Source organism: Streptomyces sp. NPDC043996, assembly GCF_056435225.1.
In genome coordinates this window covers 1-56,247 of the sequence record NZ_JBWKEY010000001.1, presented here as the reverse complement: position 1 = coordinate 56,247, position 56,247 = coordinate 1, and the positions used below count along the sequence as shown (strand labels likewise).

Genomic DNA, 56,247 nt, shown 5'->3' with positions numbered 1-56,247 from the left:
GCCCCCGCCACGGCGCGAGGGCCGGTTCACGTTGACGGTGACCGACGGCATGAAGGAGCCGCCCATCGCGCCGACGAAACCCCCGGCGGCGGCCCCGGCGTTGGCGAACTTGTTGCCCTTGTTGACGCCCGCGGCGCCGTTGCGGGTCGGAGTGGCCATCAGTCCCTCTCCTCAGCGATCGAACGGCGCAGGACCTGCCACGACACCTGGGCAGCGATCAGGGCCAGCAGCCAGACGATCTCCAGCGGTCCGGCCAGCGGCCCGAACACCACCGCCAGCCCCGACCACACGCCCGCGAGCACGGCGAGTACGACCAGAGCGATACGCCAGACCAGCTCCGAACCATGGACCGGACGGCGCCGCTGCACGAACGCCAGCCACGCCAGCGGCACCAGGGCCGTGATCGCCAGGATGAGCCCGGACCACCAGGCGACGACGTGCAAGATCGCGGTCACCACCAGGGCCAGCAGCGCAAGACCGGTCGGCAGGCACGCGAGACGGTGGCGCCACAGCAGACGCCCCACAGAGTGCAGCACCTGGTGGACCAGGGACGGGCGTTCGGGCACCACGACCACGAACGCCTGCTGACGGCGCCCGCGCTGGCGCGGGATACGAACAGTGGTCGCCCCCGGCGGCACCTTCACGGTGCGGGCCCGGGGTCGGGTACGACTGGACACAGCAGAACTCCTCTCACAGGCAGGGACGGACAGTGCGCTGGTCCTCGGCGGCGATGCACACCCCGCACATCCCGTACGAGCGCGGGATGCAGTAGCCGACGTCGCGTCGGCAGCGCGGGCAGGTACGGCGGGCGAGCATCGCTAACGCGAGCGCACGCCACTTGCCGGGCGTCATCGGCCGCACCGGCTTCGCCAGCTCGATGCGGTACAGGTAGGCCACCTGAGGGCCGCCCGCGCGGCGGTTGACACGCATCACCTGCGCGGCGATCGGCTGACCACCCGGCCGCAGACCGCGGGCCCGCAGCTGACGCCGGGTGGCCAGACCAGCCGGGGCGAGACGGTAGGGATAGGTCGGAAGCCCGTAGCGGGCACCGGTCGGATCGAAGCACTTGCCGTACGCGTACGACACCGAAGCCGCCCCCTACCCAGCGATCGCGGCGGGGAAGTCGGCCAGGTACGGCTCACGCGCCTTGACCCGCCCGCGCGCCGTGCGGGCCGTCGACTCCGACGCCCCCAACCCCACCGCGCCCATGGCCTGCGTCATGCGGGCCGTGCTCGGCTGCGTGAAATCCATGCCGTACAGGGACCGCACCAGCTGATCCACCCGGTTCGGATAGATCACCGGCCAGCACAGGTCGACGGCCGTCGACGGCGCCTCGTCGGGCGTCGCTTCCACAGCGACGGGCACTGACGCGGGCTCAATGCACGAGGCGGAAGCGGACAGTTCCGGTGCTGAGCCGACCGCGAGGACTGGCGCCACAGGCGCGGCGGTGGGCGGCGGGCCGACGGGCACCACGAGTGGCGTCGACGGGATGCTGACGCCCGGCGGCGGTGAGGTGACGGGTGTCGACGCGCGGCGGGCGAGGTAGGCGTGGACCTGGCGCATCAACGCGCCGAAGGCCAGCAGCGCGGCCACCGGCGGCACCGCCGCCACCACGTAGTTCAGGACGCTGGCGTCCTGGCCGACCCCGGCCACATTCAGCGCGATCGAGGCGCCGTCACCGGCGGTGACCAGGCCGATCGCCCACCAGTCGACCTTGTGCGCGAGTGAGGCCCGCAAGATCAGCAGCTCACCGATCACGATGAACAGATCCACCGTCGCGGGCCACGCCCACGAGCGCGCCACCGCCTGCGCCATCCCATGACGGGCGGCGACTTCCTGCAAATGCTCGTAGGACAGCCAGAACGCCACCACGGTCAGCACAACGGTGAGCACCGCCGCGACCGCAGTAATGGCACCCTCAGCGACGACGGGCGTCGACACCGGCGCGACGCCCGTCGACGGGGCTTCGACGCGGGCCGCCGAGGTGCTCATGCCGCACCCCCGACCACAGCCGGAACGCAGATCTCGGCGAAGCCGAGCAACTCCACCTCGGCGCCCGCATAGGTGCCGTGCGCCTTCAGCACGCGCGTCCGGCCGCCACCCTGCTCGCCGTAGACCACGTCATGCGTGGCGATCTTCAGCGCCTCGCGCCAGGCTTCAAAGCCCGGCAGGTCATCGTGGAAGACCAGCCGCACTCGCTCCGGGTAGATCGGCGACACCTGCACATCCGGCGCCGCCAGATGCCCGAAGTCCGCCGCCAGCAACCGCACCGCGCCCAGCGGCACGGCCAGATCATCCAGCGCAAGATTCTGGCTCACGCCGCCACCGCCGAACGCCCCGCGCCACCCTGCACGGCCCGCTGGACCGGCGCCCGGCGCGGCCGACGACCAACCGCTCGTACGTTCTCCAGCGGGCTGGGACGCAGCAGCAACTCCGCGTACGCGGCCGCCTCCGGGGCCACCTCCCGCAGCTCCGCCAGCACCTCCCGCGCCACATCCAGGCGCGCCCTGCGCTCCTTCACGGACTCAACCGGCGGGCCGGTGAACAGTTCCGGGTCGAGACCGAACGCTAACTCCGCGAACTCCCTCGCGGTAACGGCCGCATGGCCAGCAACGATGCACCTCATGGGTCGAAGCTCCTTGATGGGTGGAACGGCCCGAAGCGCCTCCGGAGTAGCCGCTCCGGGGGCGCACGCCGTGGAAGAAGGCCGCACCGGATGCGGTGCGGGTGGGACCTTGGAAAGTCCTCATCAAGCGGGCAGGGAGTCGGCCCGGTAGGCGCCGTACGCTCGGTGACCCGAGGCGGAATGATCCGGACTGAGCGCCCGTACGGCTGGAGCTCCCTCCCTGCCCGCATGACGAGTGACGGGAAAGCCCGCCACTGTCGTCTCACGGCTTCCAACGCGTCTGGCTTCGCCTCCCGACGACGCGCGGTCACCGCGCCACTCAGTCGCTACTCGCTGAGTGGATACGCCCTGGATGTCATGGACCGGGTGCAGCCCAATCACCGGGTTCCCCGTGGTCCGTTCCCTGGGTCTCCGCCCGAGGGTCAGACCAGCGGCTTAGCCGATGACACCGAATTGATCCGGAAGGCGACGGACTTCTACGTCTCCCGTACCGCTCGAACCGCGTGCAAGCGGGCTCGGCGGGGCCCTGCTGTGTGCATGGAGAGGCGCGCATCCGAGCGTGACGCGCACGGATCAAGCACCAGGAACATGGAGTACATGTATTACGTGTTCCTCATCGTGCAGAGGGAAGCTTGCCCCGTCAAGCCCTTCGGTTCAGTGAGTTCGGCGAGCCCCTCTCGCTCGATGCGTCCAAGGCTCGCGCCAGTGCGGACGACGTGCGACTGCCTGCCTGTACGACTCGGGTCGTTCCTGGCTAGCGTGAAGTCGTACCAAGTCGTCCTGGTGAGGCGGAGGTTGGAGTGGCGAACGAGCGACTGCGCGGCGCGATCGTGAAGTCCGGCCTGACGTTCGATGAGGTCGCGGCGCGGCTCGGGGTAGCGCCCAAAACGGTGGAGCGCTGGATCAACGAGGCTGAGCGCAAGCCTTATCGGCGGTTTCAGTATGCGACGGCATCCCTGCTGAAGTGCGAGGTGTCGTATCTGTGGCCCGACGAGCGAACCTCCGCCGAAGTCACGGCCTCCGGCAACGCGGAGTTAGTCAGACTCTATCCCCACCGGTCTGTCGTGAAGCACACGCTTTGGACTGACCTCTACTCCAAGGTGAAGCGACAATTCGATGTGCTTGTCTACTCCGGCTTCTGGCTCACTGAGGACGCGTCCTTCCATCGCATCGTGAAGGAGAAGTCGGCCGACGGGATACCAATCCGATTCATGCTCGGAGAGCCGACGTCACAGGCCGTGGCTGTCCGTGGCGACGACGAGGGGATCGGTACGGCGATGGCAAGTAAGATTCGCAATGCTCTCGTAAATTACGGCCCGCTCTTCGGGCTTCCTGGAGTCGAATTTCGCCTTCACGGCACCACGCTCTACAACTCGATCTATCGAGCTGACGACGAGATTTTGGCGAATGGACACCTCTACGGTGTCGGCGCCTATATGGCCCCCGTGCTACACCTGCATCGCGTACCGGGCGGCGAGCTGTTCGACGCCTACGCTGACAGCCTGGAGAAGACCTGGGCGTCTGCCCGGCCGATCGCTTCACCTGCCGATTGGGAAGGCACGAGCCGTTGAGCCGCACCGACTACTTCCGAGACCCGAACGCGCCTGAGGCCAATTCGGTAGTGCCCTCGGTCACTGCCGTCGTCCGGGATGACGTGGGACACCTACTACTCATCCACAAGACAGACAACGACTTGTGGGCGCTACCTGGAGGTGGCCACGACATCGGTGAGCGCATCGGTGACACCGTCGTCCGCGAGGTGCTGGAGGAAACAGGCATTGAAGTGCAAGTGGATGGCGTCATCGGCCTCTACACCGATCCTGCGCATGTGATGGCGTACTCCGACGGAGAGGTCCGACAGCAGTTCTCCATCTGCTTCCAGGCCCGCGCCGTCGGTGGGTCACTTCGGACAAGCAGCGAGTCGAAAGCGGTCCGTTGGGTCGACCCAGCGGACCTTGCAGAGTTGGAAATCCATCCGTCGATGATGCTGCGCATCCGACATGGTCTCGACGAAGCCCGGGGGGAGCCTTACATCGGCTGATCGCCAGCGGAGACCTGCGCCAACCGAATCTGAACCCGCCGCGTGGCTGCGTGGATCTCTGGCGCCGCACGTTGGATGAACCGCCAGACGACCGTATCCGGGCCGTACCTGTGCTCAATCTCGTCGAGCCGTTCGGCCGGCGTAGTCTGCGTGCCGTCAGGCGTCGTCGTCATGTCGCAGTAGATCAGTGCGTCGACGAGTTCTCGCCGCTCCAACTCGAACTCGCTCTCAAGCTCCTGCCTCAGACCGCGTTCCTCGGCCTCCAGGAGCGCGCATGAATGGTGCGCCACGAGCGACACGACCCGGCGGTCAGCCTTCTCCATGTCCCGAAGGAAACGTGCACCGTCCAGGGGGTGGAAGCCAGTGACCGCAATGGTCGGGGCGTACCCGATGTCATGGAGGATTGCGGCGGCTTCCAGAAGCTCCGCGTCGGCGCCTAGAACCGGGCTTAGAGCGCGGGCGCGCTCTGCCACGCCCAGAGAGTGTGCCCATCGCCGGGGCAGAGGATTGGAGAGTACCGTTTCGGAGAGCGAGTACGCCCACTCAGTAAGTCCCATGGCCGCCAAGGCTACGACTGGACCCTCACTGGCGGGAGAACGCGCACCGTACGCCCCTTGCCGTGAGCAGTGTTGAGCAAGCCGTTCCCTTCCATCTGAGCCAGGACGCGACGCACCGCCGTGCGGGAGACGCCGAAGCGCTCACACAGCCTCGCTTCAGACGGGTAGCTATCGCCGACCGCCAACGAGTCTTCCGCGATCAGGTCAGACATACGCTCTGTAAGGGAGCGGCGATCACCGCCCTGGACGATGTGCCAGCCCACACCCGGAGCCGACTCCACAATGCCGTCGGCCTCTAGCACCTTGAGAGCGCGCCGAACCGTGTTGCGAGAGACCCCGTGCTCACGCATCAAGGCGGCCTCAGAGGGGAGCGCTTCGCCGGTTCCCTCCGCGCCGATCCGCTTCCGAAGAGCATCCGAAATGACCAGATAGGTTCCACGCGGACTAGCCTCCGGCACTTCGGTCTCCCTTCGGTCGCATCGTCGCGCCTTGGGCCTAACCGTCGCGCAGCAAGCGAGAAGAATCCCTTAGGGGACCACCCCCGCACGCGCGGGGACCACGTGTTGGCTGCGTCGTACCAGCGGACCTTGACGGGACGGTCCCCACGCGCGCGGGGGCCACTGACTCCCCATTCAACCCTAGGGTTGAATGGGGAGACCACCCCCGCATGCGCGGGGACCACAGAGAGCTGGAGGGGTGCAGAACCCGCCACAGGGGACCACCCCCGCGCGTGCGGGGACCACACCTCCCAGAACAACGGCCCGACACTCAGCCTGGGGTCACCCCCGCGTACGGGGACCACAGCTTATGTATCTGACGACGCTGACCGTCCTGGGGACCACCCCGAGCGTGCAGGGACCACACGGCCGCGCTCTTGCAAGCGGAGCTCGACGAGGGACCACCCCCGCGCATGCGGGGACCACCGGCCGGTCTCCTCATCCCGGCGGTAGAGCGAGGGACCACCCCCGCGTGCGCGGGGACCACGCCGCGTAGCGATCCGAAATCGGGCGTCGCCCGGGACCACCCCCGCGCGTGCGGGGACCACTTTGACCTGGACATCGGTAAGACGATGGTCCAGGGACCACCCCCGCGTGTGCGGGGACCACCCGGATGGTGGTTTACCGGCGAGTGCGGTGATGGGACCACCCCCGCGTGTGCGGGGACCACCTGGCTGGCTCCACGCGGGACGGCGGGGCCGCGGGACCACCCCCGCGTGTGCGGGGACCACGCCGATGGCGAACACCTCATCGGCCTGCTCCAGGGACCACCCCCGCGTGTGCGGGGACCACTCCCGCGGTGTCGATCACGGTGTACCGGTCGGGGGACCACCCCCGCGTGTGCGGGGACCACAGGAGCTGACCAGGCACGATAGCCGAGCCGTCCCCGGATTTTACTCACCTTCAGGGAATCGGACATTTCCCCCTTGTGTGGTCGCTGGCTCGCTACGAGGGATCCTATGGGTCCACCTCGCTGCAGGCCCCCAGGCCCGCTCGCAGGCCTCAAAGTGCGTGAGCAGTGCGTGAATCCCCCGGGCGCCGAAGCGGTGGCTGGTTCGGCCGCAGGTCAGGGCCCCGTCGCCCCGGCTTATTCGTACGGCCTCCGGAGCCGTGTGCGCAGGTTCGAATCCTGCCGGGGGCACCCTGTATGAGGTGCCCAAAGACCCCGTCATCAGCGGTAGCGCTGAGGTCGGGGTCTTCGTGTGTGTGGGGGGCGAGGGGGCTACGGGGCGGGCTGGGGATCGGTGGTGGAGTTCCTGGCCAGGAGGGCCGCGGTCAGTGCGCCGCACAGCAGGACGCCGCAGGCCACCCACAGTGCCACCGTGTAGCCGTGCACCGTCGCGGTGTTGAGGGCGTCCGGGCGCCCGCCGTGGTCCTTGAGGTACGACGTCGTCACGCTGGTCGCGATTGAGTTGAGCAGGGCCGTGCCGAACGCGGCGCCGACCTGCTGCACCGTGTTGTACGCCGCCGACGCCACCCCGGCCTCGGCCGGGGCCAGGCCCGCCGTCGCCATGTTCGTGGCCACCGCGAGCAGACAGCCGAGGCCGACGCCGGTCAGGACCATGGACGGGGTGAGGTACGCCAGGAAGACATGGGTGCTGTCCACCTCTAGCCGGGCCAGGATCGCCATCCCGGCGGCGGAGGCGAGGAGGCTGCCCGCCACCAGGAGGCGCGGAGTCGTCCGGCGCCGCAGCCACCCCGCCAGCAGCATCGCGCCGACCGTCGTGCTGACGGCGTTCACAAGCAGTGTCATCCCCGCCTTGACCGGCGAATAGCCGAGGATCGTCTGCGTGTAGTAGCTGACGAAGAGGTAGAAGCCGAACATCGCGACGAACATGACGCACACGGACACGAACGCGGTGCCCCGCTCGCCGTGCACCAGGACGCGCAGCGGCAGCAAAGGCCGCGGCGACCTGGCCTCCACCGCGACGAACAGGGCGAGGAGCAGCGCGCCGCCCGCGAGCAGGGCGAGCACCCTCGGGTCACCCCAGCCGTACGGCTCCGCCCGCGTGAAGCCGTAGACCAGGGCGACCAGACCGGTGGCGCTGAGCAGCACCCCGGGCACGTCGAGGCCGCGCAGGTCGCCGCTCGGGCGGTCGCGCGGGATCACGGGGGCGCCGACCAGGGCGAGCGCGGCCATCGGAACGTTGATGTAGAGGCACCAGCGCCAGTCGGCGTACTCGGTCAGCAGGCCGCCCGCCACCACTCCGAGGGCCGCGCCGCCCGCCCCGACCCCGGCGAACACCCCGAACGCCCGGCCCCGCTCGCGCGCCTCGGTGAACGTCAGGATCAGCAGGGACAGCGCCGCCGGTGCCAGCAGCGCGGCGCAGACGCCCTGCGCCGCGCGAGCCGCGAACAGCGTGCCCGCGCCGCCCGCCGCGCCCCCGAGCGCCGAGGCCAGCGCGAAGCCGGTGAGGCCCCAGACAAAGGCCCGCCGGTGGCCGAGCGCGCCGCACACCCGTCCGCCCAGCAGCAGCAGGCCGCCTAAGGCGAGCGCGTACGCCGTGATCACCCAGTGCCGGTCGGTGTCCGCCATCCCCAAGTCCCGCTGGGCGGAGGGGAGCGCGATGTTCACGATCGTCGCGTCCAGTACGACCATCAGCTGCGCCAAGCTCACCACGGGCAGCACCCACCAGCGCCGCCGCGCGTCCTTTGGCGACAGCGCTCGTGTCGGTTCCGGTGTGGGTTCGGGGGTGGGCTCAGGGGTGGGCTCGGGGGTGGGCTCCGGTGTCGGTTGCGTGTGCTTCGCGTTTGGTCCAGCCACTTCCGTCCGTCCCTTTCGGTCGTGTGTCGACGAGGCTCTAGAACGTTGGTCTAGAGCCTCGAACGTTGGTCTAGTGGGGCGGGACTCTACTACGCCCCGGGGCCCCGGTCCGTCGTCGGAGGCGAGGTTCGGCCGTGTCAGACTCGACCGCGACTACGTGACCTGGAGGTGGACGTCATCGCAGGCAAGGAACGCGCGACCGGCGGGCCCGGCGAGGCGGTCGGCAACGTCTGGCTGCGCCCCGCGCGGGAGAAGCGGGAGAAGGGCGAGCCGCCGCTCACGCGCGAGCGCATCGTCCAGGCGGCCGTCGACCTCCTGGACGAGGAGGGCATGGAGCGCCTGACGATGCGCCGCCTGGCCGAACGGCTCCAGGCCGGCGCCACCACGCTGTACTGGCACGTGAAGACGAAGGCCGACGTCGTCGACCTCGCCGTCGATGCGATCTTCGGCGAGACGCCCGTCCCCGAGCGGCACGGCGACGACGCCCGGCGGGACATCACCACCCTGGTCGACGGCTGGCGGCAGGCCATGCTGCGCCACCCCTGGGCGGCCACCGTGCCCGCGCGGCAGCGGCCCCTGATGGGGCCCAACTTCCTTGCCTGGATGGAGTTCCTGCAGTCCGCGCTGGTACGCGCCGGACTCACCGGGGCCCAGCTCAACGCCGCGACCTGGGCGCTCTACAACCACGTGATGGGCGCCACCGCCGCGCAGTCCAGCCTGCGGTTCACCGCCGAAGAGGCCCGGATGGGCAGGGAGTACCTCCAGGAGCGGCGCGAGCGGTACCCGACGGTCGCCGCGCACCAGTACATCTCCGACGACGACTGGGACACCACCTTCGCGGCCGGGCTCGCGTTCCTGCTGGACGGAATCGAGGCGCGGGCGGGACGCTGAGCGGGTCGCCTGGTGGCCCGCTGGGGCGCCCTTCGCCGATCCCCCCGGGACTCCCTCGCAAGTGGCGGAAGTAGGCAAAACCCGGACGCGACGGCGGGTGTCGACCTACTCTCGAGTTGTGCCAGGCGTGCCCGGCCGTGTGCTTGTTGTCGACGACAACAAGGTCATCCGGCAACTGATCAGGGTCAATCTCGAGCTGGAGGGCTTCGAGGTCGTGACCGCGGCCGACGGTGCCGAGTGCCTGGACGTCGTGCACCAGGTGTGCCCCGACGTCGTCACCCTGGACGTCGTGATGCCCCGCCTGGACGGCCTGCGCACCGCCGCCCGGCTCCGCTCCGACCCGCGCACGCGCGACCTCCCGCTCGTCGTCGTCAGCGCCTGCACGCAGTACGAGGTGGAGGCGGGCCTGGAGGTCGGCGTCGACGCGTTCCTGGCCAAGCCCTTCGAGCCCGCCGAACTGGTCAGCGTCGTACGGCAGTTGATGGAGCGGCGTGACGGACGCGAGGGCGGCCCGCTCGGAACGGGCTGCTCCGGCGGCGGGGCGGAGCACGCGGGACACCCGTGAACGGGGCGGAACACGCGGGGCACCCGTGAACGGGAGGGAGCACGCCGGGCACCCGTGAACGGGAGGGAGCACGCCGGGCACCCATGAACGGGAGGGAACACGCGGCACCCGTGACCAGCGAGGCCGCACGGCCCGCCCCCCCAGCCGCGCCACCAGCGGGTCCGCCCACCCGCCCCCGCCCCGCCCACAAGCCCCGCCACCAGCGGCCCCACCCACCCCTCACCGCCCCGCCCACAAGCCCCGCCACCAGCGGCCCCACCCACCCCTCACCGCCCCCTCACCCCCCGCCCCGCCCCCGCCTCCCCTACCCTTGTCCCGTGACCCCCGCAGAGCTCTCCCGTACCGTCCTGCGCGCCCTGGGCGCCGCCGTGGACGGTGGGGAGCTTGCCGTGGCCGTGCCCGAGCGGGCGCCGGTGGAGCGGCCCCGGCCCGGCGGACACGGGGACTACGCCAGCAACCTCGCCCTGCGGATCGCCGCCGAAGCGGGAAAGACCCCGCGCCGCGTCGCCGAGATCCTCGCCGCCCGGCTCGCCGCCGAGCCCGGCATCGCCCGCGCCGACGTCACCGGGCCCGGCTTCCTCGGCATCACCCTCGCCGGAGACCCGACCGCAGGCCTCGTCCGCGAGATCCTCGCCCGAGGCGAGCGGTACGGACACATCGAGCAGGACACCGGACAACGCGTCCAACTGCACGTACCGCACGAGATCCGCGCCGTCGTCATCGCCGACAGCACCCGCCGCATCCTGCGCTCCCAGGGCGCCCTCACCCGCGTCACCTGCGCAGACGCCCCCGATCCCGCGTGGGCGGAGGTGCTCGGCGTGCGGATCGACGGCCACGGAACGCCGCCCGTGGCCCTGACGGGACCCCGGCCCGTCCCCGCGCCCACCCACCCCGACCCCCTGCGCCTCGGCCGCGATGCCGCCCGCTGGGCCCTGCTGCACCCCGCCGCCCACGACCACGCCGACACCGGCGACACCCACCTCGCCCAGCGCGAGACCAACCCCCTCTTCCGCGTCCGCTACGCCCACGCCCGCACCCGGGCCCTCACCCGCAACGCCGCCGACCTGGGATTCACCTCCGCCCCCGGAGACACGGCCGACGCGCGCGACACCCCCTCAGCCCAAGCAGCCCAAGCAGTCAGAGCGGCTACAGCGGCCCAAGCAGTAAGAGCAGTCACAGCAGCCACAGCAGCCGAAGCGGCCGAAGCAGCCGAAGCGCACGGACACCCCCTGCTCGGCGCCCTCGGCGACTACCCCGCCGTCCTCGCCGCCGCCGCCCGCCACCGCGCGCCCGACCGGCTCGCCCGGCACCTCGTCCGTACCGCTGACGCCTTCCTCGCGCGGGCGCACACCGTGCTGCCGCTCGGTGACGAGAAACCCTCGGCCGCCCACCGCGCCCGGCTCGCGCTCGCCGAAGCCGCCGGAACGGTGCTCGCCGGCGGCCTGTCCCTGCTCGGCATCAGCGCGCCCGCGTACCTGTGAGACGAGAAGAGTCGAAGAAGCCATGAGCCGTTCCGCCCACCCCGCAGGACCCCGGCACGGAGACGTCCTGCCCGAGGGGCACTACTCCCCGCCGCCCGCCGACCTCAACGCCCTCGACCCCAAGGTCTGGTCGAAGACCGTCACCCGCGCCGCCGACGGCACCGTCAGCGTCGGCGGCGTCGAGGTCGCCAGGCTCGCCGAGGAGTTCGGCACGCCCGCCTACTTCCTCGACGAGGCCGACTTCCGCGCCCGCTGCCAGGCCTGGCGCGACGCCTTCGGCCCCGACGCCGACGTCTTCTACGCCGGAAAGGCCTTCCTGTCCCGGGCCGTCGTGCGCTGGCTGCACGAGGAGGGCCTCAACCTCGACGTCTGCTCCGGCGTCGAACTGGCCACCGCCCTCGCCGCGGGCATGCCCGCCGACCGCATCGCCTTCCACGGCAACAACAAGAGCGTCGACGAGATCGAGCGGGCCGTCCGCGCGGGCGTCGGCCGCATCGTCCTCGACTCCTTCCAGGAGATCGTCCGCGTCGCGCACATCGCCGACACCCTCGGCACGCGCCAGCGCGTCCAGATCCGGGTCACCGTCGGCGTCGAGGCCCACACCCACGAGTTCATCGCCACCGCCCACGAGGACCAGAAGTTCGGCATCCCCCTCGCGGGCGGCCAGGCCGCCGAAGCCGTACGACGGGCACTGAAGCTCGACGGGCTCGACGTCATCGGCATCCACAGCCACATCGGATCGCAGATCTTCGACATGGCCGGATTCGAGGTCGCCGCCCGCCGCGTCGTCTCGCTGCTCGCCCAGATCCGCGACGAGCACGGCACCGAACTGCCCGAGATCGACCTCGGCGGCGGCCTCGGCATCGCCTACACCTCCGACGACGACCCGCGCGAACCCCACGAGATCGCCACCGCGCTGCACGAGATCGTGACCAAGGAGTGCGCCGCCGCCGGGCTGCGCACCCCCCGCATCTCCGTCGAACCGGGCCGCGCCATCGTCGGCCCCACCGCCTTCACGCTGTACGAGGTCGGCACCATCAAGCCCCTCGACGGGCTGCGCACCTACGTCTCCGTGGACGGCGGCATGTCCGACAACATCCGCACCGCGCTCTACGACGCCGAGTACAGCGTGGCGCTCGTGTCGCGGTCCTCCACCGCCGAGCCGATGCTCGTCCGCGTCGTCGGCAAGCACTGCGAGAGCGGCGACATCGTCGTACGGGACGCGTTCCTGCCCGCCGACCTCGCGCCCGGCGACCTGATCGCCGTGCCCGCCACCGGCGCCTACTGCCGCTCCATGGCGAGCAACTACAACCACGCGCTGCGCCCGCCGGTCGTCGCCGTGAACGACGGGGCGGGACGTGTCATCGTGCGACGTGAGACGGAAGAGGATCTGCTCCGGCTCGACCTGGGGTGACCCCCGCGTCCGGCAGCGCGCCGGAACCACTGATTCGTGAAATTGATGTCTCACGATTCGGACTTTGGTCAGAAACACCGTTCCGGTGGGTGAGACTGGACCCACCGTAGTTGGAGAAGGAAACGAGGTCGGATGATGCGTACGCGTCCGCTGAAGGTGGCGCTGCTGGGCTGTGGGGTTGTCGGCTCAGAGGTGGCGCGCATCATGACGACGCACGCCGACGACCTCACAGCCAGGATCGGCGCCCCGGTCGAGCTCGCCGGGGTCGCCGTCCGGCGCCCCTCCAAGGTGCGCGAGGGCATCGACCCGGCGCTCGTCACGACGGACGCCACCGCGCTCGTCAAACGCGGGGACATCGACGTCGTCGTCGAGGTCATCGGCGGCATCGAGCCCGCCCGCACCCTCATCACCACCGCCTTCGAGCACGGGGCGTCCGTCGTCTCCGCCAACAAGGCGCTCATCGCCCAGGACGGCGAGGCGCTGCACGCCAGCGCCGTCCAGCACGGCCGTGATCTTTATTACGAGGCGGCCGTCGCGGGCGCGATCCCGCTGATCAGGCCGCTGCGTGAGTCGCTCGCCGGAGACAAGGTCAACCGCGTCCTCGGCATCGTGAACGGCACGACCAACTTCATCCTCGACAAGATGGACACCACGGGCGCGGGCTACCAGGAAGCCCTGGACGAGGCCACCGCGCTCGGCTACGCGGAGGCCGACCCCACCGCCGACGTCGAGGGCTTCGACGCCGCCGCCAAGGCCGCGATCCTCGCGGGCATCGCCTTCCACACCCGGGTGCGCCTCGACGACGTCTACCGCGAGGGCATGACCGAGGTCACCGCCGCCGACTTCGCGTCCGCGAAGCGCATGGGCTGCACCATCAAGCTGCTCGCGATCTGCGAGCGGGCCGCCGACGGCGGCTCCGTCACCGCTCGCGTGCACCCGGCGATGATTCCGCTCAGCCACCCCCTGGCCAGCGTCCGCGAGGCGTACAACGCCGTCTTCGTGGAGGCCGAGGCCGCCGGACAGCTGATGTTCTACGGCCCCGGCGCGGGCGGCGCGCCCACCGCGTCCGCCGTCCTCGGCGACCTGGTCGCCGTGTGCCGCAACAAGCTCGGCGAGGCCACCGGACCGGGCGACTCCGCCTACACCCAGCTGCCCGTGAGCTCCATGGGCGAGGTCGTCACGCGGTACCACATCAACCTCGACGTGGCGGACAAGCCCGGCGTGCTCGCCCAGGTCGCGACGGTCTTCGCCGAGCACGGCGTGTCCATCGACACCGTCCGCCAGACGGTCAAGGACGGCGAGGCCTCCCTCGTCGTCGTCACCCACCGCGCGCCCGACGCCGCCCTCAGCGGCACCGTCGAGGCGCTGCGCAATCTCGACACCGCGCGTGGTGTCGCCAGCATCATGCGGGTTGAAGGGGAGTAAGCAGCAATGACCCACCAGTGGCGCGGCATCATCGAGGAGTACCGGGACCGGCTGCCCGTCTCCGCCACCACGCCCGTCGTGACGCTCCGCGAGGGCGGCACGCCGCTCGTGCCCGCACAGGTGCTCTCCGAGCGCACCGGCTGCGAGGTCCACCTGAAGGTCGAGGGCGCCAACCCGACGGGGTCCTTCAAGGACCGCGGCATGACCATGGCGATCACCAAGGCCAAGGAGGACGGCGCCAAGGCCGTCATCTGCGCCTCCACCGGCAACACCTCCGCCTCGGCGGCCGCCTACGCCGTACGGGCCGGGATGGTCTGCGCGGTCCTGGTGCCCCAGGGCAAGATCGCGCTCGGCAAGATGGGCCAGGCGCTCGTCTACGGCTCGAAGATCCTCCAGGTGGACGGCAACTTCGACGACTGTCTGAATCTCGCCCGCGGCCTGTCCGAGAACTACCCGGTGGCCCTGGTCAACTCGGTCAACCCGTTCCGTATCGAGGGCCAGAAGACCGCCTCCTTCGAGATCGTGGACGCGCTCGGCGACGCCCCGGACATCCACGTCCTGCCGGTCGGCAACGCGGGCAACATCACGGCCTACTGGAAGGGCTACAAGGAGTACGCCGCCGACAAGGTGTCGACGCGTACGCCGCGCATGTGGGGCTTCCAGGCTTCCGGTTCCGCGCCCATCGTGCGCGGCGAGATCGTCAAGGACCCCTCGACGATCGCCACCGCGATTCGCATCGGCAACCCCGCCTCGTGGCAGCACGCGCTCGCCGCGCGGGACGAGTCGGGCGGCTTCATCGACGAGGTGACGGACCGTGAGATCCTGCGCGCCTACAAGCTGTTGGCGTCCCAGGAGGGCGTCTTCGTCGAGCCCGCCTCCGCCGCGTCCGTCGCCGGTCTGCTGAAGGCCGCCGAGCAGGGCAAGGTCGACCAGGGCCAGCGCATCGTCTGCACGGTCACCGGCAACGGCCTGAAGGACCCGGACTGGGCGGTCGCGGGCGCCCCGCAGCCGGTCACGGTCCCGGTCGACGCGGCCACGGCGGCCGAGCGGCTGGGCCTGGCGTAACGCCCGCGGCCCGGCCACGGCGGCCGGGCCAGGACCGCGGGCACGGTCCGGCGCACCCGCGTCGCGCCGGACAAACCGCCCCACTCCGTACAGGGGGTGCACAGGGGGCTCGCGACACGCATCGTGCGCCTCCTGTGCGCCCTATGTCGCCACAGAACCTTCCTTCGATAGGCTGTAGCGAACCCCCGCCGCATATGCCGCGGTGCCGTTCGCCGAAGCGGCCTTCGGGTGCTGCCGTCCGTCATCGGCCGAGGCCGGTCGGGGCGGCGAGTCCTCCACAATCAGAGCTCAAGGAGAGTCAACGAGCGATGGCCGGTCCCGCGTTCCGCGCCGCCGCCGTCAGGGTGCGCGTCCCCGCCACCAGCGCCAACCTCGGCCCGGGCTTCGACGCCCTCGGCCTGTCGCTGGGGCTCTACGACGACGTGGTCGTCCGCGTCGCCGACTCCGGCCTGCACGTCGACATCGCGGGGGAGGGCGGCGACACCCTCCCGCGCGACGAGTCGCATCTGCTCGTACGCTCCCTGCGCACCGCCTTCGACCTGCTCGGCGGACAGCCGCGCGGCCTGGAGGTCGTCTGCGCCAACCGCATCCCGCACGGCCGCGGCCTCGGCTCCTCGTCGGCCGCCATCTGCGCCGGCATCGTCGCCGCGCGTGCGGTGACCATAGGCGGCGAGACCAAGCTGGACGACGCCGCGCTGCTCGATCTCGCCACCGAGGTCGAGGGCCACCCCGACAACGTCGCGGCCTGCCTGCTCGGCGGCTTCACGGCGTCCTGGATGGACGGCTCCGTGGCCCGCGCCATCAGGATGGACCCCGTCGATTCCATCGTTCCGGTGGTTTTCGTCCCCGGAAAGCCCGTGCTCACCGAGACCGCCCGCGGACTGCTTCCGCGCACCGTCCCGCACGTGGACGCGGCCGCCAACGCGGGCCGGGCGGCCCTGCTCGTCGAGGCCCTGACCAGGCGCCCCGAGCTGCTGCTTCCCGCCACCGAGGACCGCCTGCACCAGGAGTACCGCGCCCCGGCCATGCCGGAGAGCGCCGCCCTGGTGGAGAGCCTGCGCGCCGACGGCGTGCCCGCGGTGATCTCCGGCGCCGGACCCACGGTCCTGGCGCTGGTCGACGACAGTGCGGCCGACAAGGTCGCACGCCTGGCGGGGGAGGGCTGGGCGGCGAACCGCCTGGAGCTCGACGCCGCGGGTGCGAGCGTGCTGCCGCTCGCGCCTTGACGCAGGGAGGGCAGCCACGGCGGCCCGCACGGTGTCCGGATTTGGAGAGGGGGAATGTTTGTTGGATCCGGTAGTGTTAACCTCAAGTCTGCACCCGACCTCACCATGGCGAGGTGCTTTGTGTCCCCGTCCGGGACATCCATCCTTCCGGGAGCCTCCCAACCTGCTCTGTGCCCCGCACTGAGCAGTGCCGAGCACGCTCCGGAACCGGCGTGACCGAGCCGAGTGACCACCGCACCTCAGTGGCCCGGCATCGGGAAACGCCACATCTGTGAACTCTTCCGCCGCGTTGGCGGACCACCGCCCCGGCATGGTCCACACACCAGGGACCGCCGGACAGCACAACCGGTCGCCGAGCCAGAAGGCCGACGTCCGCTCCAGGGAAGGACCCTTCGTGAGCGACACCACCGATCTGATGGGCGTGACTGCCGACACGCCCGCCACGGACGCCTCTGCGGCGCCTGCCACCGGTGCTTCGGCCGGGTCCCGGCGGCGCCGCGGCACCGGCCTCGAGGGCATGGTGCTGGCGGAACTGCAGCAGGTCGCATCGGGCCTCGGAATCAAGGGCACCGCGCGGATGCGCAAGAGCCAGCTGATCGAGGTCATCAAGGAGGCGCAGGCCGCCGGCGGCGCCCCCGCCAAGTCCGCCAACGGCGCCGACGCCGCGGAGGCGCCCGCCAAGCCCAAGCGCCGCGCCACCTCCAAGGCGCGCACCGGCGAGGCCGCCGAGAAGGCCGCCGCCAAGGCCGACGAGGCCTCGGCCGAGCAGCCGAAGGCCCCGGCCCAGCAGCAGATCGACATCCCCGGCCAGGGCGCGAGCGACGACAAGCCCAGCCGCGGCCGCCGCCGTGTCACCGCCGAGGCCGGCAGCCCCGAGACCGTGACCGCCGAGGCCAAGAGCCAGAGCGAGCAGCCGAAGGCCGAGGCCAAGGCCGAGCAGTCCGAGGCGAAGTCCGACCGTTCCGACCGGGGCGACAAGGGCGACTCCGGCGACGGCGTCGAGGGCCGCCAGGGCCGCCGCGACCGCCAGAGCCGTGGCCGCGACCGCGGGGACCGCGACCGTGACCGGGACCGCGACGGCGGCCGTGACCGCGACCGCCGCGGCAACAAGGGCGACGACCAGCAGGGCGGCGGCAACCGCAAGGAGCAGGGCGGCCGTCAGGACCGCCAGGACCGGCAGGACCGCCAGCAGCGCGACAACGGCCCGCAGGACGACTTCGACGACGACGGCAGCGGCCGCCGCGGCCGCCGCGGGCGCTACCGCGACCGCCGTGGCCGTCGTGGCCGCGACGACTTCGCGGGCGAGCCGCAGGTGTCCGACGACGACGTCCTGATCCCCGTCGCGGGCATCCTGGACATCCTCGACAACTACGCGTTCATCCGTACGTCGGGCTACCTCCCCGGTCCGAACGACGTGTACGTCTCGCTCGCCCAGGTCCGCAAGAACGGCCTGCGCAAGGGCGATCACGTCACGGGCGCGGTCCGCCAGCCCAAGGACGGCGAGCGCCGCGAGAAGTTCAACGCCCTGGTGCGCCTGGACTCCGTCAACGGCATGGCGCCCGAACACGGCCGCGGGCGGCCGGAGTTCAACAAGCTGACGCCCCTTTACCCGCAGGACCGGCTCCGCCTGGAGACCGACCCGGGCGTCCTGACGACCCGCATCATCGACCTCGTCTCGCCCATCGGCAAGGGCCAGCGCGGCCTGATCGTGGCCCCGCCGAAGACCGGCAAGACCATGATCATGCAGGCGATCGCCAACGCGATCACGCACAACAGCCCCGAGTGCCACCTGATGGTCGTCCTGGTCGACGAGCGTCCGGAAGAGGTCACCGACATGCAGCGGTCGGTCAAGGGCGAGGTCATCTCCTCGACCTTCGACCGCCCGGCCGAGGACCACACCACGGTCGCCGAGCTCGCCATCGAGCGTGCCAAGCGCCTGGTGGAGCTGGGCCACGACGTGGTCGTGCTGCTCGACTCCATCACGCGTCTGGGCCGTGCGTACAACCTCGCGGCCCCGGCCTCCGGGCGCATCCTGTCCGGTGGTGTCGACTCGACCGCGCTGTACCCGCCGAAGCGCTTCTTCGGCGCCGCCCGCAACATCGAGGACGGCGGCTCCCTGACCATCCTGGCCACCGCGCTCGTCGAGACCGGCTCGCGCATGGACGAGGTGATCTTCGAGGAGTTCAAGGGCACCGGCAACATGGAGCTCAAGCTCGACCGGAAGCTCTCCGACAAGCGCATCTTCCCGGCGGTGGACGTGGACGCGTCCAGCACCCGCAAGGAAGAGATCCTGCTCGGCAGCGACGAGCTCGCCATCGTCTGGAAGCTGCGCCGGGTGCTGCACGCGCTCGACCAGCAGCAGGCCATCGAGCTGCTCCTGGACAAGATGAAGCAGACGAAGTCGAACGCCGAATTCCTGCTCCAGATCCAGAAGACGACACCGGCGCCGGGCAACGGCAACGACTGACCGGCACCGGCGCCCCAGCCAGGCGCCGCACGCGCGAGGGCCGGCCCCGTCTCGGACGGGGCCGGCCCTCGCGCGTGGATTTCCGGCCAAGAGACCTTGGCCACACACATAAGAGATTCTCACGGTCACGGGCGGTAGCGCCGCCGTTAATGAAAGCCCAGGTGGGGGGCCAAAAGGACTAGATGCTACGAACGCTGCGTAAGCGCCGGACCTCGGGGCGCACACAGGGTGCTATGCAACCCTTCTTGCGGTTTCTACGTCTGACAAGTGACGAAAAGCCACGCCTGACCCTGAAAGCAGGGGGTAGCCAAACGGACGAGGACTGAGGAGCACATGACGGACGAGAGCACGCCGGGAGGCGCGAAGCCGAAGCACCGCGGCAAGCGCGGGCGGCGGCGCAAGCCCACCAGCACGCGCAAGAAAGCGTTCGTCATATCCGCGTGGACCGCGGCGGGCGTGATCGTCCTCGGCGGCACCGGCCTCGGTTACGTCTACTTCAAGCTCAACGGCAACATCAAGGGCGTCGACATCAACGCCGCGCTCGGCACGAACCGCCCCAAGGACATCGACAACGGCTCGCAGGACATCCTCGTCCTCGGCTCCGACTCGCGCTCCGGCAAGAACGCCAAGTACGGCAAGGACGAGGGCGCGGCCCGCTCCGACACCGCGATGATCGTCCACGTCTACAAGGGCCACAAGAAGGCCAGCGTGGTCTCCATCCCCCGCGACACGCTCATCACCCGGCCCGAGTGCGCCGTCAAGGACGGCGACGGCAAGGTCGACCCGGGCGGCCAGCGCCAGATGTTCAACACGGCGTACGAGGTCGGAGGACCCGCCTGCGCGGTGAAGACCGTCGAGCAGATGTCCGGCATCCGCATGGACCACTACGTCGAGGTCGACTTCACGGGCTTCAAGAAGCTCATCGACACCCTCGGCGGCGTGGAGATCACCACCAAGCAGCCGATCAAGGACAAGGACAGCCACCTCGACCTCCCGGCCGGTGACCACAAACTCAACGGCGAGCAGGCCCTGGGCCTCGTCCGCACCCGGCACGGCGTCGGCGACGGCAGCGACCTCGGCCGCATCCAGCTCCAGCAGGCCTTCATCAAGGCCCTGATGAACCAGGTCAAGGACATCAACCTCTTTGACAACTGGAAGAAGCTCTACGACCTCGCGGACTCCGCGACCAGCGCCATCACCACCGACTCCGACCTGGACACGGTCAAGGACCTGGCGGGCTTCGCCAACGGCCTCAAGGGCATCGGGTCCAAGGACATGAAGATGGTCACGCTGCCCATCCAGTACGACCCGGCCGACCGGAACCGCGTCCTGCCCCTGGAGGAGGCCGGCCGACAGGTCTGGGACGCCCTCCGCGAGGACCGGCCCATCCCGAAGTCGGCCACCGACAAGTCCGCGGGCGACAAGGGCGCTGCGGGCAAGGTCGTGACCAGCGAATAAGCCCCTGCGGGCGGCCCGGGGAATACTTCCGGGCCCACCCCGGTTTGGGCAGATGCGGCCGGTCCTGGCAAACTGGTACGTCGGCCCCGGTTCACGCACCCGCATCCCGCGATTGCGACCCGGCGCCCTCCCGAAACTAGGAGACACCTTGAAGCGCGACATCCACCCCGAGTACGTCGAGACGCAGGTCAGCTGCACCTGTGGCGCGTCGTTCACCACCCGCAGCACGATCTCCGCCGGTGCCATCCGCGCTGAGGTCTGCTCCGAGTGCCACCCGTTCTACACGGGCAAGCAGAAGATCCTCGACACCGGTGGCCGTGTGGCCCGCTTCGAGGCCCGCTTCGGCAAGGCTGCCGGCTCCGCCAAGAAGTAGCGAGCCACCTGCGCCGGTCTCCGGCCGCCCTCGTCCGCGGGGGTGGCCGGGACCGGCGTTTGCCGTCTGTCACAGAAGCAGCCACGTAGAGAAACCAGGAGCCCGAGATGTTCGAGGCGGTCGAGGAACTGATCGGCGAGCACGCCGGTCTTGAGCACAAGCTCGCTGACCCTTCGGTCCACGCCGACCAGGCGAACGCGCGCAAGCTCAACAAGCGCTACGCCGAGCTGACCCCGATCGTCGCCACGTACCGGACCTGGAAGCAGCTCGGTGACGACATCGACACCGCCCGTGAGCTCGCGGCCGACGACCCCGACTTCGCCGCCGAGGTCAAGGAGCTGACCGAGCAGCGCGAGGTGGTCACCGAGAAGCTGCGCCTGCTGCTCGTGCCGCGCGACCCCAGCGACGACAAGGACGTCATCCTCGAGGTCAAGGCGGGCGCGGGCGGCGACGAGTCGGCGCTGTTCGCCGGCGACCTGCTCCGCATGTACCTGCGGTACGCCGAGCGCGTCGGCTGGAAGACCGAGATCATCGACGCCACCGAGTCCGAGCTGGGCGGCTACAAGGACGTCCAGGTCGCCGTGAAGACCAAGGGCGGCCAGGGCGCCACCGAGCCCGGGCAGGGCGTGTGGGCACGCCTGAAGTACGAGGGCGGTGTGCACCGCGTGCAGCGCGTGCCGTCGACGGAGTCCCAGGGCCGCATCCACACCTCCGCGGCCGGTGTGCTCGTCACGCCCGAGGCCGAGGAGGTCGACGTCGAGATCCACGCGAACGACCTGCGCATCGACGTCTACCGCTCCTCGGGCCCCGGCGGCCAGTCCGTCAACACCACCGACTCCGCCGTGCGCATCACCCACCTGCCCACCGGAGTGGTCGCCTCCTGCCAGAACGAGAAGAGCCAGCTGCAGAACAAGGAGCAGGCGATGCGTATCCTGCGCTCCAGGCTGCTCGCGGCGGCGCAGGAGGAAGCGGAGAAGGAGGCCGCGGACGCCCGCCGCAGCCAGGTCCGCACCGTCGACCGCTCCGAGAAGATCCGCACGTACAACTTCCCGGAAAACCGCATCTCCGACCACCGCGTGGGCTTCAAGGCGTACAACTTGGACCAGGTGCTCGACGGTGACCTCGACGCGGTCATCCAGGCCTGTGTCGACGCGGACTCCGCCGCGAAGCTCGCCGCCGCCTGAGCCCGCCCCGTAACCACCGTTCAAGCCCCGGAGGACCAGCGTGAACCTGCTGCTCGCGGAAGTGGCCCAGGCCACTCAGCGGCTGGCCGACGCCGGCGTGCCCTCGCCGCGCAATGACGCCGAGGAGCTCGCCGCCTTCGTGCACGGCGTGAAACGGGGCGAGCTGCACTCCGTCAAGGACGCGGACTTCGACGCCCGCTACTGGGAGACGATCGCGCGCCGCGAGGCCCGCGAGCCGCTCCAGCACATCACCGGGCGCGCGTTCTTCCGCTACCTGGAGCTCCAGGTCGGCCCCGGCGTGTTCGTACCGCGCCCCGAGACCGAGTCCGTGGTCGGCTGGGCCATAGACGCGGTGCGCGCCATGGACGTGGTCGAGCCGCTCATCGTCGACCTGTGCACCGGCAGCGGCGCCATCGCCCTCGCCCTCGCCCAGGAGGTGCCGCGCTCGCGCGTGCACGCCGTGGAGCTGTCCGAGGACGCCCTGAAGTGGACGCGCAAGAACGTCGAGGGGTCCAGGGTCACCCTGCACGCGGGTGACGCGCGCACGGCCCTGCCGGAGCTCGAAGGCCAGGTCGACCTGGTCATCTCCAACCCCCCGTACATCCCGCTCACGGAGTGGGAGTACGTTGCGCCGGAGGCCCGGGACTACGATCCCGAACTCGCCCTGTTCTCCGGCGAGGACGGCCTCGACCTGATCCGCGGCATCGAGCGCACCGCGCACCGGCTGCTGCGGCCGGGCGGAGTCGTCGTCGTGGAGCACGCCGACACCCAGGGCGGTCAGGTGCCGTGGATCTTCACCGAGGAGCGGGGCTGGGCGGACGCCGCCGACCACCCCGACCTGAACAACCGGCCGCGGTTCGCGACCGCCCGCAAGGCGCTGCCGTGACCACGGCCGCGACGCAGAAGACGAAGTACGTGCAGCACGTGTACGAGGAGGCCCGCTAGATGGCACGGCGATACGACACCAACGACGCGACCGACCGTGCGACCGGTCTGCGCGAGGCCGCGTCCGCCGTCCGCCGTGGCGAGCTGGTCGTGCTGCCCACGGACACCGTGTACGGCGTGGGCGCGGACGCCTTCAGCCCGGAGGCCGTCGCCGACCTGCTCGACGCCAAGGGGCGCGGCCGCAGCATGCCGACGCCCGTCCTCATCGGCTCCCCGAACACCCTCCACGGCCTCGTCACGGACTTCTCCGAGTCCGCCTGGGAGCTCGTGGACGCCTTCTGGCCCGGCGCCCTCACCCTGGTCGCCCGGCAGCAGCCGTCGCTCCAGTGGGACCTCGGGGACACCCGGGGCACCGTCGCCATCCGCATGCCGCTGCACCCGGTCGCGATCGAGCTCCTGACCGACGTCGGCCCGATGGCGGTGTCCTCGGCGAACCTCACCGGGCACCCCGCGCCGGAGGACTGCGACGCGGCGCAGGACATGCTCGGCGACTCCATCTCCGTCTACCTGGACGGCGGCCCGACGCCCGGCATCGTGCCGTCCTCGATCGTGGACGTGACCGGCAAGGTCCCCGTGCTGCTTCGCGCGGGCGCCCTCGACGCGGACGAGCTGCGCAAGGTCGTACCCGACCTCGAGGTGGCCAATTGACAGCCCCCGAGACGGGGCGTGGCATAGCGGGCTTCCCGGACCCGGCCGGGTCCTTCGGGGGCGACACGGCCGCCGGTCGCCCCGCGTCCCCCGGCGTCTTCCGCATCCTCCACGTCAGCACCGGCAACGTGTGCCGCTCGCCGATCACCGAGCGGCTCACGCGGCACGCCCTGGCCGCGCGGCTCGGCGCCCCCGCCGCCGGCGGGCTCGTCGTGGAGAGCGCGGGCACCTGGGGCCATGAGGGCGCGCCCATGGAGACGCACGCCGAGACCGTCCTCGCCGACTTCGGCGCGGACGCCTCCGGCTTCGTGGGGCGCGAGCTCCTCGACGACCACGTCATCCGGGCCGACCTGGTCCTCACCGCGACGCGCGACCACCGGGCGCAGGTCATCTCGATGGGGCACTCGGCCGGGCTGCGGACCTTCACCCTGAAGGAGTTCACCCGCCTCGTGCGGGCCATAGACCCCGCGACGCTGCCCGACCCCGAAGGGGACGACGGGGTGGTCGAGCGGGCCCGCGCCCTGGTGCGGGCCGCCGCCGCCCTGCGCGGCTGGCTCCTCGCCCCCAGCGTGGAGGCCGACGAGGTCTACGACCCCTACGGCGCGCCCCTCCCCTTCTTCCGCTCGGTCGGCGGCGAGATCCAGCAGGCACTCGACCCGGTGGTGACGGCCCTCACGGGCGTCCGAACCTAGCCCTCGCGGTGCGCCCCAGACCCGCCCCTTCCCGAACTGGGGCTCCGCCCCAGACCCCGCTCCTCAAACGCCGGAGGGGCTGGAAATCCAGCCCGTCCGGCGTTTGAGGACGAGGCGCGAAGCGCCGAAAAGCGGGGGCCCGGGGGCGGCAGCCCCCGGATCGGGAAGGGGCGGGTCTGGGGCGCACCCGCGAGGGCATCGCCGCGCGCATCCGTACGGGCCCGCCTACATTGGAGAGATGACGACGGCCAGCGCGAGGCGCCCCGCCGCGCCGGCGGCGTACGGGGCGCTGCGCCGCCAGGACCCCGAGCTGGCCGACGTGCTGCTCGGCGAGACGGCCCGGCAGTCGACCTCGCTCCAGCTGATCGCCGCCGAGAACTTCACCTCCGAGGCCGTCCTGACGGCCCTGGGCTCCCCGCTGGCGAACAAGTACGCCGAGGGCTACCCGGGCGCCCGCCACCACGGCGGCTGCGAGCTCGTGGACGTGGCGGAGCGGCTCGCCGTGGACCGCGCGAAGGCGCTGTTCGGCGCGGCGCACGCCAACGTGCAGCCGCACTCGGGCTCGTCGGCCGTGCTCGCCGCGTACGCCGCGCTGCTGCGCCCGGGGGACAAGGTGCTCGCGATGGGGCTCCCGTACGGAGGACATCTCACGCACGGTTCGCCCGCGAACTTCTCGGGGCGCTGGTTCGAGTTCATCGGCTACGGGCTCGACCCGGAGAGCGGCCTCATCGACTACGAACAGGTCCGCGAGCTGGCCGAAACGCATCGTCCCAAGGCGATCGTGTGTGGCTCCATCGCCTACCCCCGCCACATCGACTACGCGGCCTTCCGCGCCGTCGCCGACGACGTGGGCGCCCATCTGATCGCCGACGCCGCCCACCCCATCGGGCTCGTCGCGGGCGGCGCCGCGCCCAGCCCGGTGCCGTACGCCGACGTGGTGTGCGCGACCACGCACAAGGTGCTGCGGGGCCCGCGCGGTGGCCTGATCATGTGCGGCGACGAGCTGGCCGAGCGCATCGACCGGGCGGTGTTCCCGTTCACCCAGGGCGGCGCCCAGATGCACACGATCGCGGCCAAGGCGGTGGCGTTCGGCGAGGCGGCGACGCCCGCGTTCACCGCGTACGCCCATCAAGTCGTCGCCAACGCGCGCGTGTTGGCGAGGGCCCTGGCCGACGAGGGGTTCGCCGTCAGCACCGGCGGCACGGACACGCACCTCGTGCTCGCCGACCCCGCCCCGCACGGCGTCGCGGCGCACGTCGCCCGCGGGCGGCTCGCCGCCGCCGGGCTCGTGCTCGACACCTGCGCCCTTCCGCACGCGGACGGCCGGGGGCTGCGCCTGGGCACGGCCGCCGTCACCTCGCAGGGCATGCGCGAGGGTGAGATGGCACGGGTCGCCGCGCTGTTCGCCGCCGCCGTCCGGGAGGAGGACCACGTCAGGGAGGCGGTGCGGGATCTCACGGGCCGGTTCCCGCCGTACCCGGGCCCGGGGAGCGGCGAGGCCACCCCGCTGTAGCGGAGTTGTGCAACGATCGTCGCTACCCGGAAGTGCTCAACCTTATGCGCGCGAAGCTAGGGTGTGGGCTCGAGATGGCCAGCGATACCTGTGGGGAAGCCCGTGCGTGAATATCTGCTGACGCTCTGCATCACGGCCGCGGTGACCTATCTGCTGACCGGCCCGGTGCGGAAGTTCGCGATCGTGGCCGGCGCGATGCCGGAGATCCGCGCGCGCGACGTGCACCGGGAGCCGACGCCCCGGCTCGGCGGTATCGCGATGTTCTTCGGCCTCTGCGCGGGCCTCCTCGTCGCCGACCACCTGCCCAACCTCAACGAGGTGTTCACCAAGTCCAACGAGCCGCGCGCGCTGCTCTCGGGCGCCGCCCTGATCTGGCTCATCGGCGTCCTCGACGACAAGTTCGAGATCGACGCGCTGATCAAGCTCGGCGGCCAGATGATCGCCGCGGGCGTCATGGTCGTCCAGGGCCTGACGATCCTGTGGCTGCCCATCCCGGGCTTCGGCACGGTCTCGCTGACCCAGTGGCAGGGCACCCTGCTCACCGTCGCGCTCGTCGTGATCACCATCAACGCCGTGAACTTCGTCGACGGCCTGGACGGCCTCGCCGCGGGCATGGTGTGCATCGCCGCCGCCGCGTTCTTCATGTACGCGTACCGCATCTGGTACGGGTACGGCATCGAGGCGGCCGCCCCGGCCACGCTGTTCGCGGCCATCCTCATGGGCATGTGCCTGGGCTTCCTGCCGCACAACATGCACCCGGCCAGGATCTTCATGGGCGACTCGGGCTCCATGCTGATCGGGCTCGTGCTCGCCGCCGGTGCCATCTCCATCACCGGCCAGGTCGACCCGGACGCGATGAAGCTGAACCTCGGCGGCAGCTCCCGCGACGCCACGCACGCGATGCTCCCGGTCTTCATCCCGCTGCTCATGCCGCTGACGATCATCGCGATCCCGTTCGCCGACCTGGTGCTCGCCATCGTCCGGCGCACCTGGAAGGGCCAGTCGCCGTTCGCCGCCGACCGCGGCCATCTGCACCACCGGCTCCTGGAAGTCGGCCACTCGCACAGCCGGGCCGTGCTGATCATGTACTTCTGGTCGGCGCTCATCGCCTTCGGCACGGTCGCGTACTCGGTGCACTCGACGAACATGTGGATCCTGCTGCTCATCGTCGCCCTCAGCGCCGTGGGCCTGGGGCTGCTCCTGCTGCCCCGCTTCACGCCGCACGCGCCCGCCTGGGCGGAGAACTTCGTGCCGCCGAGGTATCGGCGCGGCCGGGGCTCCGCGGTCGGTGCAGGGGCCACTGAGGGCGCTTCCGGGGGCCCTGGGGATGTGACGCGGGAGGCGCCTGAGGCCGTCGGGCACGGTGGGGACTCCGCGGCCCGGCCACCGGTGGGCGCGGGCGTCAACGGCGCGACCGCCCTGGGCACCCGACAGCGCTTCCTGGACCGGCGCAAGGCGGGTTCGTCGCGTTGACGCGGGCGGCAAAGGGGCCCTTTACCAGACAAAGCGAAGCTGTGCCTGCACAGACGGGCGGATTAGCTCTCATGTGTGACACCGAGCACACCGGACAGGTAAAGACCTCATCAAATAGTTTGTGATACCGTTCACGAGACCCGGCGATAGAGCCGAAGGACCGTAGTGCGACGGTCCATTGGGCCGAGGACCCCGCTCGGCCCGGGTCTACGCTCGTCCATGACGACACCCTGCCCCCATCAGTAAGCGGAGTTGCCGCCATGCCGTCTCAAGACACCCGGATTCTCCTGCAGTCCGCCGTCCCCACCGCTGCCGTCGGCGCGATCATCGCCGTGGTCAGTGGCGTGGTCTCCGGCGGCAAGGGAGCGCTCGGCGCGGTCGTCGGCACCCTGGTGGTCATCGCCTTCATGGGCCTTGGCATGGTGGTCCTGCAGCGGACGGCAAAATCGCTTCCGCAGCTTTTCCAGGCGATGGGCATGATGCTCTACGTCGCCCAATTGCTGCTGCTTCTCATCTTCATGGCGATGTTCAAGGACACCACCTTGTTCAACCCGAGGGTCTTCGCCCTCGCTCTCGCCGTGACGACCGTCGTCTGGATGGCGGCGCAGGCACGCTCGTACATGAAGGCCAAGATCCTCTACGTCGAACCCGAGCCCGAACCTTCCTCGGCCTCCGCTCAGCAGAGCGGCAAGCCCGAGAAGTCGGGGTCCACGACGTGAGAGGTAGGGCCGGGATAAATGCACGTTCGAGATCCTGCTATCGTCCGGTGCCAACTGCGGCACTGCGGGCGCGGGCATCTGAGCTGACGCCTGCACAAGCGCGAGGCTCGATGCCCGACCGCCGCCCCCACATCCGTAACACCAGTCCGGTGCCGATCCGCGGCTGCGTGCCGTGCCGACACGACAACGAGGTTGCCGTTCCTATGCTTCACGCCGAAGGAGCCCGCGGTGAGTGCTGAACAAACTGAGCTCGCCTTTGACTGGAGCTGTCGGATCATGTCCGACAACGGCTGTGGCTTCCCGGCTCCGGGCCTGCACTCGTTCCTCTTCAAGCCGATGTTCACGGTCGGCGGGTTCGAGTTCAACAAGGTCATGCTGCTGGCCCTGATCACGACGGCGATCGTGGTCACCTTCTTCTACGCGGCCTTCGGCAAGGCCAAGCTCGTGCCGGGCAAGCTGCAGCTGATCGGTGAGGCCGGCTACGACTTCGTCCGCCGCGGCATCGTCTACGAGACCATGGGCAAGAAGGACGGCGAGAAGTACGTCCCCTTGATGGTCTCGCTCTTCTTCTTCATCTGGATCATGAACATCTGGTCGGTGATCCCGCTGGCCCAGTTCCCGGTGTCGTCGGTCATCGCCTACCCGTTCGTCCTCGCGGGCATCGTGTACTTCGTCTGGGTCCCCCTGACGTTCAAGCGCCACGGCTTCGTCGGCGGCTGGAAGAACATCACCGGCTACGACAACTCCCTTGGTCCGATCAAGTGGCTCGTCGCGTTCATCGAGTTCTTCTCGAACCTCCTCGTGCGCCCCTTCACGCACGCGGTGCGACTCTTCGCCAACATGTTCGCCGGACACCTGATGCTGGTGATGTTCACCGTCGCCTCCTGGTACCTGCTGAACAGCTGGCTGATCCCGGCCGCCGGTGTCTCCTTCGTGATGACCATCGCCATGATCGGCTTCGAACTCTTCGTACAGGCCGTCCAGGCGTACGTCTTCGTGCTCCTCGCCTGCTCGTACATCCAGGGCGCTCTCGCCGAGCACCACTGAGCACCCCCGCAATCCCCTAAGCGCCCGGTGGCCAACCCCCACCGGTCCATGAAAGAGAAGGAAGTAACGGCATGTCCGCGACTCTCGAGCTCGCCGCCCTCCAGGGTGACATCAAGGCCCTCGGCTCCATCGGCTACGGCCTCGCGGCCATCGGCCCGGGCATCGGCGTCGGCATCGTGTTCGGCAAGGGCACCGAGGCGCTCGCCCGTCAGCCCGAAGCCGCCGGTCTGATCCGTGCCAACCAGATCCTCGGCTTCGCCTTCTGTGAGGCGCTCGCCCTCATCGGCATCGTGATGCCGTTCGTCTACGGCTCCTGATCGCCCGAGACGATTAGCCCCGTTCGACGAAAGGCACTGATGTGATCGCCAACCTGGTTCAGCTGGCGGCCGAGGAGGAGCAGAACCCGCTCATTCCTCCGGGCCCCGAGCTGCTCGTCGGCACCATCGCCTTCGCCATCGTTTTCTTCTTCTTCTGGAAGAAGCTCATCCCGAACATCAACAAGGTTCTGGAGGAGCGCCGGGAGGCGATCGAAGGCGGCATCGAGAAGGCCGAAGCCGCTCAGACCGAGGCGCAGAGCGTCCTTGAGCAGTACAAGGCCCAGCTCGCCGAGGCCCGGCACGAGGCCGCGCGGCTGCGCCAGGAGGCGCAGGAGCAGGGCGCCCAGCTCATCGCCGAGATGCGGGCCGAGGGCCAGCGTCAGCGCGAGGAGATCGTCGCCGCCGGTCACTCCCAGATCGAGGCCGACCGCAAGGCCGCCGCGCAGGCGCTGCGCCAGGACGTGGGCCAGCTGGCCACCGAACTGGCCGGCAAGCTCGTCGGTGAGTCCCTGGACGACCACGCCCGGCAGAGCCGCACCATCGACCGCTTCCTCGACGAGCTCGACGAGAAGGCGACGAAGGCCGAGGCGACTCGATGACAGCGCATGGAGCGAGCCGTGAGGCCCTGGGGGCCGCGCGCGAGCGCCTCGACGCGCTGACCGACAACACCGCGGTCGACGCGCGGCAGCTGGCGGACGAGCTGGCCGCCGTCACCGCGCTGCTCGACCGCGAGGTCTCCCTGCGTCGGGTCCTGACCGACCCGGCGCAAGCCGGCGAGGCCAAGGCCGAGCTGGCCGGGCGCCTGCTCGGCGGCAAGGTCGGCGGCGAGACCGCCGACCTGGTCGCGGGCATGGTCCGCGCCCGCTGGTCCGCCTCGCGCGACCTGGTGGACGCCCTGGAGGAGCTCGCCGACCTCGCCGAGCTGACCGGTGCGCAGAAGTCCGGCGCCCTGGACGCGGTCGAGGACGAGCTGTTCCGCTTCGGCCGGATCGTCTCGTCGAGCACGGAGCTGCGCGCCGCGCTCACGGACCGCGCCGCGACCGCTTCGGCCAAGAGCGCGCTCCTGCGCGAGCTGCTCGGCGGCAAGGCGGAGACGGCCACGGAGCGGCTCATCGAGCGCCTTGTGACCTCGCCCCGTGGACGTAGCCTGGAAGCGGGACTCGAGTCCCTCTCCAAGCTGGCCGCGGACCGCCGTGAGCGCATGGTCGCCGTCGTCACTTCGGCTGTTCCGCTGTCGGACCAGCAGAAGCAGCGGCTCGGCGCGGCGCTCGCCAAGATCTACGGGCGTCAGATGCACCTGAACCTCGACGTGGACCCCGACGTTCTCGGCGGGATCCGGGTGCAGGTGGGCGACGAAGTCATCAACGGCTCCATCGCGGACCGCATCGAGGACGCGCACCGCCGCATGGCGGGCCAGTAACTCAACAAGCAAGACCAAACGGCCCGAGTTGGGCCGTGCAGAGGATTCACCTCTTACAGGGGGGAGTCCCCATCCCCCCCAAGTGAAACTTCGGGCCCAACAAGGAGAGCAGGGAACCCAGATGGCGGAGCTCACGATCCGGCCGGAGGAGATCCGGGACGCGCTGGAGAACTTTGTCCAGGCGTACAAGCCGGACGCGGCCTCGCGCGAGGAGGTCGGTACGGTCACCCTGGCCGGCGATGGCATCGCGAAGGTCGAGGGCCTGCCCTCGGCCATGGCCAACGAACTGCTGAAGTTCGAGGACGGCACGCTCGGTCTCGCGCTGAACCTGGAAGAGCGCGAGATCGGTTCGATCGTCCTCGGTGAGTTCAGCGGCATCGAGGAGGGCCAGCCGGTGCAGCGCACCGGTGAGGTCCTGTCGGTCGCGGTGGGCGAGGGCTACCTCGGCCGCGTCGTCGACCCGCTCGGCAACCCGATCGACGGCCTCGGCGAGATCGAGACCAGCGGACGTCGTGCCCTTGAGCTTCAGGCCCCCACGGTCATGGAGCGCAAGTCGGTGCACGAGCCGATGGAGACGGGCTACAAGGCCGTCGACGCGATGACCCCGATCGGCCGTGGCCAGCGTCAGCTGATCATCGGTGACCGCCAGACCGGCAAGACCGCCCTGGCCGTCGACACGATCATCAACCAGCGCGACAACTGGCGCTCGGGCGACGTGAACAAGCAGGTCCGCTGCATCTACGTCGCCATCGGCCAGAAGGGCTCGACCATCGCCTCCGTGCGTGGCGCCCTGGAAGAGGCCGGCGCGCTGGAGTACACGACCATCGTCGCCGCCCCGGCGTCCGACCCGGCGGGCTTCAAGTACCTGGCGCCCTACACCGGCTCGGCCATCGGCCAGCAGTGGATGTACGAGGGCAAGCACGTCCTCATCATCTTCGACGACCTCTCGAAGCAGGCCGACGCCTACCGCGCCGTGTCCCTGCTGCTCCGCCGCCCGCCGGGGCGCGAGGCCTACCCCGGTGACGTCTTCTACCTGCACTCCCGCCTCCTGGAGCGCTGCGCCAAGCTCTCCGACGAGATGGGCAAGGGCTCGATGACCGGCCTGCCGATCGTCGAGACCAAGGCGAACGACGTGTCGGCGTTCATCCCGACCAACGTCATCTCCATCACCGACGGCCAGTGCTTCCTGGAGTCGGACCTGTTCAACGCCGGTCAGCGCCCCGCCCTGAACGTCGGTATCTCCGTGTCCCGCGTCGGTGGTTCCGCGCAGCACAAGGCGATCCGCCAGGTCTCGGGCCGACTCCGCGTGGACCTCGCCCAGTTCCGTGAGCTGGAGGCGTTCGCCGCCTTCGGTTCCGACCTGGACGCCGCGTCGAAGTCGCAGCTGGAGCGCGGTCAGCGCATGGTCGAGCTGCTCAAGCAGGCTCAGTACCAGCCGATGGCCACCGAGGACCAGGTCGTCTCCATCTGGGCCGGCACCACCGGCAAGATGGACGACGTGCCCGTCGCCGACATCCGCCGCTTCGAGCGTGAGCTGCTCGACTACCTGCACCGCAAGGAGCAGGGCCTGCTCACCTCCATCAAGGAGGGCGCCAAGATGTCGGACGACACGATCACGGCCATCGGTGACGCCGTCGCCGCGTTCAAGAAGCAGTTCGAGACCTCGGACGGCAAGCTTCTCGGCGAGGACGCTCCTGCCGCTGCCGGCAAGTGACGACGGAAGGGACCTGACTCATGGGAGCCCAGCTCCGGGTCTACAAGCGTCGCATCAAATCCGTCACGGCGACCAAGAAGATCACCAAGGCGATGGAGATGATCGCCGCCTCGCGCGTCGTCAAGGCGCAGCGCAAGGTGGCGGCCTCCACGCCGTACGCGACCGAGCTCACCCGCGCGGTCACGGCGGTCGGTACCGGCTCGAACACCAAGCACCCGCTGACGACGGAGGCCGAGACGGCGACACGTGCCGCCGTCCTGCTCCTGACCAGCGACCGCGGTCTGGCCGGCGCCTTCAACTCCAACTCCATCAAGGCCGCGGAGCAGCTGACCGCGCGCCTCGAGGCCGAGGGCAAGGAGGTCGACACGTACATCGTCGGCCGCCGTGGTGTGGCCCACTACAACTTCCGCGAGCGCGAGATCGCGAAGCAGTGGACCGGCTTCACCGACCAGCCCGAGTACGCGGACGCCAAGACGGTCGCGGGCCCGCTGATCGAGGCCATCGAGAAGGACACGGCCGAGGGCGGCGTGGATGAACTCCACATCGTCTACACCGAGTTCGTCTCGATGATGACGCAGACGGCCATCGATGGCCGGCTGCTGCCGCTCAGCCTCGAAGCGGTGGCGGAGGAGTCGAACGCGAAGAGCGAGATCCTTCCGCTGTACGACTTCGAGCCGTCGGCGGAGGACGTCCTCGACGCCCTCCTGCCGCGCTACGTCGAGAGCCGCATCTACAACGCGCTGCTGCAGTCGGCTGCCTCCAAGCACGCCGCCACGCGCCGCGCGATGAAGTCGGCCACCGACAACGCCGGGGATCTGATCAACAATCTGTCCCGGCTCGCCAACGCGGCCCGCCAGGCCGAAATCACCCAGGAAATCAGCGAGATCGTCGGTGGCGCGAGCGCCCTGGCCGACGCGACCGCGGGGAGTGACAAGTAATGACGACCACTGTTGAGACGGCCGCTGCCACGGGCCGCGTCGCCCGGGTCATCGGCCCGGTCGTCGACGTGGAGTTCCCCGTCGACGCGATGCCGGAGATCTACAACGCGCTTCACGTCGAGGTGGCCGACCCGGCCAACGACGGCGAGAAGAAGACCCTGACGCTCGAGGTCGCCCAGCACCTCGGTGACGGCCTGGTCCGCGCCATCTCCATGCAGCCCACCGACGGCCTGGTCCGCCAGGCCCCGGTCACCGACACCGGCGACGGCCTCACCGTCCCGGTCGGCGACTTCACCAAGGGCAAGGTGTTCAACACCCTCGGTGAGGTCCTTAACGTCGACGAGCAGTACACGGGTGACCGCTGGTCCATCCACCGCAAGGCCCCGAACTTCGACGAGCTCGAGTCGAAGACCGAGATGTTCGAGACCGGCGTCAAGGTCATCGACCTCCTCACCCCGTATGTCAAGGGTGGAAAGATCGGTCTGTTCGGCGGCGCCGGTGTCGGCAAGACGGTGCTCATCCAGGAGATGATCTACCGCGTCGCCAACAACCACGACGGTGTCTCCGTGTTCGCCGGTGTCGGCGAGCGCACCCGTGAGGGCAACGACCTCATCGAGGAGATGTCGGACTCGGGCGTCATCGACAAGACCGCCCTTGTCTTCGGCCAGATGGACGAGCCCCCGGGCACCCGTCTGCGCGTGGCCCTCGCCGGTCTGACCATGGCGGAGTACTTCCGCGATGTGCAGAAGCAGGACGTGCTGTTCTTCATCGACAACATCTTCCGCTTCACGCAGGCCGGCTCCGAGGTCTCGACCCTCCTGGGTCGCATGCCCTCGGCCGTGGGTTACCAGCCGAACCTGGCCGACGAGATGGGTCTCCTCCAGGAGCGCATCACCTCGACCCGTGGTCACTCGATCACCTCGATGCAGGCGATCTACGTCCCCGCGGACGACCTGACCGACCCGGCCCCGGCCACCACCTTCGCCCACCTCGACGCGACGACGGTGCTCTCCCGTCCGATCTCCGAGAAGGGCATCTACCCGGCCGTGGACCCGCTGGACTCCACGTCCCGCATCCTGGACCCGCGGTACATCGCGCAGGACCACTACGACACCGCCATGCGGGTCAAGAACATCCTGCAGAAGTACAAGGACCTCCAGGACATCATCGCCATCCTCGGCATCGACGAGCTCGGCGAAGAGGACAAGCTGGTCGTCTCCCGCGCCCGTCGCGTGGAGCGCTTCCTGTCGCAGAACACGCACGTCGCCAAGCAGTTCACCGGCGTCGACGGTTCGGACGTCCCGCTGGACGAGTCGATCACCGCGTTCAACGCGATCTGCGACGGCGAGTACGACCACTTCCCCGAGCAGGCGTTCTTCATGTGCGGTGGCCTCGAGGACCTCAAGGCCAACGCCAAGGAGCTCGGCGTCTCCTGAGTCCCGTGACTCGCGGAAGGAGGGGCGGGCGCACCCCCGGAAGGGGACCGCGTCCCGCCCCTCCCTCCACGCCGACTAGAATTTGACCCAACACCCGGCTGAACCGCCGGGTGGTGACCCGAGGAGCCACCCTTGGCTGCTGAGCTGCATGTCGAGCTGGTCGCCGCCGACCGTAGTGTCTGGTCCGGCGAGGCCACCCTGGTCGTCGCGCGCACCACGTCCGGCGACATCGGCGTCATGCCCGGTCACCAGCCGCTGCTCGGTGTGCTGGAGTCGGGCCCGGTGACGATCCGTACGAGCGACGGCGGCACCGTCGTCGCCGCGGTGCACGGCGGATTCATCTCGTTCGCTGACAACAAGCTGTCGCTGCTCGCGGAGATCGCCGAGCTCTCCGACGAGATCGACGTCCAGCGTGCGGAGCGGGCGTTCGAGCGTGCCAAGGCGGAGGCCGACGCCTCCGCCGAGCGGCGCGCCGACGTCCGACTGCGTGCGGTGGCGGCGCGCTGACCCCAGCGCGCGGCGTAACGTGACTCAGCCGCGGCCGGGTCCGGAGCTTTCCGGACCGGGTCGCGGCTGTGGCGATGCGGGTGCTTTTTCGGGTGCGGTTGTTCGGTCCGTTTCGGGAAGTCGTGTTGAGACTGTAGTGAGGCGAGGAGGTCGGTGCCGATGATCCTCGTTCTGCTCGTGTGCGGACTTGCGTTGATCGCGCTGGTGTTGCTGGGGCTCTTCGTCTTCGGCCTGCGCCGCAGACTGATCCAGCGCTCCGGCGGCACCTTCGACTGCAGCCTGCGCTGGCACGCGCCCGAACCGGCGCGGGCGGACACCTCAGGCAAGGGCTGGGGGTACGGCGTCGCCCGCTACAACGGTGACCGGATCGAGTGGTTCCGGGTGTTCTCGTACGCGCCTCGGCCGCGGCGGGTCCTGGAGCGGTCGGCGATCGAGGTCGTGGACCGGCGGGCGCCGGACGGCGAGGAGGAGCTGGCGCTGCTCTCCGACGCGGTGGTGCTCGGGTGTCTGCACCGGGGGGTGCGGCTTGAGCTCGCGATGAGCGAAGACGCGTTGACCGGGTTTCTGGCCTGGCTCGAGGCGGCGCCGCCTGGCCAGCGCGTCAACGTGGCGTAGGGCCCCGTTCCCCCCCCCCCCGCTCACAAGCATTGGCGCTTCGCGCCTCGTCCTCAAACGCCGGACGGGCTGGAACCACCGGCAGGTTCTAGCCCCTCCGGCGTTTGAGGAGCGGGGTCTGGGGCGGAGCCCCAGGTCGGGAAGGGGCGGGTCTGGGGCGCACCGCGAGGGTCAGGAGCCCGCGGTGATCAGGCCTGACTCGTAGGCGGCTATGACCGCCTGGGCGCGGTCGCGGGCGCCTAGTTTGGCGAAGATCGCCGTCACGTGGTTCTTGACCGTGGAGGGGCTGATCAGCAGCGTCTCGGCGATCTCCGCGTTGTCGTAGCCCCGGGCGATGAGCGTCCAGACGTCCGTCTCGCGGGCCGTGAGGTCGGGGCGGACGCGCTGGGCGGCCCGGGGCGCGGGCGCGGTGACGTACGCGGAGATGAGCCGGGTGAGCAGCCGCGGCGCCACCGCCGCCTCACCGCAGCTGACGGTGTGGACCGCGGCCACCAGCTCCTCCGGCGAGACGTCCTTGGGCAGGAACCCCGCGGCGCCCGCGCGCAGCGCGCCGACCACGTACTCGTCCATGTCGAAGGTGCTCAGGGCGAGCACCCGGCACGCGGGCAGCTCGGTGGCAAGGACGGCCGTGGCCTCGACGCCGTCGAGGTGCGGCATGCGGATGTCCATGAGGACCACGTCGGGCCGTAGGGTCCGGGCGAGTTCGACGGCCTCGCGGCCGTCCCCGGCCTCGCCGACGACCCGTACGCCGGGGTCGGCGTGGAAGATGAGCGCGAGGCCTCGCCGGACCAGGGGCTGGTCGTCGGCGATCAGGACCGTCAGGGTGCTTTCGGGTGAGGTCACCGGATCGCCGCTTTCTCGTGGTGGTGGGGCTCGTGCTCGATGCCGGGCAGCGGCAGCGTGGCCAGGACGCGGAAGCCGCGGCCGCCTTCGGGGCGGGGTCCCGTCTCCAGGGTGCCGCCGTGCAGGGCGGCGCGCTCCCGCATGCCGACGAGGCCGTGCCCGGAGCGGCCCCTGCGGACGGTGCCGCCGGGTCCTGAGCCGTCGTCGTACACCTCGACGGTGAGCAGGTCGGGGCCGTAGTGGAGGCGGACGGTGGCGGCGGCGCGGCCCGCGTGCTTGCGGACGTTGGTGAGGGCCTCCTGGACGATCCGGAACACGGTCAGGCCGAGGGTGGGGGCGAGCTCCCTGCGGTCGCCCTCGATGAGCAGCCGGGTGTCCACGCCCAGCTGGCAGGAGTCGGCGACCATCCGCGGCACGTCGTCGACGCCCGGCTGGGGCGCGGCGGGGCCGCCCTCGGTGTCGTCGTCGGCCCGCAGCACGTCCAGGAGCTGCCGCATCTCGCTGAGGGCGAGGCGGCCCGAGTCCTCCAGGGACTCCAGGGCGTCCTGGGCGAGGGCGACGTCGTGGTGGAGCACCTTGCGGGCGCCGCCCGCCATCAGCTGCATCGCGGTGATGTGGTGGGCGACGATGTCGTGCAGCTCGCGGGCGATGCGGCGGCGCTCGTCGGCGACCGCGCCCGCGGCGAGCAGCTCGCGGTGGGCGGCGAGCTGCCGCTGCCACTGGCGGGCCGCGCAGCCGGCGACGACGGCCATGCCGACGCCCACCACGTCCCCGATGACGGCGCGCACCAGCTCCTCGTCCTCGCTGACCCCGGGTATCTGGAGCCCGAGGAAGGTCACCACGCCCGCGGCCACCGCGACGCGCGTCGGCCGCTCCATCGCCACCGAGAACACGGCGACGACGAGGGAGACGGACAGGCCGTACGCGTCGGGGGTGGCGGTGGTGATGATGGTCAGGATGACGAGCACGGAGGCGAGGGCGGCGAGGGGATGGCGCCGGTGCCAGACGAGGCCGAAGGGGAACAGGAAGTGCAGCGCGAAGACGGCCCCGTGCCAGGTCTCGCCGTTGGTCCCCACGTTCAGGGTGTAGGCGGTGAGGTCGAGGACCAGGGCGCCGAGCGCCACCTGGACGTCCCTGCGGCCGGGCATCGGGGGGCCGGGTCGTGGCGGGTGGCTGCGCGCGAGCATGCCGTCGTGACTCCTTGCCGGGGGGAACGTGGTGTGTCCATTCCAGTCTGCGGGACCGGCGAGGGCGTCATCCCCCGGGGGGAGCGCCCGCTAGGAGCGGGGTCCTAGCCGGGCGGCGGGCCACGGCCCTGGTCCCGGGTCGGATTCGTCGTCGCGGGCGACGTGGGCGCCGGGGTGCCGGTGATCTTCTGGAAGGGCCCGGTGGGACCGGGCCCCACCCCACCTGCCGGAGGAACCGGAACCGTGATCAGATCCCTGACGGCGTGCACCACACGCCACGCCTGGAAGTTCATCCTGCTCTGGACGGTCGTCGGTCTCGGCCTGACCCTCGTCGGCCAGGCCAAGCTGAACAGCGTCACCGAGCCCGACATCGCGGGCTTCCTGCCGAAGTCGTACGACTCGGCGGCCGCCCTGCGCATCGCCGAGGACGAGTTCGGCGCCAAGCCCGACGACAACGCCGTGACCGTCCTCGTGGCCCGCGAGGACGGGCGCGCGCTCGCCGCGGCCGACAGCGCGCGCATCGACAGAATCGCGGCTGGGCTCGGCGAGCACCGCCTGACGATGAAGAAGCCCGAGGACACGCCGTCGTTCCTGGTGACGGACCACTCCCAGACACCGGTCGTGCGGCCGCTGTCCAACGCGCCCGACCGGTCGTTCCGCCTGGTGTCCGTCTCGCTCGACGGCAACAAGAACGACCCCGAGCTCCAGGAGCTCTTCCGCGACTTCCGCGACCGCGCGGAGAAGGAGTTCGCCCGGGCCGACCTGCGCAGCGGGTACACCGGCGGCCTCGCGGACCTCGCCGACACGGCGGAGGAGCAGGAGGACACCGAGAAGCTGGTCGGCATCCTGACCATGGGCCTCATCGTGCTCCTGAACGTGCTCGCCTTCCGCAGCGTGCTCGCCGCGCTGCTTCCGCTGCTCGCGGTCACCATCATCGGCGGTGCCGCGACCGGCGCGGTGGTCGGCACGGCCCTGCTGTTCGACTTCAAGCTCGACCCGTCGACGCCGTCCCTGATCACCGTGGTGCTCCTGGGCATCGGCATCGACTACTTCCTGTTCCTGCTCTTCCGCTTCCGCGAGCTGCTGCGGGCCGAGCCGGGGGCGCGTCCCCGGGACGTCGCGGCCGAGTGCGCGGGCCGGGTGGGGGCGGCCATCGCGTCGGCCGCGCTCACCATCGTGGCCGCGTTCGCCACCCTGGGCATCGCCAGCTTCGGGCAGTTCAAGGTGCTCGGCCCGGCCATCGCGGTGTGCGTCCTGGTGATGCTGGTCGCCAGCCTCACGTTCATGCCCGCGCTGCTCGCGGTGTCCGGGCGGAAGATGTTCTGGCCGTCGCGGTCGCTGCGCAAGGAGCCGCGTGCCGGGATGAGCGCGCGGCTCGGGGAGCGCGTCGCCCGGCGTCCGTTCCTGTTCGTGGCCGCCAGCATCGGGCTCCTGGCCGCGCTGAGCGCGGGCGCGCTCGGCATGAAGCTGGACTACGGCTCGGGCGCGGGCCCGGACGATACGCCCGCGGCGGTGACGGCCAAGGAGATCTCCAAGGCGCTGCCCGGCGGCGCGGACAGCCCGCACACCGTGTACGTCGCGGCCGACGGGTCGAAGAAGGCCACGATCGACCGGGCGGGACTCGAAGGCCTCACCAAGGACCTGAAGGCCGTCAAGGGCGTCGGCCGGGTGGCCGCGCCCGTGCTCAACAAGGCACACACGGCCGCCAAGGTGGACTTCTACCTGGACGTGGACGTGCAGTCGCAGCGGGCCCGCGACGTCGTCGCCGACGAGGTGCGGCCCGTGGTCTCCAAGGCGGCGCCGCCCGGCACCGAGGCCCATGTGTCCGGCGAGGCCGCGATCTTCTCGGACGTGTCCGAAGCGGTGTCGAAGGACCTCAAGGTGGTCTTCCCGGTGGCCGCCGCGCTGATCGCCCTGATCCTGGTGGCCCTGCTGCGCAGCCTGCTCGCGCCGCTGGTCCTCATGCTCGCCATCGGGCTCGGCTTCACGGCGACGCTGGGCTCCGGCGTCCTGGTGTTCCAGCACCTCCTGGACCGCCCTGGCGTGTCCTTCACGCTGCCGCTGGTGCTGTTCCTGTTCGTCGTCGCGCTCGGCACCGACTACAACATCCTGATCAGCGACCGCATCCGGGAGGAGATGGGACGGCCGGGCACGACCCAGCAGGCGGTGGCCGCCGCGGTGCGGCACACGGCCCCGGCCATCGTCACCGCCGGAGTCGTCCTCGCGGGCTCCTTCGCGAGCCTCGCGGTGAACCCGTCCCCGGCGACGCAGGAGATCGGCCTCGTCACGGCGCTCGGCATCGGCCTGTCCTCGCTTGTCCTCTCGATCGTCCTGGTGCCCGCGGTGGTGGCGCTGCTCGGCCGGGCGACGTGGTGGCCGTCGAAGTCGGGCCGCGGCCAGGGTCGCGGCCAGGGCCGCCACGGGGGCGGGCACGCCGAGCCGCGGCCCGCGGAGCATGTGCCGTACGCGCGGTACGCGCCGGAGCGGCCGTACGCGGGGGACCAGCCGCCGTACGCGGGGGACCAGGCCTCGTACGGGCCCTACGCCGGTGAGCAGCCGTACGCGCCGGGGCCGCCGCGCCACTGACCGGGTGAGGCGGGCCCGAGGCGGGCCCGGGTGGCGAAGAAGCCGGGGAGACGGGGGGCGTTCCCGTCTCCCCGGCTTCGTCCGGGAGGTGCGGCCGGGCCGGGCCCGGGGGGTGGTGGGCCGGACCGGCCGCCGGTGTTACTTCAGACCTTCGTGGATGGCGGTCACCAGCTCGCCGTTCGCGGTGTCGCCGGTGAACTCCCAGAAGAACGCGCCGCCCAGGGACTGCTCCTTGGCCCAGGCCATCTTGGCGCGGATCGTGGCGGGGGTGTCGTACGACCACCAGTTGGTGCCGCAGTGCGCGTACGCCGTGCCGCCGACGGTGCCGTTGGACGGGCAGGAGTTCTTCAGGACCTTGTAGTCCTCGAAGCCCGCCTCATAGGTGCCCGTGGCGGGTCCGGTCGCGGTGCCGCCCGGCTCCTTCTGCGTGACGCCGGTCCAGCCGCGGCCGTAGAAGCCGATGCCGAGGAGCAGCTTCTTCGCCGGGACGCCCTTGGCCTTCAGCTTGGCGATCGCCGCCGCCGAGTTGAAGCCCTGCTTGGGGATGCCCGGGTAGTCGGTCAGCGGGGAGTGCGGGTTCGTGGGGCCCTTGGCGTCCCAGGCGCCGAAGAAGTCGTACGTCATCACGTTGTACCAGTCGGTGTACTGCGCGGCGCCGCCGTAGTCCGCGGCGTCGATCTTGCCGCCGTCGGAGCCGTCGGCGGTGATGGCGGCGGTGACCAGGTTGTTCGGGCCGAACTTGGTCCGGAACGCCTGCATCATGTTCTTCATCACGGCCGGGCCCGAGGTGTCGCAGGTCAGGCCGCAGGCGTTGGGGTACTCCCAGTCCAGGTCGATGCCGTCGAAGACGTCGGCCCAGCGCGGGTCCTCGACCAGCTTGTAGCAGGAGTCCGCGAACGCCGCCGGGTTCTTCATGGCGTCGGTGAAGCCGCCGGACCAGGTCCAGCCGCCGAACGAGTACAGGATCTTGATGTGCGGGTACTTGGCCTTCAGCTTGCGCAGCTGGTTGAAGTTGCCGCGCAGCGGCTGGTCCCAGGTGTCGCCGACGCCGTCGACCGACAGGTTGGCGGGGACGGCCTTGTCGTAGTCCGCGTAGGCGTCGCCGATCGTGCACTTGCCGCCCTGGACGTTGCCGAAGGCGTAGTTGATGTGCGTGATCTTCTCGGCGGAGCCGGACGTCACGATGTTCTTGACGTTGTAGTTGCGCTGGTAGATGCCCCAGTTGGTGAAGTAGCCCATCTTCACCTTGTCACCGGGGCCGGGCCCGGGGTCGCCGCCACCGGTAGTGCGCACCTTCACCGCGGTGCTGACCGGTCCGGTCTGGTCGGCGGTGTCACGGGCCTGGACGCTGTAGGAGTAGTCGGTGCCCGCGGTCAGGCCGGAGTCGGCGTACGTGGTGGCGGTGACCGTCGCGACCTTGGCGCCGTCGCGCAGGACGTCGTAGTTCTTGACGCCCTTGTCGTCCGTGGCGGCCTTCCAGTCCAGCTTCACCGAGGTGTTGGTGACGTCGGAGGCGGTCGGGGCGCCGGGGGCGGAGGGCGGGTTGTCGCCCGGCTGGCCGCCGCCGTCGCAGCTCTCGCCGTTCAGGAGGCAGTTGGCGGGGGAGCCCGCGCCGGAGCCGTTGAAGCCGAAGGAGACGGAGGCGCCGGGGGCCAGGGAGCCGTTCCAGCCGAGGTTCTTGGCGGTCCAGCGGTTGCCCGAGTTGGTGACCGTGGCGTCCCAGGCGGAGGTGACCCGGGTGCCCGCGGGGAAGTCCCACTCGACGGTCCAGCCGCTGACGGCCGTCGTACCGCTGTTCTTGATGGTCCACTTGCCCTCGAAGCCGCCGCCCCAGTCCTGGGTCCGCGCGTAGGTGGCGGTGACCCCGGCCGCGGCCTTGGGCGCCGCCTGGGGGGTGGCCTTGGGCGCGGCGCCGGGGGCCGCGTCGGCGGGTCCGGAGAGGGCGACGAGCGTGGCGAAGGGGAGCAGCAGGGTGGTGAGTCCGGCTGTCAGACGGTGTCTTGACCGGTGTCGTGACCTGTCTCTGACGCGCAAGGTGTGCTCCTCGGTCGAGTTCCGGGGTGGGGGTGGAACCCTGCGACGCCCGTGAGCACCGTATGGATGACGTGTACATCTCCTGTGCTCACCGCAGTGCGGTGAGAATAGAAAGGTCTGGACCAACGGTCAAGTGGTTGAACCACTGGTCGGAATGCGGCAGTTGGGCCCCGCTCAGACCCCGAGCTCCTGCGCGAGCACCGCCGCCTGCACCCGGCTGCGCAGCTCCAGCTTCCCAAGCAGACGGCTCACATGGGTCTTCACCGTGGCCTCCGCCATGTCGAGCCGACGGGCGATCTCCGCGTTGGACATGCCCTCGCCGAGGCAGGAGAGGACCTCACGCTCCCTGCGGGTCAGCACGTCGAGGACCGAGAGGTCCACACCACCGGCGCCGCGCGAGGCGGGGCCCGGCGCCGCGAACTCCGCGATCAGCCTGCGGGTCACGGCGGGCGCGATCAGGCCCTCGCCGCGCGCGACCGTGCGCACCGCCTCCAGGAGCGCCTTCGCCTCCGTGTTCTTGAGCAGGAAGCCCGAGGCTCCGGCGCGCAGCGCCCCGAAGACGTACTCGTCCAGGTCGAACGTCGTCAGGACGAGCACGTCCGCCAGCTGTTCGGCGACGACCTGACGCGTGGCCGACACGCCGTCCAGGCGCGGCATCTGGACGTCCATCAGGACGAGGTCGGGCCGCAGTTCGCGGGCGAGCGCGACCGCCTGCTCGCCGTCCGCCGCCTCGCCGACGACGTCGATGTCGGGCGCGCTGCGCAGGATCAGGACGAGACCCGCCCGTACGGCGGACTGGTCCTCGGCGACGAGCACACGGATCATTCGGTCACCTCTTGGTCTGCGGGATCGACGGGAAGCCGGGCGGCCACCCGCCACACTTTGCGCTCCGCCCCGGGGCCCGCCTCGGGCCCCGCCTCGGGCCCCGCCGAGAACGTGCCGCCAAGCAGCGCCGCGCGCTCCTGCATGCCGACGAGGCCGGCACCGGACCCGGGAGCGCGCGGGCCCGGCGTGTCCCCGTACGGGCTCGTGACGCGCACGCACAGCGCGCCCGCCTCCCGGGCCAGGGCCACGGTGACCCGGCCGGGGGCGGCGTGCTTGAGGGCGTTGGTGAGGGACTCCTGCACGATGCGGTACGCGGCCATCTCCACCGGCGCGGGCAGGGCGTCGCCGTCCGGGGCGCGGCCGTCGTCCAGGGTCACGTCCAGGCCGTTCGCGCGGGCGCCCGCGACGAGCGCGCCGAGGCCGTCCAGGGTAGGCGCGGCCAGGGGCTCGGCGTCCTTGTCGTATCCGCTGGAGTCCCGCAGGATGCCGATCAGACGGCGCATCTCGGCCAGGCCCTCGACGCTGTTCTCGCGGATGACGGCCAGGGCGTCCCGGGTGGTCCTCTCGTCGTCGAGGGAGAGCGCCGCCGTGGAGTGGATGGCGATCGCCGAGAGGTGGTTGGCGACCACGTCGTGCAGCTCGCGGGCCATCCGGGCGCGCTCGGCGGTGACGGCCTGGGAGCGGTCCACCTCGGCGAGGAGCGCGGTCTGCCCGGCGCGCAGGCGGGCCATCTCCGCCGCGTCCCGGTGGTTGCGGACGAGGGCGCCCGTGGTCGCGGGCGCGAACGACACCAGGGCGGTGATGGCGCCGATGAGGAGCGCCTCCGGCTCCCGGAACCAGGCCAGGAACCCGATGGTCACCGCCACGGTGATCGCGCCGGTGGTGACGGGGATGCGCCGGGCGGCCGCGGGCGTGCCGTACAGGACGGCCGCGTACACGAGGTCGGTGAACATCACGACCGTGGCCAGGTTGCCCGGCGTGAACTGGTCGACGACCAGCGCCACGGTGCCGACGGCGAGCGCGAACCGCGGCGCGGTCCGGCGCAGCAGCTCCAGGCCCGCCATGACGAACAGCGGAAGCAGCGTCCAGGCGTCGCCGAGCGGCCGGTCGATCTGCATGTGCAGGCCGAGCGCCCAGAAGCCGAGGCCGCTGACGAGGCTGACGGAGGCGATGCGGACATCGACGACGTCGGGGCGGGCGAGCGGCAGCGGCATGACTCCATCCAACACGGAGTGCGCCGCTTGGGCCTCCCATCACCGGGTGAAGCACGCGTACATCGAAGTGTGCAGCCGCTACATCGAAGGATGCAGCCGCTACGTCGTCACTGGTGACGACGTGTCGCCGGGGCCGGGAGGCGAATCTGAAGGGGTGAGAACGAAGACCAGGGCGACCGGGAGGAACGAGCCGTGATCGTCACCTTGATCATCATCTGTGAAGTCGGCTTCTGGGTGCTGCTCGCGGCGGGCCTCGCCACGCGCTATCTGCTGCGGATGCCGAAGCTCGGCATCGCGATCCTGCTGTGCGAGCCGCTGCTCGAACTCGTCCTGCTCGTCGTCACCGCGCTCGACCTCAAGAACGGCGCCGACCCGAGCTGGAAGCACGGCCTGGCCGCGCTCTACATCGGCTACACCGTCGGCCACGGCCACCGCACCGTGAAGTGGCTCGACGGCCACGCGGCCCACCGCTTCAACGGCACGCCGGTGCCGCGCCCGCCGCGCTACGGCTGGGCCCGCGCCCGGCACGAGGGCAAGGTCTGGCTCGGCTCCGTGGTGGCCGCGGCCGTCGCCTCGGGGCTGCTCCTGCTCGCCATGGCTTACGTCGACGACCCGAGCCGCACGAGCTCGCTGGAGTCGTGGATGTACGTCGCCTGGCGGACGGCGGGCATCCACGGCCTGATCGCGCTCAGCTACACCGTGTTCCCGAAGCGGGCCCCGGCCCCCGCACCGGGGGAGCGGGACGAGCAGTCCCTGACGAAGGCGGGCAGTCCCTGACGAAGGTCTGAGGCCTAGCGCTCGCCGCCGGGCACCCACAGCACGTCACCGGTCTCCTTGTTCGCCGTCCGCGCCAGGATGAACAGCAGGTCGGACAGGCGGTTGAGGTAGGTGGCCGTGAGCGGGTTCATCGTCTCGCCGTGCGCTTCGAGGGCGGCCCACGTGGAGCGCTCGGCGCGCCGCACCACCGTGCACGCCTGGTGCAGCAGCGCCGCGCCGGGCGTGCCGCCCGGCAGGATGAAGCTCCGCAGCTTCTCCAGGCGCTCGTTGAAGCGGTCGCAGTCCGCCTCCAGCTTGTCGACGTAGAACTGCTCCACGCGCAGCGGCGGGTACTTCGGGTCCTCGACGACCGGCGTCGACAGATCGGCGCCCACGTCGAAGAGGTCGTTCTGGACCCGGGTGAGGACCGTCACGACCTCCGCGTCCAGGCCGCCGAGCGCGATGGCGGTGCCGATGACCGCGTTGGCCTCGTTCGCGTCGGCGTACGCGGCGATCCTGAGGTCGGTCTTGGCGGTCCTGCTCATGTCGCCGAGGGCGGTGCTGCCCTGGTCGCCGGTACGGGTGTAGATGCGCGTCAGATTGACCATGCGGGCCAGCGTAGCCAGCGCCCCGCCGCGCTAGGCACCGGCGGTGCGCACGACGCGGGTGCCGACCGCCACGGCGGCGACGGCGAAGCCGACGGCGACCAGGACGCCGTACAGCATGTGTGCGGTGGCGTACTGGCCGACGTAGGCGTCGCGGACCGCGTCCACCAGGTAGCGGAAGGGCGTCAGGTGCGAGAGCACGTCAAGCCACGCGGGTCCGAGCGCCATCGGCAGCATCAGGCCGGACAGCAGCATCGACGGCATCACCAGGGCGTTGACCGTCGGCCCGAACTCCTGCGGCGTGGGCGCCTTCAGCGCGAGCGCGTACGACAGCGAGGCCAGCGCGAAGCTGAGCAGCGCCACGAACGCGAACCCGATCAGGATGCCCGCGAGCGGCGCGCGCAACCCCATCACCAGGGCGGCGAGCACCAGCAGGACGCCCTGGAAGACGAACAGCGCGGCGTCGCGCAGCAGTCGGCCGAGCATCAGCGCGAGCCTGCTCACCGGCGTCACGCGCATCCGGTCGAGCACCCCCCAGTTCTTCTCCAGGATGATCGCGAAGCCGCTGAACGAGGCGCCGAACAGGCTCAGCTGGAGCAGCAGGCCCGGCACCAGGACCTGCCAGGAGTCGCCGCGCGAGGCCAGCGGCAGATCGGTGAGCAGGGGGCCGAAGAACAGCAGGTACAGCAGGGGCATCAGGGCGCCGAAGAAGATCTGGAACTTGGACCTCAGCGTCTGGCGGACATAGCGCCCGAAGAGCAGCGCGGTGTGGTGGAGGAGCATGGCGGGCGGTTCCTGTCTGGGGGCGAAGGGGGCGGGCTGCGGTGGCGAAGGAGGCGGGCGGCCACGGGTGCGGTGCCGACGGGGTCGCGGACGGCCCTGGGCGTGGAGCCGACGGGCTCAGACGGCCACGGGGGCGGTGTCGACGGGGGCGGGGCCGCGGCCGGTGATGGCGAGGAAGGTGTCCTGGAGCGTGGCGTCGGCCGATCCGGCGTAGCGCCGCTTGAGCGCGGCCGGGGTGCCCTCGGCGGCGACCACGCCGCGGTCGACGACGACGATCCGGTCCGCGAGCGCGTCGGCCTCGTCCAGGTAGTGCGTGGTGAGGAAGACCGTGGTGCCGTGCTCGTCGCGCAGCCGCCGCACCAGCCGCCAGAGGTCGGCGCGGCTCGCCGGGTCGAGGCCGGTGGTCGGCTCGTCGAGGAAGAGCACGGCGGGCCGGTGGGTGAGCCCGAGCGCGATGTCGAGCCTGCGCCGCTGGCCGCCGGAGAGCGCCGCGGTCCTGCGGCCGAGCAGCTCGGTGAGGCCGAGGTCGGCCGCGAGCTCCTCGGCGCGCTCCTCGGCGTGCGCCTTCGACAGGCCGTAGAGCCTTCCCTGGACCACGAGTTCGGCGCGCACGGTCTCCTGCGGGTCGAGGCCGCCGGACTGGGCCACGTAGCCGATCGCGCCGCGCACGCCCGCGGGGTCGCCCGCCAGGTCGTGGCCCGCCACGGTGGCGGCGCCTCCGGTGGGCGGCAGGAGCGTGGTGAGCATCCGCAGGGTCGTGGTCTTGCCCGCGCCGTTCGGCCCCAGGAAGCCGAGGATCTCGCCGGGCTCGACGGTCAGGTCGATGCCGCGCACGGCCTCCACGGGGCCGTTCTTGGTGGAGAAGGTCCGGGTGAGCCCCGCCGCACTGATGATTGCCATGGAGACCACAAAAACAGAGCCACTGAAATTTTGCAATGTCACCAATATTTCATGGACTCCCTGGATCGGCGCCTAGGATGAGGCCATGGCTGAGGGACTCAGGGAGCGTAAGAAGCGGCAGACCAAGCAGCGGATCTCGGACATCGCGACCGGGCTCTTCCTGGAGCACGGCTTCGTCACCGTCACCGTCGCCGAGGTCGCGGACGCCGCGGACGTGTCCGTCAACACCGTCTACAACTACTTCCCGGCCAAGGAGGACCTGTTCCTCGACCGGGGCGTGGAGATGATCGACCGGCTCTCCCGCTGGGTGCGCGGGCGCCGCGACGGCGAGAGCGCCGCCGACGCCGTGCTGCGCGAACTGCGCGCCCTCGTCGAGGCCGTGTCGCCCACGGTCGGACTCTTCACGGGCTACGCCGACTTCATGCGGGTCATCACGGACTCGCCCGCCCTGCGCTCCCGGCTCTGGGCCATCCAGCAGGAGAGCCTGAGCGACCTCGTCGCCACCCTGCGCGCCGAGGCGGACCCGGGCGCGGGCCGCCTGCCCGAACTCGTGGCCGGACAGCTCAACTGGACGCACGCCACCCTCATGGCCTGGATCGGCGCCGAGATGATGGCGCGCCGCGATCCGGCCGAGGTCTCCCGCGAGGCCCTCGTCCTCCTCGACGAGCTCGAGGAACTCCTGAGCGAACGGGTCCTCAACTACGCTGCCCGCGAGGCCTCCTGACCCCTCGTGGCCCCCCTCGCGGCCCGCCCCGGTGTGATGTCCGTCAAACGGGACGTGGCGTGCGTCTCTTCGCCGCCACCTGGCAGCTCACGACCGCTAGTGTCCGCTTCAGCGCGAAACGTAAACAGCGGGTAAGCGCTCTGTCATACGCCAGGCAAGGGGAGTCGTAACGTGGCACGAAAGCTCGCCGTCATCGGAGCCGGCCTCATGGGGTCCGGCATCGCCCAGGTCTCCGCCCAGGCGGGCTGGGACGTGGTCCTGCGCGACGTCACCGACGAGGCGCTGACCCGGGGCACGGACGGCATCAAGGCCTCGTACGAGAAGTTCGTGAGCAAGGGCAAGCTCGACGCCGCGGACGCCGAGGCCGCCCTCGGCCGCATCACGACCACCACCGACCTGGAGGCGGCCGCCGACGCGGACGTTGTCGTCGAAGCCGTCTTCGAGAAGCTCGAGGTCAAGCACGAGATCTTCCGGACGCTCGACAAGCTCGTGCGGGACGAGACCGTGCTCGCCTCCAACACCTCCGCCATCCCGATCACCAAGATCGCGGCCGTCACGGAGCGCCCGGAGCGCGTCGTCGGCGCCCACTTCTTCTCGCCGGTGCCCATGATGGGTCTGTGCGAGCTCGTCCGCGGCCACAAGACCAGCGACGAAACCCTCGCCACCACCCGCGCGTTCGCCGAGTCCGTCGGCAAGACCTGCATCGTCGTCAACCGCGACGTCGCGGGCTTCGTGACCACCCGCCTGATCTCCGCCCTCGTCGTCGAGGCCGCCAAGCTCTACGAGTCGGGCGTCGCGACCGCCGAGGACATCGACATCGCCTGCAAGCTCGGCTTCGGCCACGCCATGGGCCCGCTCGCCACCGCGGACCTCACCGGCGTCGACATCCTCCTGCACGCCACCGACAACATCTACACCGAGTCGCAGGACGAGAAGTTCGCCGCCCCCGAGCTGATGCGCCGGATGGTTGACGCCGGTGACATCGGACGCAAGAGCGGGCAGGGCTTCTACAAGCACTGAGCACGAACACCGAGCACGAACACGGACGCGCCGTCACTCCGAGGGTCACCCCTCGGAGTGATTTCGGTATCGGTTCGCTTACAGACGGCAACTTCCTCACCCACGTGACAGTCAGTTGCTGTGACATACGCAGACGCCTTACGGCACGGGCGTCACACCCGACACGGCACTCTTGGGGAGCGCATATGCACATCAGGGGCGACCAGGCCCAGCTGGTCGTCGGGGGACGCCTCGACGTACGCAGCGCGGCGGACGCCCGCACGGTCCTGCACTCGGCCGTCGACGACGGAGCCGGAGACCTGGTGCTCGACCTGTCCGAACTCGACTCGTGGGACGCCACGGGACTCGGCGTCATCATGGGCGCGCACCGCCGCGCCGGGCGCTGCGGGCGCAGGCTCGTCCTGCGCGGCGTGCCTCCGCAGATGCAGCGCCTGCTCGTCGCGACCCGACTGCACCGCATCCTCGCCATCGAGGGCGGCATCGGAGTCGAATCGCTGCCTCGCGTGTGACGCCGCGTGTGCCGCTTCCCCGCCCGTGACGTGCGGAACGCCGCCCCGGGCGCGCCGGTCCGCCGCACGCGACCCGGACGAGCCGCGCGAGCGGCGCGGCCCGGCGACGGGTGCGCAATCCTCACGAGACTGTGACGTCTCGGGCGGGTCGGTACCCCGCCCTCCGTGGACATACTGAAGACGGTTTAGGGTTCGGTCGCCCGACGATTGACGAACCCACACGGGGGCACCGGACCAGAAGCGACAGCGCGGTGTGCCCACGGCCAGAGGGGGCTTCGCACCGACGCATCTGGGGGGCTTGGACCATGGACCCGACGAACCGGGGACCGGAGGAGTACGGCCACGACGGCCGCACGCAGCCCGGCCACGACGCCCACGACGGCGCGGCGGGGGACACCCGCCCGCCCCGGCACGACGCCTCGACCGGACCGGCGAGCGCCGGCGGACCCGGCGCGCCCGGCCTCGGCGCGGCGATATCCACGCCCGCGCCCGTCCGCGCCGTGCGCCTGGTCTCCGGTGACTTCCTGCTCACCGTGAACCCCGTGGACGGCAGCGAGATCGAACCCTGCCCGCCCGGCGAACAGCCCGAGCGCCCCCGCGCCTACACCGCGGCCGAGCGCGCCGAACGCCGCCGGGCCGCCCTGCCGCCCGTGCCGCCGGGGCCCGCACTGCCCCGCCCCCCGCTCCTCGAACGCCAGGAGGAGCGCGAGCGCCTCGTGCGCCTCCTCGCCCGCGGCCGCTCCGTACGCCTCACCGGACCCGCGGGCTCCGGGCGCACCGCCCTCCTCGACGCCGTCGCCGAGGACTGCGCGGACCTCGCCCCCGACGGCGTCATCCGGCTCTCGGGCTACCACCGCACGCCGACGGACCTCCTGTACGAGCTGTGCGCCACCGTCCACGACACGCGGCAGTACCGCCCCGACCGCGCCCTGCTGCGCGAACTCGTCGGCGAGATCGGCGCCGTCGTCGTCCTGGACGACCTGGAGTTCGGCGGCACCGCCCTCGAAGAGCTCCTCGACGCCACCCCCGAGTGCGCCTTCCTCGTCGCCGCGACCCCCGACATCGCCGCGCCCGCGCCCGAGTCCCACCTCGAAGAGGTCTTCCTCGGCGGCCTCGGCCGCGGCGGCGCCCTCGAACTCCTGGAGCGCGTCGTCGGCCGCGTCCTCACCGACGAGGAGGCCGACTGGGCGGGCGACCTGTGGTTCGAGTCCGAGGGCCTGCCGCTGCGCTTCGTCCAGGCGGGCGCCCTGCTGCGCCAGCACGACCAGCTGCGCGCCGACCCCGACGCCTTCGCCGAGCACGACCCCTACGACGGCCCCGGCGCCCCGCCCGCGGACGCGCCCTTCGCCGCCCTGCCCGGCGACCCCACCGACCAGGTGCCGCCGCCCTCGCTCGCGGAGGGCGCGGCGCCCGCCGCGCTGCTCGCCTCCCGCCTGAGCCCGTCCGCGCGGGCCGCCCTTCGCTTCGCCGTCGCGCTCGGCGGTGACCTGCCGCACCCGGCCCACCTGCCCGCGCTCGTCGGCGACACCCACGCCGACGCGGCCCTCGCCGAGCTCGTCGACTGCGCCCTCGTCACCCCCGTCGGCGGACACCACCGGCTCGCCGCCGGGGTGCGGATCCAGCTGGAGAGCGCCGGATACGCCGACGACGCCGCCGCGCACGCGCAGTCCGCCGCCCAGCACTACGCCTGGTGGTCCGGGCATCCCTCGGTCAGCCCCGAGCGGGTGGCCGCCGAGGCCGACGCGATCCTCGCCGCCCTCGCCGCCCTCATGGCGGCCAGGGACGCGGCGGGCGGCGACGATCCCTCGGCCGCGGTGCTGCTCGCGCGCACCGTCGCGCCCGCCTTCGCCGCGGGGCTCAACTGGGGCGCCTGGGAGCGGGCGCTCAGGGCAGGACAGGAGGCGTCGCGCACCTGCGGCGAGGTCGCCGAAGAGGCGTACTTCCACCACGAGCTCGGCATCCTCGCGCTCTGCGGCGGGCGCCTCGACCGGGCCCGCGCCGAACTGGAGGCCTCCATCGGCCTGCGCGGCGCCCTCGCCGACAAGCGCGGCACCATCGCGGGCCGCCGCGCCCTGGCCCTGGTCGCCGACCGCTCCGGCGGCGCGCTGCCCGGCGGGCGCACGGCCGCGGGCGAGGAGGTGCCCGACGCGCGGTACGAGGAGTCGGCGTCGCCGCCCGGCGGGGTGCGCGCCACGTTCGTGCCGCCGATGCCCTCCACCTCGCCCGACGAGGTGGAGACGGTCGTGAGCCAGCAGGCCACCGTCCCGCCCGTGCCCGCGCCGCCGCGGCCGGGCCACCCGGGCCCCGGCGGCCCGGCACCCACCCGCCGCGCCATCCTGCGCGGCACGCGCCGCAACCTCGTCGCGGCCGGTGCGGGCGCCCTGCTCGTCGCGGTGCTCGGCACGGTGGTGACGCTCGGCGCGACCTCCGGTGACGACGAGGACCCCTCCGACAAGGTCCGCACCGACCAGTCGGCGAGCGCCGACGGCGACGGCGGCGGCCTCGGCGCCGACAAGCCCGGCAAGGGCGGCGCGTCGCAGGGCCCCGTCGACCCGGGGAAGGACGGCGTGCCCGGCACGTCGGACGACCCGACGCCGCCGAGCGGCAGCGGACGGCCCTCCGATCACGGCGGCAGCGGTGGCGGTGGCGGCTCGCAGAGCCCCTCGGGCAAGCCGAGCGGCAAGCCCTCGGGCCGCCCGTCGGGCCAGCCAAGCCACGGGCCGACGACGAGGCCGCCGACCTCCCACCCGCCGACCTCGCGCCCGCCCACGTCCCGGCCCCCGACTTCGCGTCCGCCGACCACCCAGCCGCCGACGACGCAGCCGCCCACGTCCCAGCCGCCGTCGACCCCGACCTCGCCGAACACCTCGAACTCGGCGAGCGGCCCGGTGTCGTCAAGCCCGGTGTCGACGGGCTCCGCGAGCGGCGGCCCGTCGACGGCCCCGTCATCAGGGACGCCGTCGGCCTGATCGCCTACACCGTCGGCCTGACGGCACGCATACGGAGAGGGGGCGGGCCCCGGTGGGCCCGCCCCCTCTGCGCGTGTCCTCGCTCCGGCGTCCTCAGAACAGCCGGGGCCTGTCGCGGCTCGCCGTCAGAACAGCCGCAGCTTGTCGTCCTCGATGCCGCGCAGCGCGTTGTAGTCCAGGACCGCGCAGCCGATGCCGCGGTCCGTGGCGAGGACGCGGGCCTGCGGCTTGATCTCCTGGGCGGCGAAGATGCCCTTGACCGGCGCCAGGTGCGGGTCGCGGTTCAACAGCTCCAGATAGCGGGTGAGTTGCTCCACGCCGTCGATCTCGCCGCGGCGCTTGATCTCCACGGCGACGGTCTGCCCGTCGGCGTCGCGGCACAGGATGTCGACGGGCCCGATCGCCGTCATGTACTCGCGGCGGATCAGCGAATACCCCTCACCGAGTGTCTCGATCCGATCGGCGAGCAGCTCCTGAAGGTGTGCTTCCACGCCGTCCTTGATGAGGCCCGGGTCCACGCCCAGTTCGTGCGAGGAGTCGTGCAGGACTTCCTCCATCGTGATGATGAGCTTCTCGTCCGCCTTGTTCGTGACGGTCCACACACCGGAGTCGTCGCCCGTGCCCTCCTTCAGGGTGCACGGCGGCGACATCCAGTTGAGGGGCTTGTAGGCCCGGTCGTCAGCGTGAATGGAGACGCTGCCGTCCGCCTTGACCAGGATCAGGCGGGGGGCTGACGGAAGGTGGGCGGTGAGCCTGCCCGCGTAGTCCACGGAGCAGCGGGCGATGACGAGACGCATGGTCGGCAACGCTACTCGACGGCGGGAGGGTCCTGCGAATTCACGCCCCCGAGCGCCCGGCGCGCGGGCGTGGGGCGCACCACTTGTCCGCCGATGAACCCGTTCGAACCTGGCCAGTTATGCGCCCAATCTCCTGGTGCCCGCCACAGGCGTTGCCTACCGTATAAGCAGGAGGTCGTCGCACGTGCACGCTGCGTATGCGAGCTCCTTCCCTGTCCGTAAACCCCTGCTCCCTGGGGGTGCGAGAGGAGAACCCATGTCGCTCGACGTCTCACCGGCACTGTTGGAACAGGCCGAGCGAGGCGAGGTCGACGAAGCTGCCTTCGTCGACTGCGTCCGGACCTCCCTGCCCTACGCATGGGAGATGATCAGCTCCCTGGTGGCCCAGCTGAAGGTTGACGGCGGCGAATTCGCCGACAACCAGACGCCGCCGCCGGACGAGCAGGCGCGCGGCCAGCTGCTGCGCGCGCTCGCGAGTGACGCGATTCGCGGGGCCCTTCAGCGCCACTTCGGGGTGCGCCTGGCGTTCCAGAACTGCCACCGCGTGGCGGTGTTCCCCCTGGACGCCTCGGCGGACGACAGGCTGGCCAAGTTCACTTCCATCCGTGGCCAGTTGCTGAACCAGTCACCCGAACTGCGGGACTGCTGATCCCTTCGCTGCCGCTCCGTACGCGGGAGGTGCATCAGTACCGGGGCGGCAGCGCCCCCTTGGCGCGGGCGCCCTGAGCCAGTTTCTGGCCGGGGCGGGCGCCGTCGCTAGGTCAGTTGACGCAGCACCTCGGTGCCCAGTCTGCGGACGTTCTCCTCCGTCGTCGTGAGCTCCCCTGAGCCCTCGACGAGCAGCGCGAAACGGGTGATGCCGGTGCGCTCCGCGGTGGCGGCGAGGCGGTCCGCGCACACCTGGGGGGTGCCGACCGGGTGGATGCCGCACAGCAGTTCCGTGTAGGCGACCGGGTCGCGCATGGCGCGGACGCGGCCGTCCACCGTCACATGCGCCTCAAGGCCCAGGCGCAGCCAGCCGGGCATCGCCTTCTTCAGCGTCTCCACCGCGTCCACGCGGCGGTCGGCGATCTGCGCCACCCCCGCCGAGACGTGCGCGGTGGCCGCGATCTCGTCCGGTGTGCGGCCCGCGGCACGTGCGTGCCTGTTCCACAAGGACACCATTTCGGCCTTCTCCTCGTCGCCCGCGTGCATGCCGAGCAGCATCGGCAGGCCCCGGGCCGCGGCGAGGCGGACGCTGGACGGCGAGGTGCAGGCCACCACCACCTCGGGGCGGCCTGGCGGCGCCGCGTCGTCCCGCTGCAGGCACGGGACCACCGCGACGTCCCGGAAGTCGAAGCGGCCACCGGGGCCCGCGACCCGCGGCTCGCCGCTCAGCCAGCGAAGCAGCAGATCGAGGGACTCCGGGAACCCCTTCTCGTACGCCTCTATCCCGGAGCCGAAGACCTCCAGGTCGACCCACGGGCCGCCGCGCCCCACGCCGAGTGTGAAGCGGCCGCCGGTGGTCAGGTGCAGCAGCGCGGTCTGCTCGCCGAGCGCCACCGGGTGGGCGCTGGGAAGGACGGTCACGGCCGTGCCGACGCGGATGCGCCGGGTGCGGCCGAGCAGCAGGGCCGCGAGTGTGATCGCGGACGGACACGTGCCGTACGGCACGAAGTGGTGTTCGGCGAGCCAGACGCTGTCGAGGCCCACCTCCTCGGCGACCTCGGCGGACCGCACCGCGCGGTGCAGCGCCTCCCCATGCCCCTGTCCCGGGAACTGGGCGGCCAGCACAAAGCTTCCTAAGCGCATCGGACTTCCTGCCTCCTCGACTCCGACGCGGGTACTCCCCTTACCGGCAACAACGCATGACACGTGCCAAAGGCACGGCTTGGCGGGCAGATTGGCAGATTTTCCGCTCCGTGCCGGACGCTGCGCCGGGGCGGGCACCGGACGCGTACCCCTCCGCCTGCCGCGTAGGCTGGACAGCCCCGCCCCCTGTTCCTTCCGTGAGGTGTGTTCCGTGTCGCCGCGTCGCAATCGCCCCAAGGGCGCCGGAGAGTCGAAGCCGGAGCCGCAGGCGGAGCAGTCCGGCCGCTACGGCGGCTTCCAGCGGTCCGAGGACTGGCAGGGCGAGCAGTGGCACCTGCGCCATGTCGCGGGCGCGAGCGCGGCGGGCAAGACCTACCGCTGCCCCGGCTGCGACCAGGAGATCCCCTCCGGCCTCGGGCACGTGGTGGCGTGGCCCGCGCACTCGGGCGTGGACGAGCGGCGGCACTGGCACACCGGCTGCTGGAGCGCGAAGGACCGGCGCACGCCGGGGGTGCGGCGCTCGCGCAACGCGCCGCGGTACTGAGCGGGTCCGTACGAAGACGAAGACGGCGGCGGGGGGGGGGGGGGGGGAGGGGGGGGGGGGGAAGGGGGGGGGGGGGGGGGGGGGGGGGGGGGGGGGCTGCTTTTTTGAAAGAGAAAAGAGAAAACACCCACCCACCCCATAA

At 71.1% G+C, this 56,247-nt stretch carries 55 protein-coding genes, 1 tRNA gene and 1 CRISPR repeat array (1 of these 57 only partly in view); of the genes, 37 read left to right on the top strand and 19 right to left on the bottom strand.

What is annotated here, in order from left to right:
* The 6 genes in view from traA to AC07A4_RS00255 are tightly spaced (at most 13 nt apart) and all read right to left on the bottom strand, a layout consistent with a single transcriptional unit that may run on beyond the window.
* Positions 1–159: the 5' portion of a plasmid transfer protein TraA gene (gene traA / locus AC07A4_RS00280; RefSeq protein WP_478590866.1), read on the bottom strand. It extends 360 nt beyond the left edge of the window; 159 of the gene's 519 nt are visible here — the first part of the coding sequence; it begins with the start codon at positions 157–159; the stop codon falls past the left edge of the window.
* A complete protein-coding gene (locus AC07A4_RS00275; protein WP_478590863.1) occupies positions 159–677 on the bottom strand; it encodes a hypothetical protein in 519 nt (172 codons plus the stop codon). The genes traA and AC07A4_RS00275 overlap by 1 nt, the downstream gene beginning before the upstream one ends.
* Before the next feature lie 13 nt (positions 678–690).
* On the bottom strand, positions 691–1,086 hold the full coding sequence (locus AC07A4_RS00270) for an RRQRL motif-containing zinc-binding protein (protein ID WP_478590861.1): 396 nt from the start codon (positions 1,084–1,086) through the stop codon (positions 691–693).
* A 12-nt stretch (positions 1,087–1,098) separates the two neighbouring features.
* The gene (locus AC07A4_RS00265) at positions 1,099–1,992 is read right to left on the bottom strand and encodes a DUF2637 domain-containing protein (protein WP_478590859.1); all 894 of its coding nucleotides are present in this window, start codon (positions 1,990–1,992) and stop codon (positions 1,099–1,101) included.
* The gene (locus tag AC07A4_RS00260) at positions 1,989–2,318 is read right to left on the bottom strand and encodes a hypothetical protein (RefSeq protein ID WP_478590857.1); all 330 of its coding nucleotides are present in this window, start codon (positions 2,316–2,318) and stop codon (positions 1,989–1,991) included. The genes AC07A4_RS00265 and AC07A4_RS00260 overlap by 4 nt, the downstream gene beginning before the upstream one ends.
* Positions 2,315–2,626, bottom strand: a complete 312-nt coding sequence (locus AC07A4_RS00255) for a hypothetical protein (protein ID WP_478590855.1) — start codon at positions 2,624–2,626, stop codon at positions 2,315–2,317. Before AC07A4_RS00255 ends, AC07A4_RS00260 begins: the two co-directional genes overlap by 4 nt.
* Positions 2,627–3,426: 800 nt before the next feature.
* Here AC07A4_RS00255 and AC07A4_RS00250 point away from each other — a divergent pair.
* The gene (locus tag AC07A4_RS00250) at positions 3,427–4,197 is read left to right on the top strand and encodes a helix-turn-helix domain-containing protein (RefSeq protein WP_478590853.1); all 771 of its coding nucleotides are present in this window, start codon (positions 3,427–3,429) and stop codon (positions 4,195–4,197) included.
* The gene (locus AC07A4_RS00245) at positions 4,194–4,667 is read left to right on the top strand and encodes an NUDIX domain-containing protein (protein WP_478590851.1); all 474 of its coding nucleotides are present in this window, start codon (positions 4,194–4,196) and stop codon (positions 4,665–4,667) included. Before AC07A4_RS00250 ends, AC07A4_RS00245 begins: the two co-directional genes overlap by 4 nt.
* Here AC07A4_RS00245 and AC07A4_RS00240 read toward each other — a convergent pair.
* Positions 4,655–5,224, bottom strand: coding sequence for an HD domain-containing protein (locus tag AC07A4_RS00240; protein ID WP_478590849.1), 570 nt, complete (start codon positions 5,222–5,224; stop codon positions 4,655–4,657). The genes AC07A4_RS00245 and AC07A4_RS00240 overlap by 13 nt on opposite strands.
* Before the next feature lie 11 nt (positions 5,225–5,235).
* The gene (locus tag AC07A4_RS00235) at positions 5,236–5,682 is read right to left on the bottom strand and encodes a GntR family transcriptional regulator (RefSeq protein WP_478590846.1); all 447 of its coding nucleotides are present in this window, start codon (positions 5,680–5,682) and stop codon (positions 5,236–5,238) included.
* Between the two features lie 436 nt (positions 5,683–6,118).
* Positions 6,119–6,574: a CRISPR direct-repeat array (repeat unit 29 nt; unit sequence GGGACCACCCCCGCGTGTGCGGGGACCAC).
* 217 nt (positions 6,575–6,791) lie between these two features.
* Between AC07A4_RS00235 and AC07A4_RS00230 the strand changes: the two genes are divergently transcribed.
* Positions 6,792–6,862: transfer RNA gene (locus AC07A4_RS00230), tRNA-Ser, on the top strand.
* 81 nt (positions 6,863–6,943) lie between these two features.
* On the opposite strand, the gene AC07A4_RS00225 is transcribed toward AC07A4_RS00230, so the two are convergent.
* Positions 6,944–8,320 (bottom strand): MFS transporter, encoded by a 1,377-nt coding sequence (locus tag AC07A4_RS00225; RefSeq protein ID WP_478592795.1) that lies wholly within the window; start codon positions 8,318–8,320, stop codon positions 6,944–6,946.
* Positions 8,321–8,653: 333 nt separating this feature from the next.
* On the opposite strand from AC07A4_RS00225, the gene AC07A4_RS00220 reads away from it, so the two are divergent.
* The 26 genes from AC07A4_RS00220 to AC07A4_RS00095 all read left to right on the top strand — a co-directional run bounded on the left by AC07A4_RS00220 (position 8,654) and on the right by AC07A4_RS00095 (position 36,018).
* The gene (locus AC07A4_RS00220) at positions 8,654–9,376 is read left to right on the top strand and encodes a TetR/AcrR family transcriptional regulator C-terminal domain-containing protein (RefSeq protein ID WP_478590844.1); all 723 of its coding nucleotides are present in this window, start codon (positions 8,654–8,656) and stop codon (positions 9,374–9,376) included.
* A gap of 61 nt (positions 9,377–9,437) precedes the next feature.
* Positions 9,438–9,941 carry a response regulator gene (locus tag AC07A4_RS00215; protein ID WP_478590841.1) on the top strand — a complete coding sequence of 168 codons (504 nt, stop codon included), beginning with the start codon at positions 9,438–9,440 and terminating at the stop codon, positions 9,939–9,941.
* A 317-nt stretch (positions 9,942–10,258) separates the two neighbouring features.
* Positions 10,259–11,422, top strand: a complete 1,164-nt coding sequence (gene nrtL, locus AC07A4_RS00210; RefSeq protein WP_478590838.1) for an ArgS-related anticodon-binding protein NrtL — start codon at positions 10,259–10,261, stop codon at positions 11,420–11,422.
* A gap of 22 nt (positions 11,423–11,444) precedes the next feature.
* A complete protein-coding gene (gene lysA / locus AC07A4_RS00205; protein WP_478590835.1) occupies positions 11,445–12,836 on the top strand; it encodes a diaminopimelate decarboxylase in 1,392 nt (463 codons plus the stop codon).
* 135 nt (positions 12,837–12,971) lie between these two features.
* Complete coding sequence (locus AC07A4_RS00200) at positions 12,972–14,261, top strand: homoserine dehydrogenase (RefSeq protein WP_478592793.1); 1,290 nt, start codon at positions 12,972–12,974, stop codon at positions 14,259–14,261.
* A gap of 6 nt (positions 14,262–14,267) precedes the next feature.
* Complete coding sequence (thrC, locus tag AC07A4_RS00195) at positions 14,268–15,326, top strand: threonine synthase (protein WP_478590832.1); 1,059 nt, start codon at positions 14,268–14,270, stop codon at positions 15,324–15,326.
* 308 nt (positions 15,327–15,634) lie between these two features.
* Positions 15,635–16,552: a homoserine kinase gene (gene thrB / locus AC07A4_RS00190; protein ID WP_478590829.1), complete on the top strand. Its 918-nt coding sequence runs from the start codon at positions 15,635–15,637 to the stop codon at positions 16,550–16,552.
* Between the two features lie 394 nt (positions 16,553–16,946).
* Entirely contained in the window at positions 16,947–19,019 is a 2,073-nt protein-coding gene (gene rho, locus AC07A4_RS00185; protein ID WP_478590826.1) for a transcription termination factor Rho, read from the top strand.
* A 333-nt stretch (positions 19,020–19,352) separates the two neighbouring features.
* The gene (locus AC07A4_RS00180) at positions 19,353–20,477 is read left to right on the top strand and encodes an LCP family protein (protein ID WP_478590824.1); all 1,125 of its coding nucleotides are present in this window, start codon (positions 19,353–19,355) and stop codon (positions 20,475–20,477) included.
* Positions 20,478–20,625: 148 nt separating this feature from the next.
* Positions 20,626–20,850 carry a 50S ribosomal protein L31 gene (gene rpmE, locus AC07A4_RS00175; RefSeq protein WP_478455841.1) on the top strand — a complete coding sequence of 75 codons (225 nt, stop codon included), beginning with the start codon at positions 20,626–20,628 and terminating at the stop codon, positions 20,848–20,850.
* A 107-nt stretch (positions 20,851–20,957) separates the two neighbouring features.
* Positions 20,958–22,034: a peptide chain release factor 1 gene (prfA, locus tag AC07A4_RS00170; protein ID WP_478590820.1), complete on the top strand. Its 1,077-nt coding sequence runs from the start codon at positions 20,958–20,960 to the stop codon at positions 22,032–22,034.
* Between the two features lie 40 nt (positions 22,035–22,074).
* Positions 22,075–22,920 (top strand): peptide chain release factor N(5)-glutamine methyltransferase, encoded by an 846-nt coding sequence (gene prmC, locus AC07A4_RS00165; protein ID WP_478590817.1) that lies wholly within the window; start codon positions 22,075–22,077, stop codon positions 22,918–22,920.
* Positions 22,921–22,979: 59 nt separating this feature from the next.
* Complete coding sequence (locus AC07A4_RS00160; protein ID WP_478590815.1) at positions 22,980–23,627, top strand: L-threonylcarbamoyladenylate synthase; 648 nt, start codon at positions 22,980–22,982, stop codon at positions 23,625–23,627.
* Positions 23,624–24,319 carry an arsenate reductase/protein-tyrosine-phosphatase family protein gene (locus AC07A4_RS00155; protein WP_478590813.1) on the top strand — a complete coding sequence of 232 codons (696 nt, stop codon included), beginning with the start codon at positions 23,624–23,626 and terminating at the stop codon, positions 24,317–24,319. The genes AC07A4_RS00160 and AC07A4_RS00155 overlap by 4 nt, the downstream gene beginning before the upstream one ends.
* A gap of 238 nt (positions 24,320–24,557) precedes the next feature.
* On the top strand, positions 24,558–25,832 hold the full coding sequence (locus AC07A4_RS00150) for a serine hydroxymethyltransferase (protein WP_478590810.1): 1,275 nt from the start codon (positions 24,558–24,560) through the stop codon (positions 25,830–25,832).
* Between the two features lie 102 nt (positions 25,833–25,934).
* On the top strand, positions 25,935–27,305 hold the full coding sequence (locus AC07A4_RS00145; protein WP_478590809.1) for an MraY family glycosyltransferase: 1,371 nt from the start codon (positions 25,935–25,937) through the stop codon (positions 27,303–27,305).
* A 260-nt stretch (positions 27,306–27,565) separates the two neighbouring features.
* On the top strand, positions 27,566–28,024 hold the full coding sequence (locus AC07A4_RS00140; RefSeq protein ID WP_478590807.1) for a hypothetical protein: 459 nt from the start codon (positions 27,566–27,568) through the stop codon (positions 28,022–28,024).
* A gap of 276 nt (positions 28,025–28,300) precedes the next feature.
* Positions 28,301–29,071: a F0F1 ATP synthase subunit A gene (gene atpB, locus AC07A4_RS00135; protein WP_478590805.1), complete on the top strand. Its 771-nt coding sequence runs from the start codon at positions 28,301–28,303 to the stop codon at positions 29,069–29,071.
* A gap of 71 nt (positions 29,072–29,142) precedes the next feature.
* On the top strand, positions 29,143–29,388 hold the full coding sequence (atpE, locus tag AC07A4_RS00130; RefSeq protein WP_016643250.1) for an ATP synthase F0 subunit C: 246 nt from the start codon (positions 29,143–29,145) through the stop codon (positions 29,386–29,388).
* A 41-nt stretch (positions 29,389–29,429) separates the two neighbouring features.
* Positions 29,430–29,987, top strand: a complete 558-nt coding sequence (locus AC07A4_RS00125) for a F0F1 ATP synthase subunit B (RefSeq protein WP_478590802.1) — start codon at positions 29,430–29,432, stop codon at positions 29,985–29,987.
* Positions 29,984–30,808, top strand: a complete 825-nt coding sequence (locus tag AC07A4_RS00120) for a F0F1 ATP synthase subunit delta (RefSeq protein WP_478590799.1) — start codon at positions 29,984–29,986, stop codon at positions 30,806–30,808. The genes AC07A4_RS00125 and AC07A4_RS00120 overlap by 4 nt, the downstream gene beginning before the upstream one ends.
* Before the next feature lie 121 nt (positions 30,809–30,929).
* On the top strand, positions 30,930–32,522 hold the full coding sequence (atpA, locus tag AC07A4_RS00115) for a F0F1 ATP synthase subunit alpha (RefSeq protein WP_478590797.1): 1,593 nt from the start codon (positions 30,930–30,932) through the stop codon (positions 32,520–32,522).
* A 20-nt stretch (positions 32,523–32,542) separates the two neighbouring features.
* Positions 32,543–33,460 (top strand): F0F1 ATP synthase subunit gamma, encoded by a 918-nt coding sequence (locus tag AC07A4_RS00110; RefSeq protein ID WP_478590795.1) that lies wholly within the window; start codon positions 32,543–32,545, stop codon positions 33,458–33,460.
* Entirely contained in the window at positions 33,460–34,896 is a 1,437-nt protein-coding gene (gene atpD / locus AC07A4_RS00105) for a F0F1 ATP synthase subunit beta (RefSeq protein ID WP_478590793.1), read from the top strand. The genes AC07A4_RS00110 and atpD overlap by 1 nt, the downstream gene beginning before the upstream one ends.
* A 132-nt stretch (positions 34,897–35,028) precedes the next feature.
* Positions 35,029–35,403 carry a F0F1 ATP synthase subunit epsilon gene (locus tag AC07A4_RS00100; protein ID WP_478590791.1) on the top strand — a complete coding sequence of 125 codons (375 nt, stop codon included), beginning with the start codon at positions 35,029–35,031 and terminating at the stop codon, positions 35,401–35,403.
* A 159-nt stretch (positions 35,404–35,562) separates the two neighbouring features.
* The gene (locus tag AC07A4_RS00095; RefSeq protein ID WP_478590788.1) at positions 35,563–36,018 is read left to right on the top strand and encodes a DUF2550 domain-containing protein; all 456 of its coding nucleotides are present in this window, start codon (positions 35,563–35,565) and stop codon (positions 36,016–36,018) included.
* Positions 36,019–36,189: 171 nt separating this feature from the next.
* Here AC07A4_RS00095 and AC07A4_RS00090 read toward each other — a convergent pair whose 3' ends face one another.
* Both AC07A4_RS00090 and AC07A4_RS00085 read right to left on the bottom strand, forming a co-directional pair.
* Positions 36,190–36,861, bottom strand: coding sequence for a response regulator (locus AC07A4_RS00090; RefSeq protein ID WP_478590786.1), 672 nt, complete (start codon positions 36,859–36,861; stop codon positions 36,190–36,192).
* Positions 36,858–38,048, bottom strand: a complete 1,191-nt coding sequence (locus tag AC07A4_RS00085; protein WP_478590783.1) for a sensor histidine kinase — start codon at positions 38,046–38,048, stop codon at positions 36,858–36,860. The genes AC07A4_RS00090 and AC07A4_RS00085 overlap by 4 nt, the downstream gene beginning before the upstream one ends.
* A gap of 243 nt (positions 38,049–38,291) precedes the next feature.
* Between AC07A4_RS00085 and AC07A4_RS00080 the strand changes: the two genes are divergently transcribed.
* The gene (locus tag AC07A4_RS00080) at positions 38,292–40,634 is read left to right on the top strand and encodes an MMPL family transporter (RefSeq protein ID WP_478590781.1); all 2,343 of its coding nucleotides are present in this window, start codon (positions 38,292–38,294) and stop codon (positions 40,632–40,634) included.
* A 138-nt stretch (positions 40,635–40,772) separates the two neighbouring features.
* On the opposite strand, the gene AC07A4_RS00075 is transcribed toward AC07A4_RS00080, so the two are convergent.
* The 3 genes from AC07A4_RS00075 to AC07A4_RS00065 form a co-directional block, all read right to left on the bottom strand.
* A complete protein-coding gene (locus tag AC07A4_RS00075; RefSeq protein WP_478590778.1) occupies positions 40,773–42,668 on the bottom strand; it encodes a glycosyl hydrolase family 18 protein in 1,896 nt (631 codons plus the stop codon).
* A gap of 174 nt (positions 42,669–42,842) precedes the next feature.
* Positions 42,843–43,493 (bottom strand): response regulator, encoded by a 651-nt coding sequence (locus tag AC07A4_RS00070; RefSeq protein ID WP_478590775.1) that lies wholly within the window; start codon positions 43,491–43,493, stop codon positions 42,843–42,845.
* Complete coding sequence (locus AC07A4_RS00065; RefSeq protein ID WP_478590773.1) at positions 43,490–44,707, bottom strand: sensor histidine kinase; 1,218 nt, start codon at positions 44,705–44,707, stop codon at positions 43,490–43,492. The genes AC07A4_RS00070 and AC07A4_RS00065 overlap by 4 nt, the downstream gene beginning before the upstream one ends.
* 192 nt (positions 44,708–44,899) lie before the next feature.
* On the opposite strand from AC07A4_RS00065, the gene AC07A4_RS00060 reads away from it, so the two are divergent.
* Positions 44,900–45,484 (top strand): hypothetical protein, encoded by a 585-nt coding sequence (locus AC07A4_RS00060; protein WP_478590770.1) that lies wholly within the window; start codon positions 44,900–44,902, stop codon positions 45,482–45,484.
* Between the two features lie 14 nt (positions 45,485–45,498).
* Here the strand turns inward: AC07A4_RS00060 and AC07A4_RS00055 are convergent, their stop codons facing one another.
* The 3 genes from AC07A4_RS00055 to AC07A4_RS00045 form a co-directional block, all read right to left on the bottom strand.
* A complete protein-coding gene (locus AC07A4_RS00055; protein ID WP_478590768.1) occupies positions 45,499–46,071 on the bottom strand; it encodes a cob(I)yrinic acid a,c-diamide adenosyltransferase in 573 nt (190 codons plus the stop codon).
* Between the two features lie 30 nt (positions 46,072–46,101).
* Positions 46,102–46,851 carry an ABC transporter permease gene (locus tag AC07A4_RS00050; RefSeq protein WP_478590766.1) on the bottom strand — a complete coding sequence of 250 codons (750 nt, stop codon included), beginning with the start codon at positions 46,849–46,851 and terminating at the stop codon, positions 46,102–46,104.
* Between the two features lie 117 nt (positions 46,852–46,968).
* A complete protein-coding gene (locus tag AC07A4_RS00045) occupies positions 46,969–47,751 on the bottom strand; it encodes an ABC transporter ATP-binding protein (RefSeq protein ID WP_478590763.1) in 783 nt (260 codons plus the stop codon).
* A gap of 85 nt (positions 47,752–47,836) precedes the next feature.
* On the opposite strand from AC07A4_RS00045, the gene AC07A4_RS00040 reads away from it, so the two are divergent.
* The 4 genes from AC07A4_RS00040 to AC07A4_RS00025 all read left to right on the top strand — a co-directional run bounded on the left by AC07A4_RS00040 (position 47,837) and on the right by AC07A4_RS00025 (position 52,973).
* Entirely contained in the window at positions 47,837–48,475 is a 639-nt protein-coding gene (locus AC07A4_RS00040; RefSeq protein WP_478590761.1) for a TetR/AcrR family transcriptional regulator, read from the top strand.
* Between the two features lie 171 nt (positions 48,476–48,646).
* Entirely contained in the window at positions 48,647–49,495 is an 849-nt protein-coding gene (locus AC07A4_RS00035; protein WP_478590758.1) for a 3-hydroxyacyl-CoA dehydrogenase family protein, read from the top strand.
* Positions 49,496–49,680: 185 nt separating this feature from the next.
* Positions 49,681–50,004: an STAS domain-containing protein gene (locus AC07A4_RS00030; protein ID WP_030361223.1), complete on the top strand. Its 324-nt coding sequence runs from the start codon at positions 49,681–49,683 to the stop codon at positions 50,002–50,004.
* Positions 50,005–50,309: 305 nt separating this feature from the next.
* Positions 50,310–52,973: an ATP-binding protein gene (locus AC07A4_RS00025; protein WP_478590756.1), complete on the top strand. Its 2,664-nt coding sequence runs from the start codon at positions 50,310–50,312 to the stop codon at positions 52,971–52,973.
* A 125-nt stretch (positions 52,974–53,098) separates the two neighbouring features.
* Here AC07A4_RS00025 and nucS read toward each other — a convergent pair whose 3' ends face one another.
* The gene (nucS, locus tag AC07A4_RS00020; protein ID WP_478590754.1) at positions 53,099–53,770 is read right to left on the bottom strand and encodes an endonuclease NucS; all 672 of its coding nucleotides are present in this window, start codon (positions 53,768–53,770) and stop codon (positions 53,099–53,101) included.
* A gap of 256 nt (positions 53,771–54,026) precedes the next feature.
* On the opposite strand from nucS, the gene AC07A4_RS00015 reads away from it, so the two are divergent.
* A complete protein-coding gene (locus AC07A4_RS00015) occupies positions 54,027–54,419 on the top strand; it encodes an SCO5389 family protein (protein ID WP_030685118.1) in 393 nt (130 codons plus the stop codon).
* A gap of 107 nt (positions 54,420–54,526) precedes the next feature.
* On the opposite strand, the gene AC07A4_RS00010 is transcribed toward AC07A4_RS00015, so the two are convergent.
* Positions 54,527–55,561, bottom strand: coding sequence for an LLM class flavin-dependent oxidoreductase (locus AC07A4_RS00010; protein ID WP_478590751.1), 1,035 nt, complete (start codon positions 55,559–55,561; stop codon positions 54,527–54,529).
* A 211-nt stretch (positions 55,562–55,772) separates the two neighbouring features.
* On the opposite strand from AC07A4_RS00010, the gene AC07A4_RS00005 reads away from it, so the two are divergent.
* The gene (locus tag AC07A4_RS00005; RefSeq protein ID WP_478590749.1) at positions 55,773–56,105 is read left to right on the top strand and encodes an ATP/GTP-binding protein; all 333 of its coding nucleotides are present in this window, start codon (positions 55,773–55,775) and stop codon (positions 56,103–56,105) included.
* The last annotated feature ends 142 nt before the right edge of the window (positions 56,106–56,247 follow it).

What these genes read in the sequence shown, in the direction of transcription:
- AC07A4_RS00265 (WP_478590859.1), bottom strand. Translation starts at nt 1,992, where the DNA reads ATGAGCACCTCGGCGGCCCGCGTCGAAGCCCCGTCGACGGGCGTCGCG.
- AC07A4_RS00255 (WP_478590855.1), bottom strand. Translation starts at nt 2,626, where the DNA reads ATGAGGTGCATCGTTGCTGGCCATGCGGCCGTTACCGCGAGGGAGTTC.
- AC07A4_RS00240 (WP_478590849.1), bottom strand. Translation starts at nt 5,224, where the DNA reads ATGGGACTTACTGAGTGGGCGTACTCGCTCTCCGAAACGGTACTCTCC.
- AC07A4_RS00225 (WP_478592795.1), bottom strand. Translation starts at nt 8,320, where the DNA reads ATGGTCGTACTGGACGCGACGATCGTGAACATCGCGCTCCCCTCCGCC.
- lysA (WP_478590835.1), top strand. Translation starts at nt 11,445, where the DNA reads ATGAGCCGTTCCGCCCACCCCGCAGGACCCCGGCACGGAGACGTCCTG.
- AC07A4_RS00200 (WP_478592793.1), top strand. Translation starts at nt 12,972, where the DNA reads ATGCGTACGCGTCCGCTGAAGGTGGCGCTGCTGGGCTGTGGGGTTGTC.
- thrC (WP_478590832.1), top strand. Translation starts at nt 14,268, where the DNA reads ATGACCCACCAGTGGCGCGGCATCATCGAGGAGTACCGGGACCGGCTG.
- thrB (WP_478590829.1), top strand. Translation starts at nt 15,635, where the DNA reads ATGGCCGGTCCCGCGTTCCGCGCCGCCGCCGTCAGGGTGCGCGTCCCC.
- AC07A4_RS00180 (WP_478590824.1), top strand. Translation starts at nt 19,353, where the DNA reads ATGACGGACGAGAGCACGCCGGGAGGCGCGAAGCCGAAGCACCGCGGC.
- prfA (WP_478590820.1), top strand. Translation starts at nt 20,958, where the DNA reads ATGTTCGAGGCGGTCGAGGAACTGATCGGCGAGCACGCCGGTCTTGAG.
- AC07A4_RS00160 (WP_478590815.1), top strand. Translation starts at nt 22,980, where the DNA reads ATGGCACGGCGATACGACACCAACGACGCGACCGACCGTGCGACCGGT.
- AC07A4_RS00150 (WP_478590810.1), top strand. Translation starts at nt 24,558, where the DNA reads ATGACGACGGCCAGCGCGAGGCGCCCCGCCGCGCCGGCGGCGTACGGG.
- AC07A4_RS00140 (WP_478590807.1), top strand. Translation starts at nt 27,566, where the DNA reads ATGCCGTCTCAAGACACCCGGATTCTCCTGCAGTCCGCCGTCCCCACC.
- atpB (WP_478590805.1), top strand. Translation starts at nt 28,301, where the DNA reads ATGTCCGACAACGGCTGTGGCTTCCCGGCTCCGGGCCTGCACTCGTTC.
- atpE (WP_016643250.1), top strand. Translation starts at nt 29,143, where the DNA reads ATGTCCGCGACTCTCGAGCTCGCCGCCCTCCAGGGTGACATCAAGGCC.
- AC07A4_RS00120 (WP_478590799.1), top strand. Translation starts at nt 29,984, where the DNA reads ATGACAGCGCATGGAGCGAGCCGTGAGGCCCTGGGGGCCGCGCGCGAG.
- atpA (WP_478590797.1), top strand. Translation starts at nt 30,930, where the DNA reads ATGGCGGAGCTCACGATCCGGCCGGAGGAGATCCGGGACGCGCTGGAG.
- AC07A4_RS00110 (WP_478590795.1), top strand. Translation starts at nt 32,543, where the DNA reads ATGGGAGCCCAGCTCCGGGTCTACAAGCGTCGCATCAAATCCGTCACG.
- atpD (WP_478590793.1), top strand. Translation starts at nt 33,460, where the DNA reads ATGACGACCACTGTTGAGACGGCCGCTGCCACGGGCCGCGTCGCCCGG.
- AC07A4_RS00095 (WP_478590788.1), top strand. Translation starts at nt 35,563, where the DNA reads ATGATCCTCGTTCTGCTCGTGTGCGGACTTGCGTTGATCGCGCTGGTG.
- AC07A4_RS00085 (WP_478590783.1), bottom strand. Translation starts at nt 38,048, where the DNA reads ATGCTCGCGCGCAGCCACCCGCCACGACCCGGCCCCCCGATGCCCGGC.
- AC07A4_RS00070 (WP_478590775.1), bottom strand. Translation starts at nt 43,493, where the DNA reads ATGATCCGTGTGCTCGTCGCCGAGGACCAGTCCGCCGTACGGGCGGGT.
- AC07A4_RS00065 (WP_478590773.1), bottom strand. Translation starts at nt 44,707, where the DNA reads ATGCCGCTGCCGCTCGCCCGCCCCGACGTCGTCGATGTCCGCATCGCC.
- AC07A4_RS00055 (WP_478590768.1), bottom strand. Translation starts at nt 46,071, where the DNA reads ATGGTCAATCTGACGCGCATCTACACCCGTACCGGCGACCAGGGCAGC.
- AC07A4_RS00050 (WP_478590766.1), bottom strand. Translation starts at nt 46,851, where the DNA reads ATGCTCCTCCACCACACCGCGCTGCTCTTCGGGCGCTATGTCCGCCAG.
- AC07A4_RS00045 (WP_478590763.1), bottom strand. Translation starts at nt 47,751, where the DNA reads ATGGCAATCATCAGTGCGGCGGGGCTCACCCGGACCTTCTCCACCAAG.
- AC07A4_RS00040 (WP_478590761.1), top strand. Translation starts at nt 47,837, where the DNA reads ATGGCTGAGGGACTCAGGGAGCGTAAGAAGCGGCAGACCAAGCAGCGG.
- AC07A4_RS00030 (WP_030361223.1), top strand. Translation starts at nt 49,681, where the DNA reads ATGCACATCAGGGGCGACCAGGCCCAGCTGGTCGTCGGGGGACGCCTC.
- AC07A4_RS00025 (WP_478590756.1), top strand. Translation starts at nt 50,310, where the DNA reads ATGGACCCGACGAACCGGGGACCGGAGGAGTACGGCCACGACGGCCGC.
- nucS (WP_478590754.1), bottom strand. Translation starts at nt 53,770, where the DNA reads ATGCGTCTCGTCATCGCCCGCTGCTCCGTGGACTACGCGGGCAGGCTC.
- AC07A4_RS00015 (WP_030685118.1), top strand. Translation starts at nt 54,027, where the DNA reads ATGTCGCTCGACGTCTCACCGGCACTGTTGGAACAGGCCGAGCGAGGC.
- AC07A4_RS00010 (WP_478590751.1), bottom strand. Translation starts at nt 55,561, where the DNA reads ATGCGCTTAGGAAGCTTTGTGCTGGCCGCCCAGTTCCCGGGACAGGGG.